Genomic DNA, 57,671 nt, shown 5'->3' with positions numbered 1-57,671 from the left:
AAAAGTGGTACGCTCCTGGCGTACAGTTTTCACTGCACCGAGGCAGACTCCCTGTGTCCCAAGGAGTATAAATTGTTCTTCGACAAATCACTGTTTGGACTTACGCTATTGCTGCCGACTTTTTGATTCTGAGCGCGATTTCTTTTCCCGATCTGACAATGTTCCTGCGCCGAAAGTATTGCTACTTTGCTTTGATGTTAGGCTGTCTGTCAATCCAAAGTTCGGGTGGGTCGCAACCAGAAGACAGTATATCACAAAAGTGCTGCCTTGGCGAGAAATCCCTCGATTTTCGTTCCTCAATCGGGGATTTCTCGCCAAGAATTGGTTAAGTGGCAACAGCGGCAATTAAACGCCATTCTTGACTCTGGTTAAGGGCAAGCTGAAGTTTTTGAAATAGTTGTTGACAATGATTATTGGATTTTAAGGGTAATTCATCATTTTTAATCACAAAAGTGACGGGAACTTCGTTATTTTGAGCGGCGGTGCTTTCAACGAGTGCCTCTACGGTAACTAACTTAGAAAAAGGAACTTGACCAGGAATTTCTCGGGCCATCAGATAGTCAGTCGCTTGATAAACCACTTCAAAATCACAAGATTCTACTAATTGGCAGAGTAAAATAGGGATCTGCTCTAAATTAGTTTTTGCCAGGAAGGAAGATGTGTAACGTGCCATAAATGTTAAATTCCTAATGCAATCTTAACTCAATTAACTGCTGTCATCTTATAAAAATGAACCCGTTTCGACAACTGATAGGACAACCTCAAGGGGTTGAATTATTACAACAAGCGATCGCTCACAATCGAATTGCACCTGCTTATTTATTTGCCGGGCCACCAGGGGTAGGACGGGGCTTAGCTGCTAAATGTTTCAGCGAATTATTATTATCGTTAAATTTGGCTGAGGAAAAGCAAATATTATTACGAAAACGGGTGGCTGACGGGAATCATCCTGATTTATATTGGGTAGAACCCACTTATCAACATCAAGGGCAATTATTGACGGAAAAAGAAGCCCAAGCAACAGGGGTTAAACGAAAAGCACCCCCGCAAATTCGCATTGAACAAATTAGAGATATCACTCAATTTTTGAGTCGCCCTCCCTTAGAAGCGTCTCGCTGTATGGTGGTTATTGAAGCAGCAGAAACCATGACAGAAGCGGCGGCTAATGGCTTATTAAAAACCTTAGAAGAACCCGGAAAAGCTACCCTAATTTTAATTGCTCCCAGTGCTGACGCTTTATTATCTACCTTAGTTTCTCGTTGTCAAAAAATTCCTTTTTCTCGTCTTTCTCAAGATGATTTACAGACAGTTTTAGGGAGACTTAGTTACGAACAAATTGTCAATGATGAGGAAATTTTAGGGTTAAGTCAAGGCAGTCCCGGAGAAGCGATCGCAGCTTGGGAACAATTACAAGCTATTCCCTTTGAGTTAAGACAGAAATTTAAGAAATTTCCCACAACGCCCTTAGAAGCATTTGATTTAGCAAAAATAATTACCAAAGAGTTAGATAATTCAGGACAATTATGGGTCATGAATTACTTACAATATTCTGATTGGCAAAAGCGGCAAAATCCTCTTATTGTCCAAAAATTGGAAACGGCCAAAAAACAACTATTAAGTTATGTGCAACCTCGTTTAGTCTGGGAATGTTTGTTATTAGAACTCATGACCTTAACTTCGTCCCCATAATAGGATAGAATTTAAAAATATGTGGATATATTTTCCAAAAATCACCAATTATCTAACCAGAAAGGACTGCATCAATGGCATTAGTTATTAGTACCGTAAACATGAAAGGTGGTGTGGGTAAAACAACCCTAACCGTTAACTTAGCCACCTGCTTAGCCAAACATCATGGAAAACGGGTTTTAGTCTTAGATTTAGATTCTCAAATTAGTGCAACTCTCAGTTTAATGTCTCCCCATGAGTTCGCTCAAACGCGAAAAAAACGTCGTACTTTGAGTTATTTAATCGATAATATTATTCAACCAAATCCCTATAGTAAGCTGGATATTAATGATATTATTCAACCCTATATTTGTGGAATTGAAGGCCTAGACTTATTACCAGGAGATTTAGAGCTTTATGATGAATATATAGTCTCAGAAATGCTCCACAAACAAGCGGAGATGATTGAAAATCCAGATTTTGAGACAGTTTGGAATCACTTTGAAAGAGTGTTAATGCAGAAAATATTAGAGCCAGTTCTTGAACATTATCACTTTATTCTTATGGACTGTGCGCCTGGTTATAATCTTTTAACCAGAAGCGGATTATCTGCTAGTAATTATTATTTATTACCGGCCCGTCCCGAACCTTTATCAGTGGTAGGAATGCAGTTATTGGAACGTCGTATTGCTAAATTAAAAGAAAGTCATCAAAATTATCAACCTCTTAACTTGAATTTATTAGGGGTTGTTTTCATCTCATCAGGAGGCGGTTTATTAAGTCGTTACTATAGTCGAGTTATGAGAAGAGTACAAGAAGATTTTGCCTCCCATCACCTCTTTAATACCTCAATTCCGATGGATGTTAATGTAGCGAAAGCAGTGGATAATTTTAGTCCTGTGGTGCTTTCTATGCCAAATTCTAGCGGTTCAAAAGCATTTATCAAATTAACGGAAGAATTTTTAAATAAATTGCCAGCTTCATAATTCTTGATGTTTTCATGGTTGTTACTTTGTCCTTAACAGAGATAACCTAGAAAATATAATTTTCCTAGAAAACAGAACTTGTTATGTTAAATTAACATCCACAGACAGACTAAAGTCTGATGCTATAGGAACTAAGCCTGGCTACCCAGGCTTAAAATTAGGCTGTGTAGACAGCCTTTGTGCTTATAGAATAAGGCTTTAGCCTGTATTCATTCATTAATTTTACATGGCAAGTTCGGTAGAACCAAAATTTTTTGTTACAGAACCTAAAAAATTGGGAATACTATTGGTAAGTGTAGTTTCTTTATGTCCAACTACTTAAAAAAGAAAAAAATCATGACAATTCAAGCATCTGAACAAAGACTAGCGCAAATTTTTAACCTTGCTAATTATCAATTTGAAATCCCATCCTATCAACGGCCTTATGCGTGGGGTTCGGATCAAGTTTTAGAGTTGATTGATGATTTATTAGACGCTTTTCCTTATCCAGATGAAAATAGTCCTGTTTATTTTTTAGGTAGTATTATTCTTATTGAAAAGTCTGAAAAACCTAAAGTAGAAATAGTCGATGGACAACAAAGATTGACCACTTTAACTTTATTGATTTCTGTATTTCGACATCTATTATCTTCAGAAAGTAACGCTTGTCAATGTATTAATGATTTAATTGAAAAGCAGGGAATTGGCTCAAGACAGTATGGTTTAAAAGTGAGATCGCAAGATGATTCATTCTTTGGGAAGTATATTCGTACACCTGGAGGAATTGAAACTTTATTAGAAAAAAATGCAGGGTTAGAAACAGATAGTCAAATTTTATTGCGAGATAATACTCGTCTTTTAGTTACAGAATTAGTTGAGCGTTGTCCTGAAAATATTGAGTTAGAATCATGGATTGTGTATTTATTAGAAAACATTTTAGAAAAGTGTTATTTAGTAACGGTTTCAACCTCCGATTTTGACACAGCTTATCGTATCTTTTCTACTATTAATACTCGTGGTTTAGATTTACAATTAAATGATATTCTTAAATCAGAAATTATTGGTAGTATTGAAGGGGAAAACGACAGGCAAAAATATACTCAAATTTGGGATGGAGAAGAAAGTGATTTAGGAAGAAAGGATTTTGAAGCGTTATTTTCCTATATTCATCGTATTAAATTAAGAGAAAAACCCAAAGAAAGTTTACTGACAGAATATCGCAAAAAAATTAAGCCTCAAAATAATCCTATACAATTTATTGATGAGGTTTTAAAACCTTGTTCTGATGTTTTTGAAATTATCAGAGATCAACGATTTAGTTGTGATAATAAAGAAGATGAACAAGAAATTAATCGTCTTTTTGGTTGGTTAAATTTAATAGATAATTCTGATTGGTTGCCTCCTGCTATTCATTTTCTAGTGAGATATTCTAACACCACATTTCACATAAAAGAATTTTTTATTAACTTAGAAAGATTAGCTGCAGGATTAATGATTGTTAGGGCAGATATTAATAACAGGGGAAGACGTTATACTCAACTTTTAAAAGCTATTGATCAATCAGCAGAAGCAGCAATTAGTAAAGCCAAAGACTTATTATCTGCTGAAGATCAAAATAAAATTTTTAAGACTATTGATGGCAATTTATATCAACAAAATAGTAGCTGTCTTTATGTTTTAAAACGGTTAGACTCCGCTCTTGCTGAAGGTGGTTTAAGTCCCAGTTTTGATGCTAAAATGGTAACAATAGAGCATATTTTACCCCAAAATCCTAAGCCAAATAGTCAGTGGTGTGAGACTTGGACAGAAGCAGACAGAGAAACCTGGGTAAATCGTTTAGGTAATTTAGCTTTACTTTCTCGAAAGAAAAATGCTGCTGCTCAAAACTATGATTTTGATAAGAAGAAAGGCAGGTATTTTAAAGAAGGAAGTCAGATCATTTTTCCTTTAACTATTGATGTCATTCATCAAAATCAATGGACAATCAAACAAGTCAAAGAAAATCAAAAAAAATATTTGAACATATTAACTGATCTCTGGAATCTTGAATACAGTACCTCTATGGAGATAACAGGTATAGCACAAGCTGAATTATTACTTCAACAATTGAGAGAACAACTGTTACAAAGATAAAGTTGTCTTCTCAATATGACTTAAGCACTTTATAATATGTAGGGGCTTAATATTATTAAGCCCCTACTGACTTCGTTAAGAGGTGGGTTGAAATACCTCAGAAACAGTTAACCTTAGTTCCTGAAATATAGGAGATTTAATTAAATTATCCTGACTAAAATTACCCACTTCTTTGTAACTATCTCCTGTTAATTGTAAGATTAAAATGGTTTGGGTTTGAGGATCAACGATCCAGTATTCAGGAATACGACAATCTTGGTATTGTATTCTTTTAGCAATATAATCTCTTTCCCTTTGAATTTCACCAGGACTAACCACCTCAATAACTAATAAGGGAGGTGACATAAATAGACGCAGGGTATTTCTTTTTGAGAGTTGTTGAATATGTTCTTCTCGAATAATTGTTAAATCAGGATAGCGGTTTTTGGGTTCCCCTCTGACTTCTAATTCTAACCCATGACCTCTGACTCTACGATGTCCCACCAGTAAAGCAAATTTAAGAAAAAGAAAATTAGCAATTTCAAAATTTAAACCTGACTCTGGTGGCATTTCTATCAATTCTCCATTGAATAATTCATAGAGTTTTTCTGAATTATCGTCATATTGTAAATACTCTTCAAAGGTTTGAAACCGAGGTTTAGTGGTTAACATTGCATTCAATAGCGGGTAGGTTTTGCTCAAAAACGACTTGATGAAGGTAATTTATAATTGAGAATAAAGAATGAAGAATTATTTTTGTACTTTACTATTTTTAATGATTCTAAAGCTTACTATTATTAATCATAACATAGCATTAATTTATCAATAATTAATGAAAAACAAGAAAGAAAAATTTTCTAAAAATCTGATGGGCAGAGGGGGACTCGAACCCCCACGACCGAAGTCGCCACATTTTGAGTGTGGTGCGTCTACCAATTTCGCCATCCGCCCTTAGTTGTAGCTTTTTGATTATACTCTGTTTTGCTTCTTTCTAACAAGTGGTGATAATCTTGAGAACTGGCCCAACGATCGATCTCTTTAGCCCGCAAAACAGGCACAGGATGGGTCAATTGTTCCGTTTGAGCCTGTTTTAACATTTCTCCTAAAACAGTATTGCTAATGGCTTCATAATCCCGCGCTTGTTGGATAAAAGCATCGAGGTTTAGCTGAGGGGCTAAGGTAGGGGAACCCCCGGCCAATTTCATTAAAATTGACATGACCACTTTGGGATCTTGGGTTGCTAGTAAAGCAGCGCGATCGCAGCTAAACTCAGCACAGCGTAGCCATTCTAACATTTGTCCTTGTAAAGATTGGGCGATCGCCCCGCCCCAAGTGGGCAATAAACTCGCCCCTAAGACCATCAGATTCGCTAAGGTTAAATAGACCCCATGTTCACATTTGAGGTGGCCTAACTCATGGGCCATAACCCCTTGAATTTCTTGGGGGGTCAACATTTCCACCAAGGAAGTATGGATCACCATAAAGGGCTGTTTCCCTTGCATGGCGAAGGTGTAAGCATTGGGAACTGGGTTTTGCTGTAGATAGAGTTGAGGGGGTTCTAAATCAAGGATACGACAAGCTTCTAGGAGTAAGTTGTGGAGGTGGGGCAGTTGTTGCTGACTCACTAAGATACTGGAAGCGATGTTATTGAGATAGAAAAACTGTTCAGCGACAGAACCCAGTAAACTCCTGACCATCATATCTAGGCCAGGGAGTTGTTTTAGCGCGGTGGTGGCTTGTAAATCGAGGGGATGACGAAAATCGTCGGCTTTGAGGCCAATTAACTGGGTTTTTGATAATTGCATTGCTATTCAGGAGATAATAACCAATTTTTCACCCTTTGAAGACTTTTCCAGTCGGGTTTACGGCTTAATCCATCTTCGATGTTTTCCATGATATCTTGATGAATATCTTGATCCAGGGACATCATTTGTAAAGCCGCTTCAATATGGGGACGGACTCCTTTTGCTCCGCTGTCTAATATGGCTAGAGCCAGGTTGATCCGAGCTTGGGGTGGTCTATCATCAATCTTAACGCTTTTTTGGGCGGCTTTGAGGGCGCGATCGGGTTTGTCGGCCAGTAAGTACAACCAAGCTAAACAGGCCCAAGCGGTGGCATTTTTGGGGGCGCGATCGCAGATGTCTTTAAAATAGGGAATGAGGGTATTAATGGACTCCCCTTGTTTATAACGTTCTAATCCTTGATCGAAGGCAGTGGCCACTGAATCAGTCATTTTAAATTTTTCAGGTCAGATAATTGGGACAAAAAGAGGCAGAAAGGATATTTCTGCCCCAATTATTTACCATACACTAAACCCCAAAGGACTTGCCACAACCGCAAGTTTGGTTAGCATTGGGATTAGTAAATTGAAATCCTCCACCGATCATGGCGTTGCTGTAGTCAAGGACTAGGCCATAAAGATAGAGGATACTTTTGCGATCGCATAGAATTTTAAAGCCCTCGTAATCGAAGACTTCATCATGTTCATTCATTTGACTAATATCTTCAAAATCCATCAGATAGGACATTCCCGAACATCCTCCTTGACGGACTCCGACGCGCAAACAGAGGTCTTTTCCCTGTTGTTCCCGTAGCATGAGGACGTGGTTTAAGGCAGTTTCTGTCAGTTGAATGCCTTTGGATTGAGTTTGAGTGGCTTGTGTCATCTGTGAAGGCGACTCCTAAAAGCTACAATAATCTTCAAGCTTTCTATTTTCTATTATAGCGAGTTTCTTGTAAATTCTAACACTTTATTCATGGCTAAAGTCACCAGTTGTTGATAACCTCACCGATATAAATTCATATCATTACTTTTCCTGTCCGATTAAATCAATAACAGCATTAATCAATGTATCATCATGAAAACTGCTTTTTGTCAAGTAGTAATCTGCTCCTGCTTCTAATCCTTGTAAGCGATCTTCTTCTCGATCTTTATAGGAAACAATAATGACAGGAGTTGATTTTAAATGGGCATGACTTTTGATATTATTAACTAATTTAATCCCATTCATTCGCGGCATATCAATATCACTAATTACTAAATCATAATGACCGACTCTAACAGCATTCCAGCCTTCCATTCCATCAACAGCGACATCAACTTTATAACCTTTATTTTCGAGTAATTTTCGTTCCATTTCTCGCACCGTAATCGAATCATCAACCACTAAAATATGTTTTTGTGCTTGTTTCCAATTGCTTTCTTTTTGGGTTTTTACATGACTAATTGAAATATTAGCTAACATTTTATCAAGAGAACGAACTAAGTCTAAAACATCCACAATTAAAATTGGTGAACCATCTTCTAATAAAGCGGCTCCTGTAATATCTTGAACTTTACCCAAACGAGGATCTAAAGGTCGTACAACTAAACTTTTTTCCCCTAAAAATCGGTCAATCACTAAGCCATAACGATTCATTTGATCGCTAACAACAATGACGCATAAAGGTTCAACCGGAGGGTTATTAGAAGATAATTCTAAAACTTGTTCTGCACGAACTAAGCCAATATTTTGCTCATTAAGAGTAAAGTATTGTCGATTTTCTACCGAGTAAATGTCATCAAATTTAAGGGTTAAAATTTGGTCAATACGAGAGAGGGGAAAAGCATAAGGTTCCCCGGCAATTTCTACTAATAAAGTCCTAATAACTGATAAAGTTAAGGGGAGTTGGAAATGAAAACTTATCCCCTCACCTGGTTTAGAGACTGCTTGTAAATTTCCTCCTACTTCTTGAACCATAGTTTTTGCAATATTTAACCCGACACCACGACCAGAAATTTCAGTCACTTTATTAGCGGTTGAAAAATTAGGTAAAAAGATAAATTCCATTAACTCTGATTCATTTAATAGACGGGCCATCTCTGCGGTAACTAAGCCCTTTTCTACAATGGATTCTCTTAACTTATCTAACGCAATTCCTTTGCCATCATCAGAGATAGTAATTGACAGCATTCCAAAGCGATGAGCCGCTTCTAATTGAATCGTTCCTTCCGGGGGTTTTCCTTTAGAAATGCGCTCTTGAGGAAATTCAATTCCGTGATCAATGGCATTGCGTAAAATTTGGGTTAATGGGGCTTCTAATTTTCGTAAAATATCCCGATCCACCATGGTTAACTTGCCAACAATTTCTAATTTAACTCGCTTATTCAGTTGTCGAGACAAATCCCGAACCATGCGAGGAAAACTATTAACCCCTTCTTCAAAAGGCCGCATATGAGTAGCAATGACTTCTCGATAAAGACGGTCTGATAAATTAAAAGAGCGATAACTAAACTGTTCTAAAGCATTCAGTCTATCATTAAGAATTGCCCGACATTCCCGTTCTTTGTGAACCAGATCGATGAGACAGGTTTCTATTTCTTTGTTTAAAGAAATTTTGGCTAAACGAACTTGGAATTGTTCCAGTAACTTTGACAGTTCCAGTTGACTTTTTTTTAGCTGGAAAAAAGACTCGGACAAGGGAACTAAGGCAGTCGCTTCGACTAAAGATTCTCCGGCTAATCCCATGAGGCGATTTAAGTTGTCCGTCGTCACCCGTACAAAGCGATCTTTAGAAGAACCACTACCCGCTGCCATCAGTGATGTAGAAGGCATTACGTCATCTTTCTCCGTGCTTAATTTGCCGGAGGTGAGGGCGGAAAAATCAGTCACATTGTCTTGTTCGTCATCCACCCAGGCGATCACTTGCTCTTTAGGCTCAACAGGGCTTTCTAATAAGGATTCAAAGTGAACATTCCCAGAGATGGGATCACTGCTGAACAATACGGAAGGTTCTCCATCTTGTGGGAAAACTTCATCTAAAGAAAGGGCAAATTCTGGGGCAGTTTCCTCTGTTTCATCCCCTGGGAAGTCTAATATAAGGTCTGGGGGTTGGGCGGCAATTTCTGGCTCTGGGACTACTTCAGGAGGAGGTGTGGGGGTGGGTTGGGGCGATTCTTCAACTACGGGAGGGGCAATGATAGCGGTGGCATTTTCAGAGCGATCGCTCTTTGGTTGACTCATTAAAGTGGTGATCGCTCTGGCAATTTCTTCCGCTTTTTCTTGATGAGTTTCTAACCATTGGCTAAAATTATCTTGATCGGCTTGACCAATGGACTGTAAAAAGTCTACCCCTTGTAAGAGGCGATCGATATGTTCTGGGGTTAAGGTAATTGTACGCTCCATGGCCGCCATGAAACAGTCTTCCATGACATGGGCAATTTTTACCGCCGGATCAATTTGGACGATCCGCGCTGCGCCTTTAATGGAGTGGGAAGCTCGCATCAATGCTTCTAAGAGGGTAAGGGAAGCTGTCCCTTCTGGAGCGTCTTGCAGTTGAGTTTCTAAGGTGAGGAGGTGATCGTTGAGAACTTCCCCTTGGGTTTCCACTTCCAAGCTGAATAGATCCAGCATGGAAAAATTACTCAGATCCAGATTATCTTTCACCCATTACCTCCCAAATTTGAAAGAATGTTTTACTGACTTTTCTTTATTGTTCCCTCTTTTTGTATTCTATGTCATGATGATGATTAAGTTTTTTTAAAAAAGTTGAAGTTAACTGATGGTAATATCTTCTCTGCCGAAAATCTTGGCCCTTGATTTTGATGGGGTGATCTGTAATGGGTTATGGGAATATTTCCAAACAACTCAGCGAACCTATCAACAAATCTGGACAAATGAAGCTCAAACAACCCTCGATCAATGGGCGGATTCTTTTTATCAATTACGTCCTGTGATCGAAACGGGATGGGAAATGCCGATCTTATTAAGGGCTTTAGTCTTGGGCTATAAAATGACTGAGCTTGAGGGAAATTGGCAGCAAATTTGTTTGACTATTATTCAGCAAGAAAATCTGGATAAAAAACAGGTCATGACTCAATTAGATGGGGTCAGAGATCATTGGATTCAAACTGATTTAGATGGCTGGTTAAGTTTACATCGTTTTTATCCAGGAGTCTTAGAAAGATTAGGAGAAATTTTAACTTCTTCTACTCAATTATATATTGTTACTACCAAAGAAGGAAGATTTGTTAAACAACTCTTAAAACAACAGGGTTTAAATTTTCCTGAAAATCATATTTTTGGTAAAGAAGTTAAACAACCTAAATATGAAACGTTGCGGCAAATTCTCAAAGATAATGCTGAAGATCCGGCTAATTTATGGTTTATTGAAGACTTATTAAAAACCTTACAAGGGGTACAAAGTCAAGCAGATTTAACAGAAGTTAAATTATTTTTAGCTGATTGGGGATACAATACTGAAAAAAGCCACAATTCGACTCAACCAGAATCTAATCTATATTTACTTTCTCTAAGTCAGTTTAGCCAAGATTTTTCTACTTGGCGGCTTTAATGATGATGTTACATCGACCTAAAACAACGGTTATTTTAGCCATGACTGCGGATGGAAAAATTGCAGATTTTCAACGTAATGCGGCAAGGTTTGGCTCTCAAACTGACAAAAATCATTTAGAAAAACAAATTTCTTTAGTAGATGGGGTATTATTTGGGGCAGGAACTTTAAAAGCTTATGGTACAACTTTAACCATTAAAAATCCTGATTTATTAGCAAGTAGAAAACAACAAAATAAACCTAGTCAACCTGTTCACATTGTCATCTCAGCTTCTGGTAAAATTGATCCTAATTTACGCTTTTTTTCTCAACCTGTTCCCCGTTGGTTAATCACTACTCAAGAAAGGGCAAAAAATCAACATTTAGAATTTGAAAAAGTGTTAATTATTTCGAGTAATAAGCTAGGAAAAATTGACTTATCTGAAGTTTTTATAACTTTAAAAGAATTGGGGTTAAATGACTTAGCTATTTTAGGAGGTGGGGAACTTGTGGCCGCTTGTTTAGCCGAGAATTTAATTGATGAATTATGGTTAACAATATGTCCCTTAATTTTAGGAGGAAAAAATGCCCCAACTCCTGTCGAGGGAATGGGGTTTATGTCTGAGCAAGGAAAACAGTTACAATTATTGAGTGTGGAAAAAATCGAACAAGAAATTTTTTTACATTATCGGCTGACATCTCCCTAAAAATTCATTATCCTATAAAGAAAGTGTCCTCAAAAATTGTCCCCCATGGTTGAACAAATTAAACCCCAATACTCTGTTGCTTGGATACAAAAAATTGCTGAAATTCCCAAAGCTGTTTGGGATGAGCTTGCTATACCCTTAAAAACGCCCTTTTTAGAGTGGGAATGGCTGAATAATATCGAAACCTCTGGCAGTGCCACCCCACGCACGGGATGGCAACCTTGTCATTTAACAGTATGGCGCGATCGCCAACTAATTGCTGCTGCTCCATTGTATCTTAAGGGGCATAGTTATGGGGAATTTGTCTTTGATCATCAATGGGCCGACTTATCCCATCGTTTGGGCATTTCTTATTATCCTAAACTGTTAGGAATGACACCTTTTACTCCAGCAACAGGTTATCGTTTTTTAATTGCACTAGGGGAAAATGAAGATGAAATTACTCAGATTATGGTAGCAGCGATTGATCATTTTTGTGATCGCAATCAACTATCGGGCTGCAATTTTTTATTTGTTGATCCTGACTGGAAACCTATCATTGAGCGTTATGGTTTTAGTAGTTGGTTACATCATAGTTATATTTGGTCAAATCAAGAATTTAACAGTTTTGACGATTATTTAAAGGTATTTAATGCTAATCAAAGACGTAATATTAAACGGGAAAGAAAGGCAGTAGATCAAGCAAATTTAACCATAAAAGTGATGACAGATGACGAAATTCCTCATCATTTATTCCCCTTAATTTATCGATTTTATAGTAGTACCTGTGAAAAATTTTATTGGGGTAGTAAATATTTAACCCGTAAGTTTTTTGAGGAACTTTATCCCAATTTTTCCCATCGAGTTGTTTTAGTCGCTGCCTATTCAGAAGATGACGAAAAACGGCCTGTAGGACTATCTTTTTGTATCCGTAAAGGAGATAATTTATATGGACGTTATTGGGGTTGTCTTGAAGATTATAGTTGTCTTCATTTTGAAGCCTGTTATTATCAACCCATAGAATGGGGTATCAAAGAAGGAATTAAAATGTTTGATCCAGGGGCAGGGGGACAACATAAAAAAAGACGGGGGTTTCCCGCCACTCCTAACTATAGTTTACACCGATTTTATAACCAAAAAATGAGTCAAATTTTAAAGCATTATATGGGAGAAGTGAATGAAATGGAACAAGAAGAAATTGATGCCATTAATCAAGATTTGCCCTTTAGCAAACGAGATATTACTTTCCAAGAAACTCTGGATTAAAATTCCTGTAGGGGTTAACGGCCGTTAACCCCTACGAGATCAACCCTAACCCTTATTTAAAGGGTCACGTTTTCGTTTCAACAACATTCCCGTTGTCGCAAAAACACCAATTCCTAATAGAGAACTAGGTTCAGGGATTGCAGTAGCTGTTAGATTATAACTAAAGGTTTGTCCTGCCTGACCAAAAGCTGCCCCTTGGTCAGTTAAGATACGCAAAACAGCATTTTTAGGGCCATTAATATTGCTATTAAACAGTAATTTTAAGGCTAAATTTTCTCCTTTACTGAGAACAGTTCCAGGCACAAAATTAGCCAAAGAAAAGAATTGAGCATCAGGCCCTTCAAAAAAGGCATTAAGCAATGTTAGTCCCGTCAAATTATCTACAGCAGTGGGGTCTTGAGTGCCATTATTGATGACTAAATCTAACATCTCCGTCTTATGAATATAAACCTTGCCAAAATCTAGGGTAGAATCAGGTGTAGGGCCACTTTGAAAAGCAGGCCCCACCCCATAACCCGCAAGGTTAACGGTTTTAGTTTGGGTTTGATTGGTTCCATTATCACTCCCATTACTAAAGTTAAGGGTCAAGACTTGAGTTTCAGGGCCGGAAGTGGTTGGCGTATACTGAAAATCTAAGTTACGATTCACATTGTCTGTGAGACTGAGACTACCAACCGAACCAGCAGTGGGTAAGAAATTGGCACTACTTCCAGTTAAGGATGATGTTCCATTCAGATTGCTAATGGCCCCTTGTCCTGAGAGGTTGCCATCTCCCAAATTCTGCAACCCTACCCTAGCAGTGGCATTGGTTCCTATTCTTACAAATCCCACATCAGGGGTAATGGGTGTAACTGCATTTAGAGGGGCAACCGCAGTCCCTGTGAACAAAATATTACTATTACCAGCATTACTAATAATACCAATCGTTGTTGAGTCAAGACCCCTGACTGTTGGAGTATACCGATAGGTACGACTCTGAGATACACCCGCTCCCAAAGAAAAGTTAAGAGGTTGTCCAGGGGATACTGTGGACAAAATCTCACCGTCACTTGATGGCCCGATAGAGCCAGTTAAACTGCTACCTGTTTCTCCTGTATTAGTAACCATCAATGTCCGGTTGGTAGATTGACCAATAAGCACATTGCCAAACTGCTGATCGTCGCTAGTTCCCAAAACTGCATCAGCAAAAGTAATAGTTAACTGTCTATTGCTTGTCGGTGTGGCTGTACTCCCCACAAAAATAGTTTGGTTGGTGGTGGTAGTATTCAACCCGGTGAGCGCGCCTCCCACTGCAAATTGCTGTCCTGCCCTATTGCGGATATCAGTCAGGATGCCAGCCTGAGTTAGATTAAAGCTAACGGGAGAACCTGTAATCACAGGGGTGCTTCCATAAATATTTCCCGCGGTTGCACCGAGATCATTAAAAATCGTTTGTCTTCCGGTATTAGTGCCACCCCCATTATTGATTAAGTTGGTAATGTTACCAGAGGAGACATTGGTGATGTTGAGGGTTTTACCTGTCCCATTTGTGCCCGTTCCAGGGTTCGCTAAGGTTAAAGTAGCAGTTAAGATAGTCCGACTAGCTTGGGACATATTAGCAGGAATGGTAAAGACAAAGTAACTACGATTCTCCTGGGGGTTAGTTACTCTCCCTGTGAGATAACTTGTGGTAGAGGCTTGGGTAAAGGTAGTACCATTTTGGTTGTAGTTACCAGAGTTGGTGGCATCTAGGCTAATAGAACCAGCTTGGGCTTGGTGAGCCATCCCCAACATCCCAATCATGGTAGTTAGGCAAAAAGAGAAGGGAACAAAAATAGGCTTCATGTTATTTTTTAGATCTCCTGAAAGGGATCAAACAAGTGAAATATTACAATAGAGTGCTATTTAAGAGGTTTTCGCCGACTAATTAGCAATTATCCACGTCTTTATGGATAAAATTATCGAAAAATATCAGATTGCTGTCTGAGGAAAACAAATCTCCTTCTAGGCTTAGGCTAGAAATGAAAATATTACTAACCACTGATTATAGTCTTATTTTTCAATAAACGGTTCATCATTTGTATTAATTCTTCCTATAAGAAAAAACTTATTAATGTTAAGGACTTCTTAATGTTTTTTAGTCTTTCCATTGTGTAAATTTAACTATGTTTTTGTCAGTAAAATGCTAATGAGTGCTAATCCAACTATTCGTGTCGCCGTCGTCGGAACTGGTTTCGGGCAAGCCATACATATACCAGGATTTCAACATCATCCCCGTACCGAATTAGTAGCGGTGTATCATCGGGACTTAGGAAAAGCGAAAGCGATCGCAGACTCCCATCATATTCCCCATGCTTTTAATAGTTTAGATAAACTTCTAGCAATGCCGGAGCTTGATGCTGTGAGTTTGTCTACTCCTCCCTTTCTTCACTATGAGATGGGAAAACAAATTTTAGGTGCAGGGAAACATCTTTTATTAGAAAAACCCATGGCCATGTCTGCCCAAGAAGTCAAAGAATTGTATCATTTAGCCACAAAAAAAAAATTAGTAACCATAGCAGATTTTGAATTTCGTTATGTTCCGGCTTGGCAACTTTTTGCGGAATATTTACAACAGGAATATGTAGGCAAACCGCGCTTAATTAAAATTGATTGGTTAGTGGCAAGTCGGGCCAACCCTGATCGCCCTTGGAATTGGTATGCACAAAAAGATAAGGGAGGCGGTGCATTAGGGGCGGTAGGTTCCCATGCTTTTGATTATATTTACTGGTTATTTGGCCCAGTAAAACGATTATGCGCTCAGTTATATTGTGCGATAAAAGAACGTCCTGATCCCTTAGATAATAATCAATTAAAGCCTGTTGATGCTGATGATACCTGTTTGATTATGTTGGAATTAATGGACGGAACTCCAATACAATTATCCATTAGTTCTGTGGCTTATAATGGCCGGGGTCATTGGCTAGAAGTCTATGGCGATCGCGGTACTTTGATCTTAGGAAGTGATAATTTAAAGGACTATGTTCATGGGTTTCGTTTACAAGCAGCACCCGCAGGAAAAGCCTTGTCTGAGGTAGAAATTCCCAAAGGTTTAGCCTTTCCTCAAGTGTTTACTGATGGAAGGTTAGCCCCTTTTATTCGGGTAGTTGATCGTTGGGTAGAAAGTATGGATCAAAATCAATCTTTAGCCCCTTCTTTATCTGAGGGAGTTTATTCTCAATTATTAATGGATTTAACCCATCAATCTAGTAATAATTCTTGTTGGGTAGATGTACCTGATTTAGATCTGTTTTTAAGATAGGTACAAAGTAGGGGTAATTCATGAATTGCCCCTACATCGATGATGTACTTGTGACACAGTTTTTTAGTGATTTTACTCACAGCCATTTCCCTTAAACCGTTTCTATTATAGAGAAGATAAGAAGACAAATTAAGTAAAAATGGCTGTTGATGAAGATCGTGTTAAAAATGTATACCAACTAGCGAAAAGCTACCCTAATGATACTAATTTACAAGAAGCTGTTACTATCATTAAATCCTTGAGACGCTCTCAGGGTGCTTTGCAAGGATGGAATGAGCGATATCGCTTTTATAATACACAATTAAACATTATTTTTTAGTGATGATCCTCAAGACTTTGGCAAAATTGATAATACAGTTGCCTATGATCCTGAAAAACCACAAATGGCAACTGATAACGCTTCTATCAACCGAAATTTACTCGATAAATAATCAAACTTTTAGGCAAAAAATATGTCAAGATTTAGCAAATTAATTGAAGATCTAGAAAATTCACATGAACAAGACATTAAAAATTCAGCCAAAGCATTTGCTATTACGGCCACTTTGTCAAGTCATTTACAGAAAATTTTACAAGACTTAGAAACCTCAAAAAAAGCCCTTCCTAAAAGTAAACTTACTCAAGTCGAACTAATTAAACGTTATGGCAGTTATCCCCGCGCTTATGCTGCTTATCAACAAGCTTATGGGATTAAATGTAAGTGGGGATGGAAGCATTTTTTAAAAGCAATTGACGGTTTATATCCTCCAGTTTCCTTAGAAGATAGAATCGAAAAACTCGAAGCAACTGTTAAGCTTTTGGTCGAAATTTTGTTAGAAAATTAATGGCGTTTACTTATCTCCCATTTCTGAAACCCCACTTAATAACATTATCATTCCACCAATTAAGATGGTAATCGCTAAACCACCTAAAATCCAATCCAGTACAGTGTTAGTTTCCATTTTTTGTTATTTTAACTAAAAGATAAGGTAACGCGATCGCTTGACAAAATGACAGCTTATTCTGGGAAACAATCACCATTTTTTTTAATGACAATTTTTTCTGAATTCATCACAATCTCAGTGGTCGCATCTACTTCTATCCAAACCTTCGCACCACCGTAACGCTTCTTATTTTCTGGTCGATAGACAATTTGGCATTTTCCCTCAAAAGATACTTCGGAGCAATAAGTTACTTTTGAGCCTTTTCTCACAGCAATCACCGGATCTTTGATGTCCTTATTGTGATTCGCCCCAATGATGTTTTTATTGACATGAATAATCGTGGGTTTCAGGCGGCGTTTGACTCGCCATCTTCCCTTAACACCCCTTTTTCCTCGGATAATGCGAGGCATATCACCATAAAGGGGAATTTGCCACCCTCTATCAGTTTTATAAGCTCCTTTGACTCGGTGGGCGTAAATAAGTTGTTGTATGCGTTGACGACTTATTTCCAGTAAAAGAGACGCTTCAACAATACTGACTGACTCCATAGTACAAAAATATTTTTTAAAAGGTTTAACTGTACTATAGCATAAATGGGAAATGCAGTAAGTAGTCTTTTTGTTCTATTTGTCAAAAATTTTATATTTCGGATATTGCGAATATTTCAAATAAAGAATATACTCGAAATATAAAAACCCACAGCACAATATAAATAATTCTAGTGAAGCAGTTGATCGTGTATCGTCAGCAGTTCTATTAACGTCTAGAAGATTTTTATTGTCCTTGCAATAACAGGAGTTTGTCATGTCTACCACTCGTCTACTTAAATATTCAAGAGAGTCTCTAAAAAGGGATAGTGGTTTATCTTCACAAGATGCTGATTATTCCCTGTTAGTAAAAGGACATAAAATTCCCTTATCGGAACAGGAATATGAAACCATCTCGAATCTGCTAACAGCTTTGCGCCAAGGCAAATCTGTCACTGTTGTTCCTGATGAAACTTACATGACTACTCAACAAGCTGCTGAAGTTCTCAATGTTTCACGACCGTACTTAGTGAAACTCTTAGAAAATGATGAAATTCCTTTTACTAAAGTTGGCAACCGTAGAAAAGTATTAGTGAAGGATTTACTGGCATACAAAGAACAAAGGGATACAGAACGTCGTCAAGTTATTCGTGAATTTTCAGCGAGTATTTACGAGGATGGATTAGATGAGTTAGACTATGAGTCAGTTAGTCAAATCATTAATGAAGATTAATTCTTAGCGATGGAAAAAAATTCAAACAATCAAAATGCTAATCTTCGTCTATCGAAAAAAAAAGCATCACAACAGATTCAAATTCAGATTGATCAAGGAAGAGAAATTATAAATTCATCTATATCTATTCAATCAGAGCAAGAATTCCAACAATGTCACTACCAATATTCTAAATGGGCAAAATATAATATTGAACTTTTAAAGAGAATTTTTGATAATGATGATTACGCAAATGAATATACATCTTATGGGTTTCACTTTACTAATATTTTGAGATTAACTTTAAACGAGGGAATTGATACACTTCAAGATAATATAGAAAGACAAATTCATCGACTTGAATCAATCTGCGATCGCATTGATTTAATTCCTGAATTATCAACATTATCGACTACTTTAACAACCATGAATACATATCAATCTGAAAAAGACATTTTTATTGTTCATGGACATGACAATGAAGCCAAACGCGAAGTTGATGTATTGATTAGAAAACTAGGTTTTAACCCGATTATTTTACATGAACAACCAAACCAAGGTAAAACAATTATAGAAAAATTTGAAAACTATAGTAATGTTAGCTTTGCCATAATTTTGTTAACTCCTGACGATGAGGGAAAAGTTCGCAACAAAGATGAAGAACTTAAACCAAGAGCGCGTCAAAATGTTATTTTAGAATTAGGGTACTTTATGGGAAAATTGGGCAGAGATAAAGTATGCGCTTTGTATAAAGAGAAAGTAGAAATACCTTCAGATTTTTCAGGTGTTCTTTACACAATGATGGATAATGCTGGCGCGTGGAAAACAGAAATTGCTAAAGAAATGAAAAAAACAGGATTAGAGGTAGATTTGAATAAACTTTGATAAATATTCAATCATAAACTTGGCCACGAGATGCTATTAATAAGATAGTGATTTGTTGTTGAGAGTCATCAACTGTATAGATAACACGCCAATTGCCAATTCGATAACGAAAACGTCCAGATAGTCGTCCCTTAAGTGCTTTAATATTAGGGTGTTGGTAAGGATTTTGACAGAGTTGATCAAAACAACGATTTAATCGAGACGTTAAAGATTTATCAGCTTGTTCATAAAATCGCTGTGCTTTACGAGTTAAAATTAAATCATACATCGCGGCGAATAGAGTTAAAAGATACGACATCACCGATTGCTGCTTGTTCTTCAGCTTCTTTTAACTCCTGTTCAAAATCAGGAATACTTAATAATTCTTGCGTCGCTTCTTCTTCCTCTTTTTCTTGTAAATAAGCTAAAAAATCAACAGCTAATTCTAGTTTTTTTGAAGAAAGTTGATTAAGATAATTGTGAGCTTTTTCTAATAAAGGGGTATTTTCTGAAGTTGAATTCATAACTTTTTATTTAATAATAAATATCCGAATATTTATTATTATACTATATCGAAAAAGCAAGGTGGGCATTGCCCACCCTACAGGTTACTCGGCCCCTTCTATGGGTGCAAACCCTTGACGCTGAATATTTTCGCTAATGTGACGAGGTTCTAGGAACTGTAATAAATAGTCTGGGCCTCCTGCTTTAGAACCCACACCAGACAACTTGAAACCGCCAAAAGGTTGACGGGAAACAATAGCCCCTGTAATGGTACGGTTAATATACAGGTTCCCCACTTCAAACTCTTTCTGGGCTCGTTCAATATGTTCGGGACTACGGGAATATAACCCCCCAGTCAAAGCGTAGTCTGTCCCATTAGCCACCGCTAACGCCTCATCAAAGTCTTTAACCCGCATCACTGCCACCACTGGCCCAAAAATCTCCTCTTGGGCGATAGTATGGGTCGGCAACACATCCCCAAAAATAGTCGGCCCCACATAATACCCATTCTCAGGGGACTCCATCTCTAGGGCAAGGGTTGACTCTTGTTTGGCGATCGCAATATATTCTCGTATGCGTTTCTGGGCCGTAGCATCAATAACGGGCCCGACTTGGGTAGAAGGTTCATCCGTTGGCCCAATATTCAGTGATCGCGTGGCTTCGACAAACCGTTCTAAAAAGGCATCGTAAACGGGGTCTAAGACGATAATACGGGAAGCGGCGGAACATTTTTGACCTGTATAGCCAAAAGCAGAAAATACCGCCCCTGCTACCGCTTGATCGAGATCGGCACTTTCATCAACAATAATGGCATTTTTGCCTCCCATCTCTGCAATGACGCGCTTAAGATGTTTTTGCCCAGGTTGTAAGATAGCAGCCTCCGCATAGATACGACATCCTACTTCCCGCGACCCCGTAAAGGCGATCAAATGGACATCAGGATGGTTCACCATATAGGCCCCCACTTGAGAACCTTTTCCTGGTACAAGTTGAAACACCCCTTTAGGAATACCCGCATCTACTAAGATTTCGGCAATTTTCGCCGCTATCACTGTAGATGTTTCCGCAGGTTTCAATAAGGTACAATTTCCGGTCACTAACGCCGCCACTGTCATTCCTGTGGCGATCGCAAAGGGGAAATTCCAAGGAGAGATAACTAAGGCAATGCCTCTGGGTTGATAATTGTAGCGGTTGGTTTCCCCTGCTACATCATAGCTGTAACCCTTGTCTAACCGTTCTGTCTCATCTGCATAGTAACGGCAAAAATCAATCGCCTCAGATACTTCTGCGTCTGCTTGTTGTAAGATTTTACCTACTTCTACACAGATCCAAGCGGATAATTCATGACGGCGTTCTTCCATTAAATCGCCAGCTTTGCGGAGTATTCTTGCTCTTTCACTAGCAGGGGTCTTTTTCCAAGCGGGAAAGGCTGCTTTTGCCGCATTTAATGCCTGTTCTGCTTGTTCTACGGAAATTAAGCCAATTTGTCCGACAAGTTCCGAAGATTTGGAAGGGTTCACCGAGTCGATAATGACCTCAGTTTGTACATATTCCCCGTTAATTAGGGGTAAATAGGTCTTACCGAGGGAATCTTTGACTTTTGCTAAAGCTTGCTGTGCTTTTTCTCGTAATATCTTCCGAGAATAATCTGTGTCAGGAGCATTGACAAATTTATCTTTATCTGGTAGGGGTAGGTTTTCCATGGCAACTTGAGGAGGTGCGATTAATTGCTCGATGGGTCTTTCTTCTAAATTTTGCCGTAAAAAGGAACTATTTGCCGTATTTTCCAATAAACGGCGGATTAAATAGGCCATGCCTGGTAATAAGTTACCATAAGGAGCATAGACGCGAACCCGATAACCTGTTTTAACCAAGGCTTTCGCCAGTTGATCCCCCATGCCATATAATACCTGCATCTCGAAGCGACGGGGGGGAATATTGAGGGTTTGGGCGATGGCAATGGCCCTTGCTTGCGATCGCACGTTATGGGAACCGATAGCTGCATATAAATATTCATGATTTTCCAGCAATAACTGGGTCATTTGTTCATAATTGACATCGGTGGCTGATTTTTGGTTATAAACAGGTTGAGGCCAATGATTTTGTTGAGATTTGATGGTTTCTTGATCCCAATAGGCTCCTTTAACTAAACGAATAGTAATAGGATAACCCCGTTTTTTAGCCCAAGCAATTAAATCTTTTAAGTCTTGTTTAGAGTCTTTTAAGTAAGCTTGTAAAGTGACACCAATATCAGTACGGGTGAGAAATTCATCTTCTAACAATAGTTCTTTTAAGATCGCTAAAGTGAGATCTTTATAAACATATTGTTCCATATCAAAATGGATCGCAACTCCTAATTCTTGAGCGCGACGTAGTAAAATGCGAATCAGATCACAAACTTTCTTTTTACTGCCTTCGGGGTCAATGGGGTCAAATTGGGAGTAAAATGCGGTTAATTTAACTGATACTTGAACTTGGGGTAATTTTTCTCCCTCTGCTTCATCTATTTGGGGAACCGTTGACCATTTTTTCGACTCAGTAGACAATTGTTCCATCAAGTCGAGATAGCTTTGTAAATAAGCTTTAGCCTCGATTTCAGTAATGACTGCTTCCCCTAATAAGTCAATAGTAAAACCCATTTTCTCTTTTCTGAGACGTTCAACGGTTTTGATGACTTGGGGGACTGTTTCACCCGCAATATATTTAAAAGCGAGGGTTTCCACTGCTTTGCTGATGGTTTCGGCCGCAATTTTAGCAGGAAGGGAATGATAGTCAGTAAAGTTAAGAATGGCTTTTAATGCACTAGGTAACTCAACCGATTCATCCCCTAAATATTGTTGCAGATGATGGGCAATTTCAGCGTTACTTTGTAAAGCAGGTAAGGTATCGATAAAATGGAATAGTTGCACCCGTAAACCAGGGTTACTCATGGCAAAGCCTAAGAGTTTATCATCCCAACGCATTTGATCTCCCAATTTTGTCCAGAGAGAACGTTTTTCGCGGGTTTGGGCAATTAATTCCTTAGCTATTTCCTGGGTTTTATTTTCGTAGGTTTTTGAATCAATTTGTGCTACCAAGGTTTAATACTCTCCTATTAGTGTGAGGCGTTCGCAATTTGTCAAAACAATATTTAACCGCGCTTGCTTCATCGATCTTAGCATTAGAGTGACACGCTATCTAAAAAAGATGATGTAGATTCTTTATTAACAAATAAGTTTTGGCAAATTGAAGAATAAGGAGAAAAATTTATTAAACCCTATAGAGGCAATTCATTAATTGCCTCTACATCCGTAACCTAACTAAAACATTTCATCTGCCACTAAATAAGTATAATGAGTCAAACTATCCTCATAATCTTTTAATAGCTGTTGCGACTCTTCTAAGGTGATTTTCTTATCTTGTAACGCTTGTTCTGTTTGTCGTCGGATGGCTTCTAGTAAATCATCTCCATCATATTGAACATAACCTAAAACTTGCTTGATCGTATCTCCTTTAACAATATGTTCAATTTGATAACCTTTGGGATTCATGCTAATATGAACTACATTAATATCCCCAAAAAGATTGTGGAAATTACCCATTATCTCTTGATATGCTCCAACTAAAAACATACCGAGATAATAGGGTTCTGTAATAGTTGAACTGGTGGATAAATCAGGGTTTTGTGGTTTCAATTCAGGGATCTCTTTGATATTTAATGAATGCAATTCCAAAACAGATTTAACATCTTCTCTGTCAATAAATTGGTCAATTTTTCCATCACTATCGCAAGTTAAATCAGCTAAAATTCCTCGTTGTTTAGGTTCTTCTTCTAAGCGGTGAATTGGCATAATTGGAAAGAGTTGATCAATAGCCCAAGAATCCGGCGCTGATTGAAAAACCGACAGATTCACATAATAAATTGATGCCAGGATTTTTTCTAAATCTTCAAGATCATCGGGAACATAATCTTGATGACAAATAAGATCCATTATTTTGCCACAACAAGCCCAATATAATTGTTCAGCCCTCGCCCTTTCTTGTAAGGTTAAATAGCCAAAGTTAAATAAACTAATGGCTTCCTCTTTAAATTGTAAGGCATCATGATAGGTTTCTTGGTAATTTTTGAGGCTAATGGATTCATAAGTTTCCCAAAGATTACGAATAATTAAGTTTTCTTTTTCTTTTATTGAAGATGGCGGAGTGGTAGAAACATCATGGGTACTTAACACATCAAAAACCAAGATAGAATGATGTGCGGCCATGGCCCGTCCACTTTCAGTAATTAAAGTAGGAACGGCAATATTTGCCCCATCACAAGCTTCTTGGATGGCAGCAACAATATCATTAGCATAATTTTGCATATTGTAGTTCTTAGACGCATAAAAATTCGTTTTAGAACCATCATAATCAACTGCCAAGCCCCCCCCACATCTAAGTATCTCATATTCGCGCCGGATTGAACTAATTGTACATAGATTTGTGAGGCTTCACGCATGGCATTTTTAATCACACCAATGGAAGCAATTTGAGAACCAATATGAAAATGTAACAACTGTAAACAGTCCAACATTTCTGTTGCTTGTAAATGCTTAATAACCGTTAAAATCTCAGGAATAGTTAAGCCAAATTTAGCGCGATCACCCGTTGAATTTCCCCAACGTCCCGATCCTTTTGTACACAATTTTACCCTCACCCCTAAAATTGGTTTAATGTTTAAATTACGACTAATTTTTAGGGTTAAATACAGTTCTTTTAACTGTTCAATGACAATAATAGGCTGATGTCCCAAACGCTTCCCTAATAAAGCCGTTTCTAAATATTCTCGATCTTTATATCCATTACAAATCAATAAAGCTGGATCATTTTGTGTATTTTCTTGGGGATCTAATGTGGCCAAAGCAATCATTAATTCTGGTTTAGATCCTGCTTCTAAACCTAATTTATAGGGCTTTCCAGAGTTGACAATGGCTTCAATAATATGGCGGTGCTGATTGCATTTAATTGGATAAACGCCCCGATAAACATTGGCATAATTGTAACGAGCAATTGAGCGATTAAAACAGGCTTGTAATCGTTCGAGACGATCTGCTAAAATGTCAGAAAACCGAATCAATAAAGGTAAACCAATATTGCGTTGACGTAACCCTTCAATGAGATGATATAAATCTAAAGCACTGCCGCGATCGCCATGAGGAGAAACCGTAATATGACCAGCAGCATTAATCGAAAAATAGGGATTTCCCCAATCTTTAATGCGATATAAATTTTCGCTTTCTTCTATCGTCCAAGTCTTAAAAATATCTGACTTTTTCAAAGGTTCTGATTCTTTTGTGTTAGCTTTTTCTATCTTGATTTTTTCCATTAAATTGCTCCTGTTTGACGGTTTAATCTTTTGAATAGAACTTAAAGTAGGTCGGGGTCACTCAGCACTTTTTAAACTATAATGGCTAAAGGATAACAAAAAACTCAAAACATAGCAATTTATTTATATTTTCCCTGAATTTAACAAAAAATTGTTGTTTTCTATACAATCAATCCCTAAAAATCCGAAAAAACAGAAAAATACAGCAAAATTAAGCTTTTTTCTGCTAAAAATACTTATCTGCGCCAAATAGCATCAGCTACCTGCACTACATCCTTCATTTCTTTAACATCATGAACCCGTAGAATGTCTGCTTTTTCTGCGATCGCAGCACAACAGGCGGCCGCTGTTCCCCAGACTCGTTTTTTAGGGTCATTTTGTTGTAGAATCTGTCCAATAAAACTCTTACGAGATACCCCAACCAAAACCGGACATTGTAACTGTTTAAATTTAGATAAATGGCGTAACAATTCGATATTTTGTTGATAATTTTTAGCAAAACCGATGCCAGGATCAATGATTAATTTATCTTGATCTATTCCAATTTTTATGGCTTTCTCTAGTTGAGTTTGTAACCATTGATAAATCTCAGTAATCAAGTCCTGATAATTAGTATTATTTTGCATTGTTTTAGGGGTTCCTCGAATGTGCATTAAAATTAAAGGAACATCTAAACTTGCGACAGTAGGAAACATTTTTTGATCGAAACTTCCCCCAGAAATATCATTAACTATGTCTGCTCCTGCTTCAACTGCCGCCTGTGCAACTACTGCTCTTGTGGTATCAATAGAAATAGGAATTAAACTGGTTTGACGCAGAATTTTTATAACAGGAATTACTCGATTTAATTCTTCTTCTAAGGAAATTTCTTCGGCACCAGGACGGGTAGATTGTCCCCCAATATCAATAATATCAACCCCTCTATCAATCATGACTTGAGCTTGATTTAAAGCGGTTTCTAGGCTATTAAATTCACCCCCATCACTAAAACTATCAGGAGTAACATTTAAAATTCCCATTAAATAAGTGCGTTTTCCCCACTCAAAAGCATGACCACGAATCATTAAATTGTGCATTTTTCAATTATCAATTAAAAACAAAAGAAATAAAGGCCAACGGGAATTGGCCCTACCATTCTAAAGACTATTGATAATTAATAATACGAGCAAATCCCACCGGATCTAAGCTGGCACCACCAACAAGAACCCCATCAATATCTGATTGATCCATGATTTCATCAATATTATCGGGTTTGACGGAACCACCATATTGAATAGTGACATTTTTATTCGATAATTGCTCTCGAATAACACGAATAATGCTGTTAGCTTCTGATGCTTCGCAAGTATCTCCTGTCCCAATGGCCCAGATGGGTTCATAAGCAATGACTAACTTGCTCTGATCCACATCAACTAAACCCCGTTTTAGCTGGTTAATGATGACGGTTTCTGCTTCTCCTGCGTCCCGTTGCTGTTTCGTTTCACCCACACAGAGAATAGGGTTTAACCCATGACGTTGAGCAGCTATGACCCGTAAATTGGCAGTTTCGTCCGTTTCCCCAAAATATTGACGGCGTTCACTGTGACCAATAACAACATAATCGACACTCAGTTCTGTTAGCATGGCCCCAGAAATCTCTCCCGTATAGGCCCCTTGGTCTTCCCAGTGGATGTTTTGGGCCCCCAAGCGAACCAGTCCCCCATGGAGACTTTTAGAGAGGATACTTAAGACGGTGAAGGGGACACAGAGGACTACTTCCCGCGCTTCGTCCGTATCTTCTAGCTTGGATTTTAATACCGTCAAAAACTCCAGGGCCTCGGCCTGGGTTTTGTGCATTTTCCAGTTACCCGCAATGATAATTTTTCCCACAGCTACTTTAAATAATCCACGTCAACATAATTTTGCAAACTTCTAGTGTAATGCTAATGGGGGATCTCTGACCAGTGGGAAGTGTGGGAGGTGTGGGATTTATTATTTAATGGCTTGTTTCAAACTCTGACAAAACTCAGCTAGAGCTTTTAACCCTTCTGCGGGGGTTCCTTGGGCCAACCGTTTTACGCAAGCACTACCGACAATTACAGCATCAGCACCCCAATCTTTGACCTGTAAGGCCTGTTGCGGCTCGGAAATGCCAAATCCGACCCCAATGGGTTTATCGGTGACACTGCGAAGACTAGCGATTAATTCTTCAACCCTGGTAGCGACTTGCGATCGCATTCCGGTTACTCCTGTCACACTGACTAAATAAATAAATCCTTGGGACTGAAGGGCGATCGCCTGAATACGTTCTAGGGGACTGGTAGGGGCGACTAAGAGGGTGACTTCTATCCCGAACTCTGATGCTGGTTTAAGGAGTGTTTCTGCTTCTTCTAGAGGGAGATCTGGCACTACTAACCCTTGGACTCCAGCAGCTTTAATTTGTTGTAAAAATGCTTCAATTCCCCGATAAAAAATGGGGTTATAGTAGGTAAAAAGGATGATTGGGGCTTTGATGTCTGGTTGTACGTCTTTCACCAGGGTTAAGACATCTTCTAAGGTTACTCCTCGACCTAAGGCACGGGTTGCGGCCGCTTGAATGACGGGGCCATCTGCCAAAGGATCGGAATAAGGAACCCCTAATTCAATTATATCGGCCCCTGAAGCATCAAGCAGACGCAAGGCCTTGGCCGTTGTTTCGAGATCGGGATCACCTGCAGTAATAAAGGGAATGAGGGCGCATTGTTGGCGATCGCGTAGGGATTGAAAACACTCAGAAACCGATGTCATTAGTAATTATTCAAGGTCAATGATCAATTATCAATTTAACCTGAGTTTGGCCCCATTCCCTCATCCTTAAGATTTATTGTTCTTGTTCGATCTCTTTTTGCAGTTTTTCCAGTTCTTCGGGGGTCATTTCATCGAGTCGTTTTTGCAACACTGCATCTTCATAGTCTTTCAGTTGTTGATTGTAGGTCATATTTTTAGTCATTACCCGAAATAGATAGGTAAGCGTCCAACCAAGAACGCCCGCGACTAATATTGCTTGACTCCAGATACCTGCGGAGAGGTTATCAAGTCCGACTGCTTGAAAAAACAGGTAAATGACCCCTCCTGCCACGAATATCCCTAAACTAATGGCAATGACATCAATACGTCTCATGATAGTGTTTTAGGGGTTTAATTGACGACGTTTGGGGCGAAAATTCAAAAATGGGCTTAATAGAAGCATTCCAGGGAAGAAGAAGAACATCAGGAAGTACATAAAGGCCCGTTCAAAGGAACTAACCACATACCAGCGACTACTTAGATAAAAATAAACTAATCCAGGCATTACCAGCAAGTAGAGAAGACTTAAACTTAGGTAGAGGAGGGCCACTAGGATGGTGTCTTGGGAGAATAAGGCGATGATGTCCATAATGTCAATAATACGGTTTACGTTCTCTATAGTAGAATTTTTTTCTGAAATAATAAACCCTTTTATCTGACTAAGTTAGGAGTTGTCCATAGATTGATTAAAGGGTTGGGGGTTGAGATCTGTCATATATTAATTGATTATTAAATTAATCAGGAATTATTAAATTAATGGTTTCTTTTCTATGCTTGCGATAAATATAAAAGTCACTATCTAAGTTGTAGTAGAGACGTTTCATGAAACGTCTCTACATTTTTAACTTGGCTAATGTTATTAACGGTTAACTTACAGTGTCACTAATTTCCTGTAAAATTGAGTTGAATTCTTGGCGAATTGCTGTTAATTGTTTAACATTTACATTAGAAGTAGATACGGCTTCTTCTTGTTGTTGACGCACTTGGTTAATTTGTTTTTCTATTTCATGATAAACTTGTTGCTCAAATTCATGGAGTTGGTTTTGGATTTGATGTTCTAAGTCTTTAGCAACAGATTGAAAGGTACTGGTAATCTCACGACGATAATCAGACATTTGTTTTTCTCGTTGCATTTCTTTTTGCATTTCTAAGACATCCATTCCTAAAGCAACAATTCCTAAAACTGGACCAAGAAATTTAGCAGCATTGCCAATATTTTTGGCAAAACTCATAGCTTTCCAATCTTTAAACTTAAATACGACAAATTTTCCGACGGCTAAAATTCCTTGATGTAGTCCATTGAATTGATTTTTTAGTTCTTGCACATTAATCCCATTATTAGGATTTTTTTCATTGATTGATAAAGTATTTTCTAGATAAACTAAAAAGGTTTGAGCTAAGTCAGATTGTAATACTTCTTGGACTTCATCACGAATTTCTTGAATGGCATTATCAAAAATTTCTTGTAATTCACTTTCTGCTTTTTCGTAGTATTTCTGAACATTTAATTCAGCTTTTTGGTTAAGACTTTCAAAATCTTTATCCCCAACTTCTGCCGCTAAGTTATTACCTTCGGTACAAACTACTGAAGTAAGTTTGAGAATAATAGTTTTCACTTTATTGCGTAAATTATTGCGCTCTTTGCCAACTTTACGAGATAATTGATTGAGAATTTGAAAAAAGGCCGAGTCTTCGTCAGAGTCTCGTATTAACTGTAATTGAACTTCATCAAGATAACTAAGAGAAATTCTGACAGGGGTATCAAAACGAGCAAGGGAACCTTTATCTTGTACAAAGTTATTTAATTGATCAATGAAGGTAGGAAAGCGACTAATTTCTAAGAGAAAATCATCTTTTTCATCCATTCCATCACAGTAGTCTTTTGCATCAACAAAACAGACAGGAAAATCATCAATAGATTGCGGTTTTAATGCTTCTGCTAAACTTTGACGATAGTTGGTTATTTTTTCTTGTTCGTCTCCTGCTTCATCGGACATTTTATTGATAGAAAGCATCATTTTCCAACCATATCCTTGATCATAAGCTAACTTTTTAAAGTTTTCTACTGTGATAGAATCAAACAGCATATAAGTGAGGCAAAAAATCAATAAATCTGCTTTATGAATAGCTTCATAAGTAATTTGATCGTGATCTTTGCGATCTGTAAAAAGTCCAGGAGTGTCAATAACTTTGATACCATTCCAATCATAGGATGTGGTTTTATCTGTAGCAATATCGGCATCAATTTTAATGTCTCGTCGTTCCGTTAATGCGGAAATAATAGTAGATTTACCTGCGCTATATTGTCCAACAAAAGCAACAGTTAGAAAACTTTGTTCTTGATGTTGTTTTAATTCTTGATCGAGTTTTTGTTTGATTTCTACTTGATTTATATTATTTAAAAGATCACTAAATTTAGTTATTGTTGTCTCAAAATGATGAGCGATCGCAGCAGCTTTAAAAGTTGAATGATTAGTAGTCATGGAATTTTCCTCAGTTAATGAATAGAAAGTGAGTAATTTTGGTTAGAGAAAAGCTTGAGTTAAGTTGAAATTTAGAGACGAAAAAACAAGAAGTCAAATCACATTAGTAATGATTCTCCAGTTAAAGTGGTGATGGTAATTTCTTCTTGTAAAATTTGTTCAAGTTTAGATTGGCTAATTTTAAAATCAAAAAATTGTTTGGTTTTAATTTCTATTTTATTGCCAAATATTCGTTCAAATTTAGCTAAATCTGTGTTGATATTAGCTTCAGTTAAAGGATGATATTCTGTGAGACAATAATCAATAATTCGTTTACCATAAGCACGATTTAGAAAATCATAAGGTTTTTCTAAATTGTTACTTGCTTGTTGAAATTGTGCATCAATTTCTTCTAATACTTGCTTTAAAGATTGGAAGTAATTATTGATTTTTTTTACAATATCAGAACAGCTATCATCAAACTCATTTTGCGATTGTTTAAGAATATCTTCCTGTTGTGATTTAAGTTGACTTTCTAAAGCAATACGGATATTTTGTACAGCTTCTTTTCTTTTTTGATCTCTCGATTTAAACCATCCACCGGATAAATTAATCAAAGCACCACCAATTCCCATAATAATACCAACAGGAGGAATAAATAATGCGATTACTGTACCTGCTACTCCTAATACACCTCCGCCAATTTTGAATAAATCTTTCATCAAAGTTTTAGAATTTTGTTGAGATAAGTTAAATTTATTACTATTTAACTTAAAAATCAGTTGTAATTCATGTCCAATTTCTTCTAATATTTCTTTAACCTCTTGATTGAATTTTTGATTGGCCTCTTGATAGGCATTTTTGAGTTGTTCCTCAAATTTAATCTCATTCAGTTTTATTTGCCATTCTTTCTGTAATTTATTTTGATCAGCATTCCAATAATTTTCGGCAAAAGAAGGAATTACTTGAAATGCTTTTTCAAACGTCTCATTAATTCTTTGTTCCAAAAAATCCCTAGAATCTTTCTGAGATTTTTTCAGATCTCTTTCAATAGTTTGTGACTTACTTGTGATGATCTTAATCTGTTTTTGATAAGCTTGTAATTGTTGATTTACCCATTGATTCGGTTGTTCAATACTTCCCACAGTTGAGCCTAATAAAGTCTGCGATCGCCTGATAACTCCATACTCAATAACTGATTCACGAATAGCTGTAAAAAATTTGTCTATTTGACTCGCTTTTAACAGTGCTTCTTGTTGCTGCTTATCATCAGTTTCCTGAGACATTTGCGCCGCTAATAACATGACAGGAATAATAGGAAAATAATCATTACTATAATGCTCTTTTGCATAGCGGCGAATCCTTGAAATATGTCCTTCTAAGCCATTTTTTCCATCTTTAGCAAAAAGTTTATCGGGATTTTGTAGGAAATGTTCTAACCGTCGAGCGTCTCGTAAATTGTGTTTAATATTGAGTAAAACAATCAGAGGTTTTGCCTTTTCTTTTAACTGTTGGAGAAACTGAAATTCTGTTTCTTGAATACTATCATTAGTGACTACATAACAAATAACATCAGCTTCATCAATGACAGTTTGAGCAATTTCTTCATCACTTTTACCCCCAGGTGCGCCAATTCCAGGAGTATCAATAATCCGAATATTTTGCCATTCATAGACACGATTTAAACGAGTTGTACGCTGTTTACCTACTCCTATTCCTTCCCAACCTTCCCCAGTCATAATGGCATGAAGGGTACTTTTACCGGCCTTAGTTCTGCCCATAAAAGCTATGGTAAAATATTTAAGGGCCCGTTCTTTTGCATGGAGAGACTCAACAACTTGATTCGTTGCTTTGATAATTTCATTATTTAATAATTCTTCAGTTCCTTCTAATTGTTTAATTACTTCCTTTTTAGTTGTTCCTTGTCCTCGCTCATCATAACTTTGATGAGACTTAAGCTGTCTTTTTATTCCCTGTCTTAACTGTTCAAGAATGGTTTGAGTTTGCTTTAAGGCTGATTTAGTAAATTTATAATCTTCTTGGGCAATTTTAGAACATTGATCGAGGGCTTTATGATAAGCTGGATCATTCCCTAAGATGCCTTTTAAATCTTTTCTATCTTCAGAAAATACTTGATGAGAAAACTGAGAAGAATAACTATCAAGTAAATATTGTATTTTTAGCTCATTCAACCCCCATATTTTTCCTATTTTCTCAATCATCTGATGTTCTAAAGGTGAATAAAAATCATCAATATGAGTAAGAGTTAATAATTGTTTGAGCAAGCGATCGCGTTCAGTCTTTAATACTTGTTTGGCTACCGCTTCAACGGATAACATCGTTTCATCTTGAGATAAAATTTTCTCCTTTTCTTCCCTTGTCAATTGGTCTATCATCAGAGAATTTTCGATTTGCTGTAAATACTGTAACTCCTTATTATGAATCTGCTGATCAGCACAAATTAAATGAGTCAGTAACAACAAAGAATAGTCCAGTTTTCCATTAGTAGAATTAACTGAGTCAGACATACTTACAGTTTCCCTAAAGTCCCGTATAACAATTGTGATTTAATCGTCTAAATTCAGTATTCCCATGTTTTCTCCCTCAATTAACACAGGAGTCAAAATTCCCTAGAAACCTTATACTGTTGTAGTCAGTCAGCAAAAAATAGCGTTCACCCTAACTACAGAATACGATGATTAACGGGTTTTCTTGGCCTTGGAAACGATTAAGATTACGTCAGATAGGAACTTTTATCACACTGTTTAGCCTTTGTTTTGTGCTAACTGTTGCTTGTAACCAACAACAAACCACAACCCCTCCTCCCTCCCCTCAGACGAAAAGCGATCGCATTACCATAGGCACAATTTCCCAACCCCGTACCATTGACCCCGCCGATAGCTACGAAATGGCGGGACTTATGGTAATTTATAATCTCAGTGATACCCTCTACACCTACGAACTGGGAACCACCAATTTAAAGCCCCAATTAGCCACAGAAATGCCTAAAGTGAGTGCGGATGGGCTAACCTATACCATTCCCCTCAAACAAGGTGTTACCTTTCATGATGGAACCCCTTTTGATGCCGAGGCCATGGCCTTTTCTTTAGAACGGTTTATGAAAAATGGGGGTAAACCTTCCTTCCTGTTAGCTGACACTATCGACACGGTAAAGGCGACAGGAGACTCTGAACTGACTATTACCCTAAAAGAACCTTTTTCCGCGTTCCCTGCCCTTCTAGCCTTTCCTGGTGCTTGTGCCGTGTCTCCTCAAGCTTATGAGATAGGCCAAGGCAAGTTTAAACCTGATAATCTGATCGGGACTGGCCCTTATAAGTTAACTAAATTTAGCAGTGATTCCGTTCAATTAGAGGCTTTTGAGAACTATTGGGGAGAAAAACCGAAAAATAAAGGAGTTGACCTCCAAATTTATCCCACCAACCCCGCTAACCTCTTTAATGCCTTTCGTACTCAAGCAGTAGATGTGGCCTATCAATCTTTAACTGCTGAACAAATAGAACAGTTACAGAAAGACGCAACCGCAGGGAAAGGACAAGTGATCGAAACCCCAGGAACGGCTACTGCTTTTATGTCCTTAAATGTTAATGCAGAATTTGTCAAACAAAAACCCGTCCGTCAAGCGATCGCCTCTGTTATGGATCGAAAATTACTCAATGATCGTATTTTAAAAGGTCAAGGCGAACCCTTATATAGTCTGATTCCTACGACTTTTGAAGTGTCTAAACCTGTCTTTAAAGATCGTTATGGAGATAACAACAAAGAAGAAGCCCAAAAGTTGCTTAAAGATGCAGGTTATTCGGTCCAAAATCCCGTTACCGTTGAAATTTGGCACACTTCCGGTTCTGTTAATGCCAGTCAAGTGGCCGCCATTCTCAAAAATTTAGCGGATCGAGATTTGGGGGGAATGTTGAAATTTGAACCCAATAGTATTGCCTCAGCAGCCTTCTTTAAAAATTTGAGCCAAGGATTATATCAATCGACCCTTTCTAACTGGTATCCTGACTTTTTAGATGCGGATAATTATATTTATCCCTTCCTAGACTGTGCCAAAGGTTCCGCTGAAAAAGGTTGTACAGAAGGGGGTTCCCAAGCTCAAGGTTCTTTTTATTATAATGAGAAAGTTAACCAATTAATTACTCAACAACGCCAAGAATCAGATCCCCAAAAACGTCAGGAAATCTTCGCACAAATTCAAACAATTCTGGCAGAAGATGTCCCCTATATTCCCCTCTGGCAAACCAAAGAATATGCTTTTGCCCAAAATGGAGTTAATGGCGTTACTATTAACCCTAGTCAAACCTTTCCTTTTTGGACAATTGATCGTTCCACTAAACCATAAGCTAAAAGCAAGGCAACACTTCGACTTCGCTCAGTGTGAAAAGACTTCGCTCAGTGTGAAAAGACTTCGCTCAGTGTGAAAAGACTTCGCTCAGTGTGAAAAGACTTCGCTCAGTGTGAAAAGACTTCGCTCAGTGTGAAAAGACTTCGCTCAGTGTGAAAAGACTTCGCTCAGTGTGAAAAGGTAAAAGGCAGAAAAACAAAAGTTCCCTATGAATCAAGAAACATCAAATCGACAAATTTTTAAGATGAGTCTCGCCCTAGGGGTTGGTATTGGACTTATTTATTTAGCATTCCTCAAACCTGGTATTTGGGGAATTGATGGCACAGAAATGTTTTGGGTGTCCCATTCTTTAGTTACTAAAGGCAGTTTTGCGCTTCCTGAAGGGGCTGCGGGCATAGTGGGAAGGGGAGGACAAACCTTTGCTATGCGTTACCCTTTGATCTCCATTTTAGCGGCCCCTTTTGTGGCAATTGGGTTATTTTTAGGCACTCTATTTCATGTTCCAACTCGCTATGCTGCCACCATTTGCGCGTTACTTTTATCGGTAATTCTAACCGCCATCACAGCCTCTTTGGTTGCTTTAATTGCCTTACGATTAGGTGGTAGTAAAAAGGGGGCCTATTTGGCTGCCTTAGCCTTTGCTTTTGGGACTATTGCCCTTGTTTATTCACGGGAATTTTTTGCAGAACCTGTCCTGGCTTTTATCACAGCTTTAATGCTTTATTGGGGTATGGGTAATGATTATCGGGAACACGCAGGGGCCAGTATTTTGTCAGGACTTTCTATTCTAGCTAAACCTGCCGGAATTATTTTGGGACCCATTTTTTCAGCTTATTTTTTCCTTAAAAAGTATCCTTGGCGGATAATTCTGGGGCCAATAATTGGAACTGCTGGCGGTGTATTTTTATATCTTTGTTATAATTTTCTTCGTTTTGAAAGTTTCTTTACTACGGGTCAAAATAGTGAAAGGTTTCAATTAACAGGAATGCCCGAAAGGTTAATTGGTATGATCTTAAGTCCAGGGACAGGAGGGGGCTTATTTTGGTATTGTCCCCCCACTATTTTAGCAATTTGGGGATTTCGTCGGGGACTACGTATAAAACCCCTAGAAACTTGGTTAGTGGCTGGAGTATTTTTAGCCTATTGGGTACTTCATGCGTTTTGGGCTTTTCGGGGTTGGAATTGGGGGCCAAGATTTCTAGTTCCGGTGTTACCTGGTTTATTAGCTTTGACTGCTTTAATTCCTAAGAAACGCTGGGATTTATTGTTAGGATTAACCTTTCTGGGTTTGTTTTTTAATGCCCCGACTTTAGTGGCTTATTATCAACGTTATTTTGCTGAATTGGAAAGTAAAAATACAATTTATCTCTTAGAAGCTTTAGACTTATGGGGTAATCCTTTAGTTTCTCCTTTATTTAATGGTTGGGCTGCTGCCTTTAATCAATTAGGGGATGCTTTTAGTAATAATGTTCAAGATGTGCTTAATAATGTGGGAGGCCCCCCAGGTGAAGGAGATATTGTTAATTCAGATTTACTGAAAATTGTGGCGGTTTGGTGGTGGGTTCTTCCGGCGGCGGGAATTCCGATCTGGGTTGGTTTTTTTGTGGCCCTTCTGTTGATTATTTTGGGAATTTGGGTATTACGTTGGGGTTGGTTACAAACTATTGACCAAGAACAATGGATAATAGAAAATGAAGAAACTGAATAAGGGTTAATCGCATGAAACTGATTATTCAAATTCCTTGTTATAACGAAGAAGCAACCCTCGGATTAACTTTATCTGAATTGCCCCGTGAAATACCAGGAATTGACAGGGTAGAATGGTTAATTATTAATGATGGTAGTCTCGATCAAACTGTTGAAGTCGCCAAGGCTTGTGGGGTTGATCATATCGTTAATTTTGACCATAACCAAGGGTTAGCTAAAGGGTTTATGGCGGGTATTGAAGCTTGTTTAAAACAAGGGGCTGATATTATTGTTAATACAGATGCCGATAATCAATATTGTGCCGCAGATATCCCTAAATTAATTGAACCTATCCTAAGAGGAGAGGCAGAAATTGTCATCGGTTCCCGTCCAATTCAAGATATTAAACATTTTTCTCCTGCGAAAAAGTTTCTACAAAAATTGGGCAGTTTGGTGGTAAGAATTGCCAGTAATACTAATATTCCTGATGCACCGAGTGGGTTTCGTGCTATTAGTCGTAATGCAGCTTTACAAATGAATGTTTTTAGTGAATATACTTATACATTAGAGACAATTATTCAAGCTGGACAAAAGGGAATGTTAATTATTTCGGTTCCCATTCGTACTAATGAATTTTTACGCCCTTCTCGTTTGGTTAAAAGTATTCCTGCTTATATTCGTCGCTCAATTTTAACCATTATTCGCATTTTTATGACCTATAAACCTCTCCGGTTTTTTACTATTCTGGGGAGTTTTCCATTTACCGCTGGGTTTTTATTATGTCTCCGTTGGCTATTATTATATTGGGGGATGTTTGGCAATAGTCCTGAAAAAGCAAGGGTTCCTAGTTTGATTTTAGCGGCGATTTTAATATTAATTGGTTTTCAATTATGGATGTTTGGTTTAATTGCTGATTTAATGGCAGTTAATCGTAAATTATTAGAAGATATTCAGTTAAGGTTACGTCGTCAAGATTTGGAAAAATAAGGCACAATAAACCCTAGGGGCGGGTTTTTGATGAAAGTACACCATTAATTTGTAAGGGCATGGCGACAATAAGTTGATGGTTTTCAGAGTAAGCTTACTGATGCCATGCCCCTAGGGTTTATGTATCATATTGACTCGCAAACTGTTGTAAATAAAACCTCCCCTACAAAATCTCTCATTCCCACAAATAAGTTAAATAAACCCGCCCTCTCTAGTATAATTATAATAACATTGATAGGAGTTAAAAATGCAGCAAAAATCAATTAAATCCTGGTTTAATAATCGCTATTTAGTGATAGCAACAATGCACGAAAAAGAGAAAGTTATCGCCCCAATTCTTGAAACACAATTAGGGGTTAATATTCAAGTACCTAAACAGTTTAATACAGATGAATTTGGCACATTTACCCGTGATATTAAACGCTTAGGGACACAAATTGAAGCCGCAAGATATAAAGCACAAAAAGCCTTAGAAATGACAGGAGAAAAGTTAGCGATCGCCAGTGAAGGCAGTTTTATACCTCATCCTGCTTTTCCCTTTGTTTCCTGCGATCGGGAAATTGTTTTATTATTAGATTTAGAACATAATTTAGAGATTATTGCCCTGGAAATATCCTTAGAAACTAATCACAGTCATCAAAAAATCAAAAATGTTCAAGAAGCATTAGAATTTGCTGAAAAAGTAGGTTTTCCTGAACATGGTTTAGTAGTGATGTTAACTGCTAATACTACAGATAAACAACATATTTATAAAGGAATTACTGAGCAAAGTCAATTAATTGAGATAGTAGAAAATGCTTTAAATGAATCACTAAATCAGACTATTCATCTTGAAACAGATATGAGAGCAATGGTTAACCCAAAACGCATGAAAGTAATTGAAAAAGCAACTCAAAATTTAGTAAAAATCATTTATCAACAATGTCCTGAATGTGCTTGTCCAGGGTTTAATATTAAAGAAAGTAAACCAGGTTTACCCTGTGGTTTATGTTCCTTTCCTACAGAATCAATTTTATTACATATTTATCATTGTCAACGCTGTAATTTTGTCGAAGAAAAATTATTTCCTAATGGGATAAAAACCGCCGATCCCACTTATTGTCAATATTGTAATCCTTAGTATTGCGGGCGGGTTTGTGCAAGATCTTAGTAAAAACCCCGCCCCTACTGACTTCTGCTAGGACATTGCTCTAGCTTAACCACCTAATGCACATTATCCCCTGTAACACCAACAATTAAACCATTATTGTTGTCTTGTTGATCGAAAATAGAACTGCTATTAAGGTCGCTTCGTCCCAAAGATATTATATCAGGGAAAGTTTGATCGCTATTAGTTGGCTCGACATCAGTTTGAATATTCAACCCTTGAATCAGTGTAGTATCTTGAGATAGAGTCTGATTATAGCCGGCCTTATTTTTGTTCTCTAAGTCCAAATTATTTAGGGCTGAGATGCTGTTTTCTTGCTTGACTAATGCTTCTTGTCCGACTAATGGTTGATCTTTGGCAATACCTGTTAAATCAAGATCTGTCAAAACATTTTGACTACTGATCTCAGTGTTAGTATCTGTTGTTGCTAAAATATTGTTGGCAGGGATACTATTACTGCCACTTTCAAAAATCTCAATGTTACGAAATTGGCCGGAACTAGAAACGTTCATATCATCATCATTAATGAAAGCTAAACGATCATAAATTCCGGTAATATAGTTCCCCACATTGATAGTATAGGTTTTCCAATCATCACTAGCCTGGTAATTATTAAAAGCTTGATTTCCCCAGGTTTGAGTACCATAGAGTTGAAAAAGTGCATTTGTATTATCAAAAACATTATCGTTATTATCAAAACCAATTCCTTGAATTTCTCCTTCTTTCGTACTTTTGAACTCAAAAGTTAAGATGGTATTGGCCGTAATATTGTAATTACCAAGGTTAAATTTTTTCCATCCATTGTTTTGAATTTGTACCTCGTTACTATTAGATGAATAGGTAACAACAGATTGGGGTCTATCTTGAGTCTGAATTTTGCCATTTAAGATAGAAGCATTACCATAGGATTCCAGGGAATCTGATTTGTGAGTTCCGTTAACTGTTATAGCCAATTCATTGAGGTTATAAAGTTTAATACTACGAAATTGGCCGGAACTAGAAACGTTCATATCATCATCATTAATAAAAGCTAAACGATCATAAATTCCGGTAATATAGTTCCCCACATTGATAGTATAGGTTTTCCAATCATCACTAGCCTGGTAATTATTAAAAGCTTGATTTCCCCAGGTTTGAGTACCATAGAGTTGAAAAAGTGCATTTGTATTATCAAAAACATTATCGTTATTATCAAAACCAATTCCTTGAATTTCTCCTTCTTTCGTACTTTTGAACTCAAAAGTTAAGATGGTATTGGCCGAAATATTGTAATCACCAAGGAACAAATTTTTCCATCCATTGTTTTGAATTTGTACCTCGTTACTATCAGATGAATAGGTAACAATAGCCTGGGCTGTATCTTGAGTCTGAATTTTGCCATTTGAGATAGAAGCATTACCATAGGATTGTAGAGAAGTTGTTTGGGGTTGTCCGTACAATTCTACGACAAGTTGGTTATTGCTGCCACCATCATTGCTGCCACCATCATTGCTGCCACCATCACTATTGTTAGGAATATTGTCACTGTAAATAATATTGATCTGATTATTAGGATTAAGATAATAATTTACTAACTTAATTGAACCATTACCGCCTAACCCTAAAATCAGATCTTGGCCACTTTGGGTTTTAGTAACCTCAGCAATTGTATAGTCTAGCTTCAGTGTATCTTGACTGTCTCCATCGTAGATAATATCACTGCCTGTCGTTTTACTGGTCAGATATCCACTAATAGTATTCGCACCACTATTGAGATAAATTTTATCATTACTGCTAGAATTTATTACATTTTCTATGGTCACATCATAGGCGATCGCGGTAGAATAAGTCGTAGTATTTGTGTAAGTTGGACTAAGAAGACCACCAGGGTTTAAGTTGAGAGAAAATCCGCTACTTTGATAGATTAATCCCGAAAAATCTAGGGTATCTTTCCCCCCTGAATCCCAAATTGTTTGTTTGGTTCTGTTAGCAGTAGTTAAGGGTGAAATTCCGTTAACAGTAAATTGATCAATGTAACTACCAAAAACATAAGTATTGTCCCCAGTATTATAGGCTTTAGCCCCATATAAACTCTGTAATGCTTTAATATCTAGGGGCATATAAGTTCCCGCAGGATTCCCCGTGAAATTGTAAGTCATTACTGAGTTATCAGTGTTATCTAAAGCTGCATCTAAGCCTCCATCATGAGTATGTTTTAATCCTAAAGCATGACCTAATTCATGAATAATAGTCATATAACCATGCTTTCCTGCCTGATTTTGAAAACCATTAGTATCTCCTAAACGATCAAAGCTGGTTCTAAAATAAACATCTCCTGATGTATGAAGACTTACTGGATTTGATGGTATTCCAACTCCTGAATAAAAGGGAGAATTAGCATAAGCATAAGATGGAGTATCAGAATCCATAAAACGGATTTGACCGAAGGTATTCTTTTTTTCTGTCACTTCTACAAAATCAATATTAATGACAGTTTCTAGCCAACTCATAATGTTTCTGACATTATTTTTGACAGCATTACTAACTTCTTTTACTCCTTTCTCATATCCATAATATGAACCATTAAAAACGTCATTTTCATAGAAGCTATAAGTAATCTTTCGGTCACTGGATACTGACCATCGATAACCGGATAAAATAGTGTCAATTGGTGGATTGTTCATGCTTAATTTTTTCTGTTTTTTGATAAGTAATAGGGCAATTAGACAGGACAAACCCTTGCTTATTGCTAAGGTGTTAAGTATTCAAATTTCTAGAGTATCTAAGCCACTAAAGGGTTTTAGGCTTAGAAATACGCTGTTTAAATGCTTAACAGCTTACAAATAATTGAGACAAGATTTGCCACGAAGATAATTATATATCTTCATTTTAAAATTTAGCACCGGAAAGTAAAAAAAACGTCAAGGCTTTGTTTTTTTTCTCTCTGGTTATAATAAAGGCTAATAAAGAATAAGTTGTAATTTCCTCCCTAACTTAGTAGAATATAACCCCCTAAATATATAGTATGTTATAGCTTAATTGTCAAGATTATATGAGAAAAAAGTGTCTATAGCAGTCCGCTCTCGGTTAAAATATCAACATTATTACGTTGCTTGTAAGCATTTCAAGGTTTCTTTTAAGGCTAAAGCCCCAAGGACTAACTCAATTGAATTAACATGGAAAATACCAACCAATTTCAGCCAACAGAAGATCAAAAAATAGCCAATCCTGGCAAAAAAATGGGGGGTGGTTTACCCTTAATTAAAGACTGGGCCAGTCATACTATTTCCCCTGAAGGCCCCCAACTTTGGAAAACACTACTCCACAAAAGTGCTTGTTTATCTTGTGCTTGGGGAACGGGAGGACAAAAAGGCGGTTTCACCAATGAGGTAGGAGAAACCCTACAACGTTGCTTCAAGAGTGTTGAAGCAATTTCCGCAGAAATTCAACCAGGAATTAAACCCCATTTCTTTGAACACCATTCTCTCGAAGCATTACAACAATTAACCTCACAAGAAGCAGATAAATTGGGACGCTTGAGCTTTCCTGTGATTTTAAAGTCAGGGAAGTCTTATTATGAACGTATTAGCTGGAATCAAGTCTATGATATAGTAGAAAAATCCTTTTGTAAACCGGCCGATCGCATTGCTTCTTATAGTTCGGGACGTTCATCAAATGAAGCAGCTTTTTTGTTACAGTTGATGATGCGATCGCTGGGTTCTAATAACTTAGCAGACTGTTCTGATTTGTGTCATCGTGCCTCAGCAGTGGGGTTAAAAACGGTGTTTGGTACAGCAACATCTCTTGTTAGTTTAGCAAGCTTACAACAGTCAGATTGTGTGGTTTTAGTGGGTTCTAATGCACCCGCAAATCATCCCCGTTTGATGAATGAATTGATAAAATTACGCGATCGCGGGGGGACAGTAATTGTTATTAACCCAGTGGAAGAAGTGGGGTTAGTTAAGTTTGCTTCTCCTGCTTTTCCTCTTAAGTCTCTCATCTCTGGATCAAATATTGCTTCTTTATTCTTAAAACCTCATCCTGGAAGTGATTTGGCCCTGTTTATCGGGATACAAAAATCTTTGATAGAAAGAGGTTTAATTAAACAAGATTTCTTAGAAAATTATACAGAAAATTGGCAAACTGTCATACAACAGTCTCAAGCAACTTCCTGGGAGACTATTACAGAGACTTGCGGTGTTTCTAAACAAGACATCGAAACTGCTGCAACTCTTATCAGTAAAGCACAAGGAGTAGTGTTTGCTTGGGCCATGGGAATAACTCAACAGTTACATGGTGTGGAAAGCATTTTTAGTATTGCTAATACTGCCTTAATGACTGGAAATGTGGGAAAATTAGGGGCGGGGTTAATGCCTATTCGTGGCCATTCTAATGTGCAGGGTTTCGGATCAATGGGAGTGACAAACAACCTGCGACAAGACATACAAGAAGCATTGGAAAGGTTGTTAGGGCGATCGCTTAACGTCTCGACTCCCTTCGACTTGGCTCAGGGCAAGCCGCTCGACGTTAAAGCTGAGCGTAGTCGAAGCTTTAATCGTATTCCTGGTTATGATGCGCGATCGCTTATAGATGCAGCAGATACAAACAAGGTGGATACATTGTTATGTTTAGGGGGAAATCTTTATGGAGCAAACCCCGACTTAACCCAAGCAAAACGCGCTTTAGGAAACATTGAAACGGTTATCTATCTCTCTACTAAACCCAATTTAGGTCATTTTCATGGACTCGCGCAACAAAATACTTTAATTCTTCCGGTTTATACTAGGTTTGAAAACCCCCATAAAACTACTGTAGAATCTGGTAACAATTTTGTGAGGTTGAATGATGAGGGGAAGACTCACTTAAAAGATGCAGATTTAGTCTCAGAAGTGGATTTTATCACAGAATTAGCCCATCGTTTATTGGGAGATAGTCCCGTAAATTGGCGTAAGTTACAAGATACTCGCTATGTGCGTCAACTTATTTCTAAAACTATCCCAGGTTATGAAAAAATTGGGGAGATAGATGAAACAAAACAGGAATTTACTATTTCAGGACGCATTTTTACAGAACCAAAGTTCCCCACAGCGTCAGGAAAAGCCATGATGCAGGAAACACCTTTACCTATCATTACTTTACCGCAACCGCAAGATTTTGGCGTTTCTATGCCCTTTTCTGGGGTGGTGGTTGCTTTAATTACAGGGCGCAGTTATCGTCAACATAATACGGTAGTTTATCATAATGATGATCCCTATCGAGGTATGCCTCATCGTCATTGTATTTTAATGCACCCTGATGATGTGGAAAAAGCAGGTTTAACCAATCATCAACGGGTTACAGTGCGAGGAGATGGGGGACAATTAGATAATATTGAAATTATTTATGGTGCTATCAGAAAAGGGGCCGCTTTGATGTTTTATCCTGAAGCTAATATTTTAATGAAAGCTCATCTTGATCAGCGATCGCAAACTCCTGCTTATAAACGAGTCCCCGTCTTGGTTTACGCTGTTTCATGATTTGTACAACAAAGAAAATTTTTGGGGTTGACAAACTGCCTATATTTGTTTTATTCTAAATAATGAAATATTTATCACAATGGAAATATACTCTCAAATTTTGAAATGGCACAGATTCCGATTATGAAGCTTACTTTTTACATTTTATCGCTATGGGGCGGAATTTGTCAATCCCTATTCATTAATGATTTTATTAAGTTGATTAGAGAAGCGGGTTGCTTGTGTTGGTTTATGCTGTACCTTAAGGTCAAAATGATTTAGAATCAAATACTTGAGGGTAAGACCAAAAGGAGCAACAGATTGAAGGTAAAAGTCAAAAATCTTGGAGTTCTAAAACAAGCAGAGTTTTCGTTAGGGGATCTAACAATCATTTGCGGTGGAAATAATACGGGAAAAACTTACGCAACTTATGCCTTATTTGGTTTTCTTCTCTTGTGGGAAGAAACATTTTCTATTGAGATTAGTGATCAAGAAATAGACACTTTATTAGATAAAGGAACAATTACAATTAACTTGTTAGAATATTTGGACAGAATTAATACAATTATAGCTAAAGCTTGTGAGAACTATACTGAATTATTGCCGAAAGTTTTCGCTTCTTCAGAAGACTATTTTCAAACAACAGAATTTAGAATTGAACTTGATGTCAATGACAACAAATTAGATCAAGGTCATAAACAGTCTATTAGTACAGCAACTACAGAATTATTTTTTATTTCTAAAAATGCCGAAGATACCGATTTAATTGTTAATCTTTTATCAGAAGATAAAAATATTGGATTACCTAAGAAAGTTATAAAAAAAATAATTAGTGATGCGATTAAAGAGATAGTTTTTTCACCATTTCTTCCTCGTCCCTTTATTGCTAGTGCAGAAAGAACAGGAACAGCAATTTTTCGCAAAGAACTAAATTTTGCTCGTAACCGCTTACTGGAAGAAATTAGTCAAACTGATAAAGATATTAATCCACTTGAACTTTTATCAAAAGGTTATGATGATTATGCTTTACCCATAAAAAGTAATGTAGAATTCACTAGAAAAATAGAATCAATTGCCAAACGAAAAAGTTTTATCCTTAATGAATATCCTGAATTAATCAAAGATTTTACAGATATTATAGGAGGAAGTTATTTAGTTACTTCAACTGATGAACTTTATTATGTTCCAAAAGGTAAAAAAATAAGACTTTCAATGGATGAAAGTTCTAGCGCAGTTCGTTCCTTATTAGATATTGGTTTTTATATTAAACATCAAGCACAAAAAGGAGATTTATTAATCATAGATGAACCAGAATTAAATTTACATCCAGAAAATCAACGGAGAGTTGCAAGACTATTAGCAAGGTTGGTTAATCTTGGTATTAAAATTTTTATTACCACTCATAGCGATTACATTATAAAAGAGTTAAACACCCTCATCATGCTTAATAAAGATAAATCTTATCTTAAAGAAATTGCAGAAAAAGAAGGTTATAAAGAAGAAGAATTCTTAACAACTAATCAAGTTAAAGTTTATGTAGCTGAACGTACATTAGTAAAATTAGATGGTCATAAAAAAAGAACTCGTTGTCACACTATTATAGAGGCAAATATCACCCCAGATTTAGGAATTGAGGTTCCAAGTTTTGATACAGCAATTGAAACAATGAACCGCATTCAAGAAGCAATCATCTGGGGAGAGGAATAATGGTATATAGTTCCCATGATTTGAATATTCTTGATGAGATGATTAAAGATGAAGCAAGGATTAAATTGACCGATAATTACGGAAAAAAGCAAGTTATTTTGCCTGAACATCAAGGTCAATATAAGATAACTATTAGAGATATTCCTGAAAATACCATTGTTATTGATCCAGAAAAATTTGAGTCACCTAAAACAATCTTTAAAGGAAACAAAGGGGAGTGTAAAAGGGCTGATTATATTATTATTTCTAATGAAAACACGGGAAAATTTATTATTATTATTGAAATGAAAGCAGGTAAAGCTATTGAAAAAGATGTGATTAAACAACTCAAAGGGGCAGAATGTTTGGTCTATTATTGTAAAGAGATTGGTAAGTCATTTTGGGGTCACTCTAGTTTTCTGAATGGATATCAATATCGGTTTGTTAGTGTTAAACAGATTTTAGTTAACAAAAAGTCAACTAGAGAAAAAAAAGAGCCTAAAATTCATAATCATCCCGAAAATATGTTAAAAATTGCTTATCAAAATACTTTTGTATTTAACAAATTAATTGGCAAATTGCCATAAATTATGTTTAACAGTTAATGGGTAAAATACTCTATTTTACCCCTACGAATCTGTGATAACCTTAAACAAATATAAGCTGTTAATATTGTGATTAATTAGTGTCATTTGGTAAAACTTGTAACTCTTTGAGAACAGGCTTTAATTGTTCAGCTAATTGTTGGGATCTCATCGTCCTTGCTTCAAGAACAAGATGATGATGGGTATCAGCAAATAGACTAGAATCAGTTTTCAAATTATAGTCAGTTTTATCATAAACAAGTGGAGCAATTTTGCTCAGTTCTTGGGAAATTTTTTGCATATTGCCGACGGTTTTCTCATCCTTACTGGCATAAACCCAAGGCAAAGATAAAATCAAGGTTGCGTCCTTGGCTGCAACTTCTTGACGAAATTGAGTAATTCGCTTAACTGCATGGGGAGAAATTGATTCATGAATTTTCCATTGCCACCATTTACCCTTACGATATTTGACTGTAGTGGGATCGCCATGAGAAGTCAAAGGATCGGAATAATATCCCGTCATACGACCCTTTTCTACCAAGTCTACCGTAGATTTGGTAATAGCTCTCAGGGTAGGAACCCCTTGTAACCAGAAGTTTTCCACTAATGCTTGCGGGGGAACGCCTCCGAGTCCAGGTTTTCCTGTGGCAATGCCAAAAGGGGCTGAACGTTCGAGCAAACCATCCTCATCAAGCAAAATCAAGTCTTCAGGAATTAACAGCACAATATCCCCTGGACGCACTGCTTCGAGAATGCTAGGCAGAATGACATTAAGTCCGACTGGGCCATCTAATCCCATATTAAGAACGGGGATGCCTAGTTTTTGTTCCAATACCTCAGAATTAATCGAATGATGGGCCCCTGATCCCCCTAAAATGATTAATCTGGGGGAGGTTTGAACTTGTGCAGCGAGGGCCATTTTTTCAAAATACATCCCCCGTAACCAGCTTAATTCCCCACCGTAATACACATTATAAATAAATCCTAAAGACCAAGCTGTTCCGGCGGCGATCGCCCAAGGTGCAAGTTTTAAACCTTTCCACATAAGCCTATAATATAATGTACCATTGTTTAAGTTTAGCGAATTAGGGCCGTTTAATGAAGATAATTAGCCATCAACTTTCTTGGGTCATTATCGGTGCTGGAGTATTGTTTTCCTTGTATTTAGTCTGGTTAATTCCTGATGATGTTTATTTTAGTGGAGATGGGGGACTTAAGGCTTTATTAGCGCAACAATTAAGTTCAGGAATATGGCGTATTGATTTAGTGCCTCCCGATATTGACTGGGTTCGTCAACTGTGGAATCAGGGTTTATATCCCTATGAAGAACCTTTTGTTTATCATATTGAAGATAAGTATTATATTACGTTTCCCTTTCCTTTCTCTTTAGTAACTGCCCCTTTTTATGCTTTATTTGGTTATCGGGGACTCTATATTATTCCTTTGGTGGCAACTTGGTTTATTTGGCTCACTTTTTATTTGGGGTGTCGTCGTTTACGGTTTGATGGTTTCACTCAAAATCTGGCTTTATTTGGTTTAATTTTTGCCTCAAATTTAACTTTATATAGTGGGATGTATTGGGAACATAGTTTGGCCGTTTCCTTATGTTTTATTGGTATGACGCTGTTACTTATTCCCAAAGAATCAGCAAATTTATCTTTTTGGGAGGCTATTCTTGGCGGATTTTTTGTGGGACTATCAGCTTGGGTTCGTTCTGAATTTTTGGCCATGGTTGTTACTTTAGCTTTTTTTGTAGGCATTTTAACCATTGTAAATTATCAACCTTTGCAAAATATACGGGATAAATTTAAGCTAAATTCCTTGACATTTTCTCTTAATAATGCTCTGGGATTTGGGGTTAGTATGTTTGCTACGGTTGGTTTATTTTTCGTCAGTAATAGGCTGGTTTATGGCAATTTTTTGGGGATTCATGCTTTACAAATTGTTGAAGAATTTTCTTTAGCAAGAAGACTAAAGGAAGCTTGGGAAAGCTTTCAAGAAATTAGTATTGATTTTTTTGTTTATTTCCCCATTGCTTTATTTACTGTTTTATATTTACTGGCTGTTATTGTTAATAAAGTTTCTCCTAAAAACAATAATAAAATACCCATCTTAGTTTTAGCATTTATAGCTATTTTAGGCAGTGTATTAATCATAGTAATAGGCGGCTTACCTAGTTTGAAAATATTTATAAAAACTTGGGGTATTTTAGTTCTATTGTGTTTTGTTTGGACATATTTTATTAGCAAATTAGATCTACAATTCCAGGCAAAAATGGCTCTTTTTTATGGGATAGGTTTAATTTTTACCATCGGAGTTGCCTTATTAGTTGATTCAGGTTCCGATGAAATTGCCGTAGGAGGGAAACAATGGGGGGTTAGATATTTATTGATTTTACTGCCATTCTTCTCATTTTTAGCCGTAGAACAATTAAGTTTAATCCGAAAACAATCTCAACCATTAATAGGATATTTTAGTTTATTTCTATTCTCAATTTTCCTAATTATGGGACTTCATAAAAACCTATATGAAGGGACTTTATTTTTTGATAATACCCATCAAGGGGTTGAACCTGCTATTGAAAAATTACGAGAAAATAAGAATCAGGTGATTGTTGTTTCTCATCAATATGCTGCCCAATTATTAGAGTCACCGTTAGGCAAAGATAAGCTATTTTTTCGAGTAGATGATGAAAAAAGTTTAAGGGAATTAGTCAAGGCATTAGTTAACCATAATCAATTGGGATTTGTCTATGTTTGCTATCCTTTCCGTAAATGCACAATTCCAGAAATCATGGCCAATAATTGGCAATTGACAGACGGGAATCAAGAGGTTAAAATTGAAGCCAAAGAGTTAGGCAAAATCGGTAAATATCCCATGTACGAAACTAAAATAATTGTAGAGAATAAGACAACTCAGTAAAAAATTGTCAAAAACCTTCTCAAAAAACCTTTCCTGATTTGACAGTAATAAGATAAACTGATAGTATTTCTAACTTGACCTATCATTTTAAAATAGAACCATGATCCAAGAAACCAACGCCAAAACCATGATTGAAGAGATTACCTATAATAATCAAGTATTAGCCATTATTCTGCCGGCCGAATTTCGTGAACCAGGAATTAATTTTTTTACTCCCGATAGCTTTTCTCAGCAACTTGCTTACATGAAACATCCTAAAGGAAAATCTATTCAACCCCATATTCATAAACAAGTGCGCCGTGAAGTGTTTTATACCCAAGAAGTTTTGTTAATCAAAAAAGGAAAACTGCGGGTTGATTTTTATAATGACGAACAAGAATATTTAGAAAGTCGTGTCTTAAAAGGGGGAGATGTTATTCTTCTCATTAAAGGGGGCCATGGGTTTGAAGTATTAGAGGAGTTAGAAATGATCGAAGTTAAACAAGGGCCTTATGTGGGAAATGAAGATAAAGTTCGTTTTTCAGGAATTGATGGTACAGAAGCAAGGGTAAAACCAGAAAGTTAAGCTTTAAACTGTTGTTAAATAGCCTGTTTAAAGTGCAATCAAAACGATTTAGATAATATAAATATGGTAGACTTTATTCCCGTTAATGAACCGCTACTTAATGGTAACGAAAAAAAATATCTCAACGAATGTATTGACACAGGTTGGATATCTTCAGAAGGGCCATTTGTCAAACAATTTGAGGAAAAATTTGCCCAAACTGTCGGCAGAAAACAGGCGATCGCAGTCTCTAATGGTTCTGTAGCCCTAGATGCGGCGGTTGTGGCCTTAGACATTCAACCAGGGGATGAGGTCATTTTACCTACCTTTACCATTATCTCCTGTGGTGCGGCTATTGTCAGGGCCGGGGCAGTTCCTGTGGTGGTAGATTGCGATCGCCACACCTGGAATATGGATGTTGAGCAAATTGAAGCCAAAATCACCCCCAAGACAAAAGCGATCATGGTGGTGCATATTTATGGTTTACCGGTCGATCTGACCCCTATCTTAGAACTAGCAAAGAAATATGGGCTAAAAATCATCGAAGATGCGGCAGAAATGCACGGACAAACCTATAAAAATAAGCCTTGTGGCAGTTTTGGGGATATTAGCACTTTTAGCTTTTATCCTAACAAGCACATCACCACAGGAGAAGGGGGAATGATCGTCACAGATGATGATAATTTAGCCCAAAGGTGTCGTTCTTTGCGAAATTTGTGTTTTCAACCCCAAAAACGGTTTGTTCATGAGGAGTTAGGTTGGAATTTACGGTTTACAAATTTACAGGCTGCGGTTGGCGTGGCGCAACTAGAAAGACTGAAGGAATTTGTGGCTAAGAAACGACGCATGGGTCAACGTTATACTGAACAACTGGCCCATATTTCTCAATTAGAATTACCTCTCGTTAAGACAGACTACGCTGAGAGTATTTATTGGGTTTATGGGGTGGTTTTGCGCGATGATGTTCCTTTTGATGCGACTGAAGCTATGGAACAATTACGACAGCAAGGCATAGGAACCCGCCCGTTTTTTTGGTGTATGCACGAACAGCCTGTTTTCCTCAAAATGGGGCTATTTTCCGGGGAATCTTATCCTGTAGCAGAACGTTTAGCCCGCCGAGGGTTTTATGTTCCCAGTGGTTTAGGGTTAACAGATGAACAGTTAGATCGAGTTGTCCAAGGGGTTAAAACTTTATTTTAAGACTTAGGAAAAGATCCCATCTGTAGGGGGAATTCATGAATTCCCCCTACTTGAATTGTACTCAAAGATTTACTTCAGTTTTCGATTGAATCCTAATTGAACAATGGTTGCTACATATTTGCGACCTTTACTTAAATAATCCCACAAATTAATCCCTGTCTTACTTTCTCCCGCAGTACGGGGAACACAGACATAAGGAACTTCTGTTAATCTGTAGCCTCGTCGTTCGGCGCGACACAACAAATCAATACAATATTCTCCATAATCTCCTTGTAATTTAATATTACTTAAAACTTCGGAGCGAGCAGCAATAAATCCACTGGTGTAGTCATGAACTTTTGTGCTTAAAAGTAACATCGCAAAGTGATTAATAATCCAGCTTAATACTCTTGCCATCAACCCGTGAGCAATGTCGGTTCCTTCGTCAACCCACCGCGAACCCACCGCGACATCAGCCTGATTTTCTTTAATGACTTTCATCAATTTAGGGACATCTTCGGGAGGCATTGATAAATCACAATCCATCCAAGAAATAATCCTCGCATTATAGGTATTGATAGCTTCATTAATACCCCGTTGGATAGCAGAAGTTAACCCTTTTTCTTCGAGTCTTCGGATTAAAGCAACACCAGATTGAGGGGTCGAATTATCTGAACTATAAGGATATTTAACCATCAAATCTTTTACAACTTCCCAAGTTCTATCCGGGGAATCATCATCAATTACTAACACTAAATAAGGACTAGGAACACTTGCGAGAAGGCGTTCAATCAGGGGTACAATGTTATCTCGTTCATTAAATGTAGGTAAGATGGTGCAAGTTAAGGAGTTAGAAGGAATATTTTCGAGGTTGAGCATAATTAATTTATGGATCTTTATTTTGGGTATTTAGTTGATGGGAGGGGACTCGAAGGATTATTATCCTTATTTTAGGGGTTTAAGATCCCATTGAGCAACTATGTTCGAGCAGCCTGATGATTCCGTAAGACACAAATTCTAAGCTTGGGGCTGATAAATTGGTACAATATTAAAGCTTTACTACCCTTAAATTAATGAATAAAGATCTTTTTGCTACTGAGGCGATCGCACAAATTCCCAAGCTCTTAACTTTACTAGATCGTAACCCTCATAGTCCTACTTATGGCTGTTTTGATCGCAATTTTTGGCAATACAAAATCATTGATTTTCCTAGCGGAATGTCTCAAGAATTTGTCTATCCTTTGGCTTTAGTTTATCATACTAATCTCCCTAATAATCCTTTTTATAAACAACCGATTATTAAAGATTGGGTAGAAGCAGGAATTTTGTATGCGGCTAAAAGCGCACATTCTGACGGTTCTTGTGATGATTATTTCCCTTTTGAAAGAGCAGGAGGGGCGGCGGCTTTTTCCCTATTAGCTTTTATTGAAAGTTATCAATTATTAGGCTTAAATAATCAGCAAGCCCTTGACTTTTTTGTTAAACGGGCAAACTGGTTAGCTCATCATCAAGAAAGTGGTAGATTAACTAATCATCAGGCTTTAATTGTGCTTTGTTTAGAGTTACTTTCTCGACTGTTAAATACGGAGCAATGGAATCAACAAAAAAACAGAAGATTAGAACAGGTTTTATCTTGGCAAAATCCTGAAGGTTGGTTTCAAGAATACGAAGGTTGTGATCCAGGTTATCATACTTTGACTATCTCATGTTTAGCCCGTATTTATGAATTTAATTCTGACAATAATCGCCTTAAGGATGCCATTGCAAAAGCAGTTATTTTAGCTTCTCAATTTGTTCATCCTGACGGTTCTTATGGGGGAGAATATACGAGTCGAAATACTTATAATTTCTTTCCTCATGGCTTTGAATTAGTCGGTAAATGGTTGCCGGAAGCGTTAATGATTAATGATAAATTTTTAACGGGTTTAAAAAATGGGTTGGCTCCTTGTTATGCTGATGATCATATTATTGGACATCATACCTGGAATTATTTATTAGCTTGGAGAGATTTTGTCTCAGAAAGACCGGAAATAAAGCCTAGAACATCAGGACGTTTTCAATTAGAAGAAGGAGGAATAATCATTGATAGACGGGAGAATACAGAGTTATATTTGGCCTTAAATAAGGGAGGTGTATTGAAACTATTTAGAGATGATAAATTAGTGGTTTCGGATACACAGTTTTCTTTACAAGTAAAAGAAGATAACAAGATTAAAAATGCTGTTGCTCACTTGGTCAGTCAACGCTATAAAGTTGAGATTGAAGCAAACAAAATCACAATTCAAGGAGTATTAGGATGGGCAAAACAGAAACAAATGACAACCATTAATTTAATGATTTTACGAGTTGTTATGTATAGTTTTGGTCGCTTCTTTCCCAACGTAATTCGTAAACTACTGCAAAAGATTTTAATTACAGGTAAAAAAGATGCTCCCTTTCAATTTTCTCGCACCCTATTATGGGAAAATGGACAATGGAAAATCACTGATCAACTTACTTCAACGTCAGGAAATTGGGAACAGGTTATTGATGCGGGAATAGGTTGCGATCAAACCTCAATTTATGTTGTCATGAGTCGTACTTTTCAACGGGGACAACTGCAACCTTGGTTAGATTTAACGGAGCAAATTAAACAATTAAAACCAGGAGAAAGTTTAATCTTAGAAAGAATTTTCTAACTTAATTCTTAGTAACACAGGCTTCTAGCCTGTTAATCACTTTATACATAAAAATATGATATGATTTCTTAGGAATATATTGGACTTTTCATGTTCGAGCAAGCTTTTAAGAATCTTGATGATACCCTAAGACGGGAAGCGGGTTGCACCACTGAACTAGACTACACAGAACAAAGTTCATGGTTATTGTTTCTTAAATATTTGGATGATTTGGAAGAAGATGGGAAAATTGACCATAATGTGGCTTTAACGGGGGATGATCTCAGAGATTTTGTTAATGATAGGTTGTTTCCTTATCTCCAGAAGTTTAAGCAAAGTGCAGAAAGTGCGGACACCATAGAATACAAAATAGGTGAGATTTTTGGGGAGATTAAAAATAAGTTTCAGAGTGGTTATAATTTGCGGGATGCCTTAGATTAGATCGATGAGTTGCGCTTTCAATCTCAGGATGAAAAACATGAGCTTTCCCATCTTTATGAGGCAAAAATCAAGAATATGGGTAATGCAGGGCGCAACGGGGGAGAATATTACACCCCACGTCCTTTAATTCGCGCTATGATTCAAGTGATTAAGCCACAGCTAGGGGAAAGGATCTATGATGGGGCTTGTGGTTCGGCAGGGTTTCTCTGTGAATCTTATGAATATTTACGCAAACAGAAGCTAACGACTAAACAACTGGAAACGTTACAAAAAGGGACGTTATACGGGAAGGAAAAGAAAAGTTTAGCCTATGTTATCGGTATTATGAATATGATTCTGCATGGTATTGATGCACCGAATATTATTCATACTAATACTTTGACGGAAAATATTAATGATATTCAGCCCAACGATAGGTTTGATATTATTTTAGCTAATCCGCCTTTTGGTGGCAGTGAACGCAAGGAAATTAAGGAAACTTTCCCTATTAAGACGGGAGAGACAGCGTTTCTGTTTTTACAGCATTTTATCAAAATGTTGAAGCCTGGGGGAAGGGCCGCGATCGTTATTAAAAATACTTTTCTGTCTAATGCGGATAATGCGTCAAAAGCGTTACGAGAGGAACTGTTAACCAGTTGTAATCTCCATACCATTTTAGATTGTCCTGGGGGGACTTTTATCGGTGCAGGGGTTAAAACTGTGGTGTTATTCTTTGAGAAGCGTGGTCTTCGACTTCGCTCAGACCACGCTTTAGACAATACTTTAGACAACACTTTAGACAACGCTTTAGACAACACTTTAGACAACGCTTTAGAAGGTGGTTTGAGCGAAGTCGAAAACCACAATGGAAATGGTCAGTTAAGTCTGTTTCCGATGGTGACGGAACGGGTTTGGTATTATCAGTTAGATATAGGACGGAGTTTAGGGAAGACAAACCCCCTTAATGATGATGACTTAGGGGAGTTTGTGGCGTTTCAAGGGACGTTTAAGGAGTCGGATAAGTCGTGGTTTGTGGAGGTGACGGATATTGATAGGGAGACTTTTGATCTATCGGTAAAGAATCCTAATGCACCAGAGGAAGACCCCTTAAGAGAACCTTGGGAGATTTTAGAGGAAATTTCGGCTTTAGATGCTGAGAGTGCAGAGATTTTAGCAAGTATTTCGGGAATGTTATAAGAGGGGGTGGTTTCGACTCCGCTCAACCACCCTTGTGAGGACTGAGCGAAGTCGAAGCCCGAAGCCCGATCTACTACACTAAAAGGCAGTATTACAATGCCCTATATGTATATTCTTGAATGTTCTGACGGTTCTTTCTATACGGGTAGTACAAAGGATTTGCCTCGACGTTTATGGCAACATCAAAATGGTTTAGGGGCAAATCATACTAAAAAACGATTGCCTGTAAAGTTGGTTTATGCGGAGTATTATGATCATGTGGCTGATGCGTTTTATCGAGAAAAGCAGGTTCAAGGATGGAGTCGTAAAAAGAAACTTGCTCTAATGAATGGTGACTGGGATAAACTTCATATTTTGGCAGAATGTCAGAATGAATCTCATTATCGGAGGGTGGTTTCGGCTCCGCTCAACCACCCCTGTGAGGACTGAGCGAAGCCGAAGTCCGGCTCCGCTCAACCACCCTAATATAAGTGAGGGGAGTGGTTTCGGCTTCGCTCAACCACCCCTGTGAGGACTGAGCGAAGCCGAAGTCCGGCTCCGCTCAACCACCCTAATACAAGTGAGGAGGGTGGTTTCGACTTCGCTCAACCACCCTAATACAAGTGAGGAGGGTGGTTTCGGCTCCGCTCAACCACCCCTGTGAGGACTGAGCGAAGTCGAAGTCCGGCTTTATTGACAACAAGAATTATGGTAAAAGTTTCAGGGAAATTTTTAGAGGATGTTATCATGTGGCTATTAAAATTACTGGGAGAAATTGCAGAGGTTCAAAGCGGTGGTACTCCACTTAAATCAAAACAAGACTATTGGAATGGTGATATTTCTTGGTATTCTTCAGGTGAATTAAATGATCTTTATACTAAAGAATCGAAAGCAAAGATTACAAAAAAAGGACTTCAAGAATCAAATGCAAAACTGTTTCCTAAAGGTTCTTTATTAATTGGTATGTATGATACTGCCGCACTTAAAATGTCAATTTTAGATAGAGATGCTGCTTTTAATCAAGCAATTGCTGGAGTTAAACCAAATGATGATATTTTTGATTTAAGATTTATTTTATATACAATTCACTCAAAAAAGCTCATGATTTTAAATCAGAGACGAGGAGTTAGACAAAAAAATCTTAATCTTCAAAAAATAAAAAATATCAAAATCCCCCTACCCCCACTCGAAGAACAAAAACGAATAGTAACAATACTTGATGAAGCATTTGAAGGAATAGATAAAGCGATTCTTAATACTCAGAAAAACCTCACCAACGCCCGCGAAATCTTTGAAAGTTACTTAAATTCGATTTTTACTAATAAGGGTGATGATTGGGTTGAGAAAAAGTTAGGGGATATTGCAGATTTTAGAAATGGACTTAACTTTACTAAAAATAGCAAAGGCGAATCTATAAAGATTGTTGGAGTCAAAGATTTTCAAAACCATTTTTGGATACAAGAAGATGAACTCGAAACAGTCACTATAGATGGACAATTAAAAGAAATTGATAGGCTAGACAAAGGAGATATTCTTTTTGTCAGATCAAATGGCAATAAGGAACTTATAGGACGTTCTTTGTTAGCTGATGAACTTAGCGAAAAAACATCTTATTCTGGCTTTACTATTAGAATGAGAATTAGAGAGCAAGATATATATAATCCTTATGTTGTTTCCTTTTTAAAATCAAAATTATTACGTCAACAATTAACAAAAAGTGGTAGTGGCATTAGTATTAGTAGTCTTAATCAGAACGGATTATCGTTAATTAAGTTAAGTTTTCCTTCATCACACAAGCAGAAATCTATTGTTAATCAACTGGATAATCTTAGAGAAGAAACCCAACGCCTCGAAACCATATATAAACGCAAAATTGAAGCATTAAAAGAACTGAAACAATCAATATTACAAAAAGCATTTACGGGGAAACTTTAGCCAAGAAATCAAAATAGTTGACGGTTTATCTCTATTATTCTCATAATGAATAAAACCTCAAGCCAATTAGCTAAATTTCTTTAATCAAATAATCAAACAATATGAAAATAGAACTAAAAGAAATTCAAGAACATCCCGAAATCTTAGAAAAATTATCCAGAGAAACCCAAGAGATAATTATTACCAAAAATGCACAACCGATTTATAAACTAACCAGAATAAATGAACCAAAACGCCGTCAGCGAGGTAGTGCTAAAGGTTTAATTACTATTAGTACCGATTTTGATGAACCATTAATGACTAATTTTGCTAAAATGTACAAAATAGTCAAATGTTAGCGATGAAAAGTTACACCCTAACCCAAATTCGTAACCAACATGGGAAAGTCTTTGACCAAGCACAAATTGAACCAGTGCTAGTCACCAAGCAAAAAAGACCTAGCCATGTCATTATCTCCGCTCATACCTATCAACAACTAATC

General features: G+C 37.3%; 50 protein-coding genes, 1 tRNA gene and 1 pseudogene (1 of these 52 only partly in view). 28 read left to right on the top strand and 24 right to left on the bottom strand.

Features of this window, described 5'->3' with window-relative positions:
* Positions 1-325: 325 nt before the first annotated feature.
* On the bottom strand, positions 326-673 hold the full coding sequence (locus tag VB691_RS15010) for a hypothetical protein (RefSeq protein ID WP_323292316.1): 348 nt from the start codon (positions 671-673) through the stop codon (positions 326-328).
* Between the two features lie 56 nt (positions 674-729).
* Here VB691_RS15010 and VB691_RS15005 point away from each other — a divergent pair, with 56 nt between their 5' ends.
* From VB691_RS15005 to VB691_RS14995, 3 genes are all read left to right on the top strand, one after another.
* Positions 730-1,689, top strand: a complete 960-nt coding sequence (locus tag VB691_RS15005) for a DNA polymerase III subunit delta' (RefSeq protein WP_323292315.1) — start codon at positions 730-732, stop codon at positions 1,687-1,689.
* A gap of 74 nt (positions 1,690-1,763) precedes the next feature.
* Entirely contained in the window at positions 1,764-2,654 is an 891-nt protein-coding gene (locus tag VB691_RS15000; protein ID WP_323292314.1) for a ParA family protein, read from the top strand.
* A 336-nt stretch (positions 2,655-2,990) separates the two neighbouring features.
* Entirely contained in the window at positions 2,991-4,766 is a 1,776-nt protein-coding gene (locus VB691_RS14995) for a DUF262 domain-containing protein (RefSeq protein ID WP_323292313.1), read from the top strand.
* A gap of 75 nt (positions 4,767-4,841) precedes the next feature.
* Here the strand turns inward: VB691_RS14995 and VB691_RS14990 are convergent, their stop codons facing one another.
* The 6 genes from VB691_RS14990 to VB691_RS14965 form a co-directional block, all read right to left on the bottom strand.
* Positions 4,842-5,417, bottom strand: coding sequence for a Uma2 family endonuclease (locus VB691_RS14990; RefSeq protein ID WP_323292312.1), 576 nt, complete (start codon positions 5,415-5,417; stop codon positions 4,842-4,844).
* Positions 5,418-5,614: 197 nt separating this feature from the next.
* A tRNA-Leu gene (locus VB691_RS14985) sits at positions 5,615-5,696 on the bottom strand.
* On the bottom strand, positions 5,675-6,550 hold the full coding sequence (locus tag VB691_RS14980; protein ID WP_323292311.1) for a M48 family metallopeptidase: 876 nt from the start codon (positions 6,548-6,550) through the stop codon (positions 5,675-5,677). Before VB691_RS14980 ends, VB691_RS14985 begins: the two co-directional genes overlap by 22 nt.
* Before the next feature lie 2 nt (positions 6,551-6,552).
* The gene (locus tag VB691_RS14975; RefSeq protein WP_323292310.1) at positions 6,553-6,978 is read right to left on the bottom strand and encodes a tetratricopeptide repeat protein; all 426 of its coding nucleotides are present in this window, start codon (positions 6,976-6,978) and stop codon (positions 6,553-6,555) included.
* Between the two features lie 76 nt (positions 6,979-7,054).
* On the bottom strand, positions 7,055-7,411 hold the full coding sequence (locus VB691_RS14970; protein ID WP_323292309.1) for an iron-sulfur cluster assembly accessory protein: 357 nt from the start codon (positions 7,409-7,411) through the stop codon (positions 7,055-7,057).
* Between the two features lie 141 nt (positions 7,412-7,552).
* The gene (locus VB691_RS14965; protein ID WP_323292308.1) at positions 7,553-10,171 is read right to left on the bottom strand and encodes a hybrid sensor histidine kinase/response regulator; all 2,619 of its coding nucleotides are present in this window, start codon (positions 10,169-10,171) and stop codon (positions 7,553-7,555) included.
* Positions 10,172-10,286: 115 nt separating this feature from the next.
* Between VB691_RS14965 and VB691_RS14960 the strand changes: the two genes are divergently transcribed.
* Genes VB691_RS14960 through VB691_RS14950 form a run of 3 tightly spaced genes read left to right on the top strand, consistent with a single transcriptional unit; the run spans position 10,287 to position 13,009 of the window.
* Entirely contained in the window at positions 10,287-11,078 is a 792-nt protein-coding gene (locus VB691_RS14960) for an HAD family hydrolase (protein ID WP_323292307.1), read from the top strand.
* Between the two features lie 5 nt (positions 11,079-11,083).
* The gene (locus VB691_RS14955) at positions 11,084-11,764 is read left to right on the top strand and encodes a RibD family protein (RefSeq protein WP_323292360.1); all 681 of its coding nucleotides are present in this window, start codon (positions 11,084-11,086) and stop codon (positions 11,762-11,764) included.
* 45 nt (positions 11,765-11,809) lie between these two features.
* Complete coding sequence (locus tag VB691_RS14950) at positions 11,810-13,009, top strand: GNAT family N-acetyltransferase (RefSeq protein ID WP_323292306.1); 1,200 nt, start codon at positions 11,810-11,812, stop codon at positions 13,007-13,009.
* A gap of 45 nt (positions 13,010-13,054) precedes the next feature.
* Here VB691_RS14950 and VB691_RS14945 read toward each other — a convergent pair whose 3' ends face one another.
* Entirely contained in the window at positions 13,055-14,833 is a 1,779-nt protein-coding gene (locus tag VB691_RS14945; RefSeq protein ID WP_323292305.1) for a choice-of-anchor D domain-containing protein, read from the bottom strand.
* 343 nt (positions 14,834-15,176) lie between these two features.
* On the opposite strand from VB691_RS14945, the gene VB691_RS14940 reads away from it, so the two are divergent.
* The 3 genes from VB691_RS14940 to VB691_RS14930 all read left to right on the top strand — a co-directional run bounded on the left by VB691_RS14940 (position 15,177) and on the right by VB691_RS14930 (position 17,113).
* Entirely contained in the window at positions 15,177-16,289 is a 1,113-nt protein-coding gene (locus VB691_RS14940; protein WP_323292304.1) for a Gfo/Idh/MocA family oxidoreductase, read from the top strand.
* A 139-nt stretch (positions 16,290-16,428) separates the two neighbouring features.
* Entirely contained in the window at positions 16,429-16,608 is a 180-nt protein-coding gene (locus VB691_RS14935; protein ID WP_323292303.1) for a hypothetical protein, read from the top strand.
* Positions 16,609-16,741: 133 nt separating this feature from the next.
* Positions 16,742-17,113: a hypothetical protein gene (locus VB691_RS14930; protein ID WP_323292302.1), complete on the top strand. Its 372-nt coding sequence runs from the start codon at positions 16,742-16,744 to the stop codon at positions 17,111-17,113.
* A 6-nt stretch (positions 17,114-17,119) separates the two neighbouring features.
* Here VB691_RS14930 and VB691_RS14925 read toward each other — a convergent pair whose 3' ends face one another.
* Positions 17,120-17,230, bottom strand: a complete 111-nt coding sequence (locus tag VB691_RS14925; RefSeq protein WP_323292301.1) for an NAD synthetase — start codon at positions 17,228-17,230, stop codon at positions 17,120-17,122.
* Positions 17,231-17,286: 56 nt separating this feature from the next.
* A complete protein-coding gene (locus VB691_RS14920) occupies positions 17,287-17,760 on the bottom strand; it encodes a hypothetical protein (protein WP_323292300.1) in 474 nt (157 codons plus the stop codon).
* A gap of 256 nt (positions 17,761-18,016) precedes the next feature.
* Here VB691_RS14920 and VB691_RS14915 point away from each other — a divergent pair, with 256 nt between their 5' ends.
* Together VB691_RS14915 and VB691_RS14910 are read left to right on the top strand one after the other, a co-directional pair.
* Positions 18,017-18,472, top strand: a complete 456-nt coding sequence (locus VB691_RS14915; RefSeq protein ID WP_323292299.1) for a helix-turn-helix domain-containing protein — start codon at positions 18,017-18,019, stop codon at positions 18,470-18,472.
* A 9-nt stretch (positions 18,473-18,481) separates the two neighbouring features.
* Complete coding sequence (locus VB691_RS14910) at positions 18,482-19,336, top strand: nucleotide-binding protein (protein ID WP_323292298.1); 855 nt, start codon at positions 18,482-18,484, stop codon at positions 19,334-19,336.
* A 7-nt stretch (positions 19,337-19,343) separates the two neighbouring features.
* Here the strand turns inward: VB691_RS14910 and VB691_RS14905 are convergent, their stop codons facing one another.
* The 11 genes and pseudogenes from VB691_RS14905 to VB691_RS14855 form a co-directional block, all read right to left on the bottom strand.
* On the bottom strand, positions 19,344-19,634 hold the full coding sequence (locus tag VB691_RS14905) for a type II toxin-antitoxin system RelE/ParE family toxin (RefSeq protein WP_323292297.1): 291 nt from the start codon (positions 19,632-19,634) through the stop codon (positions 19,344-19,346).
* Positions 19,597-19,839, bottom strand: coding sequence for a hypothetical protein (locus tag VB691_RS14900; protein WP_323292296.1), 243 nt, complete (start codon positions 19,837-19,839; stop codon positions 19,597-19,599). Before VB691_RS14900 ends, VB691_RS14905 begins: the two co-directional genes overlap by 38 nt.
* A gap of 84 nt (positions 19,840-19,923) precedes the next feature.
* Entirely contained in the window at positions 19,924-22,896 is a 2,973-nt protein-coding gene (pruA, locus tag VB691_RS14895) for an L-glutamate gamma-semialdehyde dehydrogenase (protein ID WP_323292295.1), read from the bottom strand.
* Positions 22,897-23,118: 222 nt separating this feature from the next.
* Positions 23,119-25,163 (bottom strand): annotated as a pseudogene (gene speA / locus VB691_RS14890) (biosynthetic arginine decarboxylase).
* A 236-nt stretch (positions 25,164-25,399) separates the two neighbouring features.
* Positions 25,400-26,239, bottom strand: coding sequence for a dihydropteroate synthase (gene folP / locus VB691_RS14885; protein WP_323292294.1), 840 nt, complete (start codon positions 26,237-26,239; stop codon positions 25,400-25,402).
* A 67-nt stretch (positions 26,240-26,306) separates the two neighbouring features.
* Positions 26,307-27,032: a triose-phosphate isomerase gene (tpiA, locus tag VB691_RS14880; protein ID WP_323292293.1), complete on the bottom strand. Its 726-nt coding sequence runs from the start codon at positions 27,030-27,032 to the stop codon at positions 26,307-26,309.
* A gap of 102 nt (positions 27,033-27,134) precedes the next feature.
* Complete coding sequence (gene trpA / locus VB691_RS14875; RefSeq protein WP_323292292.1) at positions 27,135-27,929, bottom strand: tryptophan synthase subunit alpha; 795 nt, start codon at positions 27,927-27,929, stop codon at positions 27,135-27,137.
* 73 nt (positions 27,930-28,002) lie between these two features.
* Positions 28,003-28,302: a DUF3007 family protein gene (locus tag VB691_RS14870; protein WP_323292291.1), complete on the bottom strand. Its 300-nt coding sequence runs from the start codon at positions 28,300-28,302 to the stop codon at positions 28,003-28,005.
* Positions 28,303-28,311: 9 nt separating this feature from the next.
* Entirely contained in the window at positions 28,312-28,557 is a 246-nt protein-coding gene (gene ndhL, locus VB691_RS14865; RefSeq protein WP_416245145.1) for an NAD(P)H-quinone oxidoreductase subunit L, read from the bottom strand.
* A gap of 277 nt (positions 28,558-28,834) precedes the next feature.
* Positions 28,835-30,451: a LeoA/HP0731 family dynamin-like GTPase gene (locus VB691_RS14860; protein ID WP_323292290.1), complete on the bottom strand. Its 1,617-nt coding sequence runs from the start codon at positions 30,449-30,451 to the stop codon at positions 28,835-28,837.
* Positions 30,452-30,549: 98 nt separating this feature from the next.
* Positions 30,550-32,958 carry a GTPase gene (locus tag VB691_RS14855; protein WP_323292289.1) on the bottom strand — a complete coding sequence of 803 codons (2,409 nt, stop codon included), beginning with the start codon at positions 32,956-32,958 and terminating at the stop codon, positions 30,550-30,552.
* Positions 32,959-33,125: 167 nt separating this feature from the next.
* Here VB691_RS14855 and VB691_RS14850 point away from each other — a divergent pair, with 167 nt between their 5' ends.
* The 4 genes from VB691_RS14850 (at position 33,126) to VB691_RS14835 (ending at position 38,586) form a co-directional block, all read left to right on the top strand.
* Positions 33,126-34,790, top strand: a complete 1,665-nt coding sequence (locus VB691_RS14850; protein ID WP_323292288.1) for an ABC transporter substrate-binding protein — start codon at positions 33,126-33,128, stop codon at positions 34,788-34,790.
* 211 nt (positions 34,791-35,001) lie between these two features.
* Positions 35,002-36,501 (top strand): hypothetical protein, encoded by a 1,500-nt coding sequence (locus VB691_RS14845; protein WP_323292287.1) that lies wholly within the window; start codon positions 35,002-35,004, stop codon positions 36,499-36,501.
* An 11-nt stretch (positions 36,502-36,512) separates the two neighbouring features.
* On the top strand, positions 36,513-37,466 hold the full coding sequence (locus VB691_RS14840; protein WP_323292286.1) for a glycosyltransferase family 2 protein: 954 nt from the start codon (positions 36,513-36,515) through the stop codon (positions 37,464-37,466).
* Positions 37,467-37,713: 247 nt separating this feature from the next.
* Complete coding sequence (locus VB691_RS14835) at positions 37,714-38,586, top strand: DUF6671 family protein (RefSeq protein ID WP_323292285.1); 873 nt, start codon at positions 37,714-37,716, stop codon at positions 38,584-38,586.
* An 83-nt stretch (positions 38,587-38,669) separates the two neighbouring features.
* On the opposite strand, the gene VB691_RS14830 is transcribed toward VB691_RS14835, so the two are convergent.
* Positions 38,670-41,276 (bottom strand): M10 family metallopeptidase, encoded by a 2,607-nt coding sequence (locus VB691_RS14830; RefSeq protein ID WP_323292284.1) that lies wholly within the window; start codon positions 41,274-41,276, stop codon positions 38,670-38,672.
* Positions 41,277-41,768: 492 nt separating this feature from the next.
* Here VB691_RS14830 and VB691_RS14825 point away from each other — a divergent pair, with 492 nt between their 5' ends.
* From VB691_RS14825 to VB691_RS14815, 3 genes are all read left to right on the top strand, one after another.
* Positions 41,769-44,108 (top strand): molybdopterin-dependent oxidoreductase, encoded by a 2,340-nt coding sequence (locus VB691_RS14825; RefSeq protein WP_323292283.1) that lies wholly within the window; start codon positions 41,769-41,771, stop codon positions 44,106-44,108.
* 300 nt (positions 44,109-44,408) lie between these two features.
* Positions 44,409-45,794: an AAA family ATPase gene (locus VB691_RS14820; RefSeq protein ID WP_323292282.1), complete on the top strand. Its 1,386-nt coding sequence runs from the start codon at positions 44,409-44,411 to the stop codon at positions 45,792-45,794.
* A 38-nt stretch (positions 45,795-45,832) separates the two neighbouring features.
* Positions 45,833-46,360: a hypothetical protein gene (locus tag VB691_RS14815; protein WP_323292281.1), complete on the top strand. Its 528-nt coding sequence runs from the start codon at positions 45,833-45,835 to the stop codon at positions 46,358-46,360.
* Between the two features lie 91 nt (positions 46,361-46,451).
* Here the strand turns inward: VB691_RS14815 and VB691_RS14810 are convergent, their stop codons facing one another.
* Entirely contained in the window at positions 46,452-47,402 is a 951-nt protein-coding gene (locus VB691_RS14810; protein ID WP_323292280.1) for a hypothetical protein, read from the bottom strand.
* A gap of 53 nt (positions 47,403-47,455) precedes the next feature.
* Here VB691_RS14810 and VB691_RS14805 point away from each other — a divergent pair, with 53 nt between their 5' ends.
* From VB691_RS14805 to VB691_RS14795, 3 genes are all read left to right on the top strand, one after another.
* Positions 47,456-49,279: an LA_3751/LA_3752 family putative glycosyltransferase gene (locus VB691_RS14805; protein ID WP_323292279.1), complete on the top strand. Its 1,824-nt coding sequence runs from the start codon at positions 47,456-47,458 to the stop codon at positions 49,277-49,279.
* Positions 49,280-49,379: 100 nt separating this feature from the next.
* Positions 49,380-49,844 carry a hypothetical protein gene (locus VB691_RS14800; protein ID WP_323292278.1) on the top strand — a complete coding sequence of 155 codons (465 nt, stop codon included), beginning with the start codon at positions 49,380-49,382 and terminating at the stop codon, positions 49,842-49,844.
* Between the two features lie 63 nt (positions 49,845-49,907).
* Positions 49,908-51,023, top strand: coding sequence for a DegT/DnrJ/EryC1/StrS family aminotransferase (locus VB691_RS14795; protein WP_323292277.1), 1,116 nt, complete (start codon positions 49,908-49,910; stop codon positions 51,021-51,023).
* A 69-nt stretch (positions 51,024-51,092) separates the two neighbouring features.
* On the opposite strand, the gene VB691_RS14790 is transcribed toward VB691_RS14795, so the two are convergent.
* Positions 51,093-51,881 carry a polyprenol monophosphomannose synthase gene (locus tag VB691_RS14790; protein ID WP_323292276.1) on the bottom strand — a complete coding sequence of 263 codons (789 nt, stop codon included), beginning with the start codon at positions 51,879-51,881 and terminating at the stop codon, positions 51,093-51,095.
* Between the two features lie 194 nt (positions 51,882-52,075).
* On the opposite strand from VB691_RS14790, the gene VB691_RS14785 reads away from it, so the two are divergent.
* The 7 genes from VB691_RS14785 to VB691_RS14755 all read left to right on the top strand — a co-directional run.
* Complete coding sequence (locus tag VB691_RS14785; RefSeq protein WP_323292275.1) at positions 52,076-53,680, top strand: hypothetical protein; 1,605 nt, start codon at positions 52,076-52,078, stop codon at positions 53,678-53,680.
* A 90-nt stretch (positions 53,681-53,770) separates the two neighbouring features.
* A complete protein-coding gene (locus VB691_RS14780; protein WP_323292274.1) occupies positions 53,771-54,100 on the top strand; it encodes a type I restriction-modification system subunit M N-terminal domain-containing protein in 330 nt (109 codons plus the stop codon).
* Between the two features lie 9 nt (positions 54,101-54,109).
* On the top strand, positions 54,110-55,276 hold the full coding sequence (locus VB691_RS14775; protein WP_323292273.1) for an HsdM family class I SAM-dependent methyltransferase: 1,167 nt from the start codon (positions 54,110-54,112) through the stop codon (positions 55,274-55,276).
* Between the two features lie 96 nt (positions 55,277-55,372).
* Positions 55,373-55,705 (top strand): GIY-YIG nuclease family protein, encoded by a 333-nt coding sequence (locus VB691_RS14770; RefSeq protein WP_323292272.1) that lies wholly within the window; start codon positions 55,373-55,375, stop codon positions 55,703-55,705.
* Positions 55,706-55,963: 258 nt separating this feature from the next.
* Positions 55,964-57,190 carry a restriction endonuclease subunit S gene (locus VB691_RS14765; protein ID WP_323292271.1) on the top strand — a complete coding sequence of 409 codons (1,227 nt, stop codon included), beginning with the start codon at positions 55,964-55,966 and terminating at the stop codon, positions 57,188-57,190.
* A 101-nt stretch (positions 57,191-57,291) separates the two neighbouring features.
* Positions 57,292-57,528 carry a DUF2281 domain-containing protein gene (locus tag VB691_RS14760; RefSeq protein WP_323292270.1) on the top strand — a complete coding sequence of 79 codons (237 nt, stop codon included), beginning with the start codon at positions 57,292-57,294 and terminating at the stop codon, positions 57,526-57,528.
* A 2-nt stretch (positions 57,529-57,530) separates the two neighbouring features.
* A protein-coding gene (locus VB691_RS14755; protein ID WP_323292269.1) for a type II toxin-antitoxin system Phd/YefM family antitoxin crosses the window boundary here: on the top strand, positions 57,531-57,671 show its 5' portion. Its footprint extends 123 nt past the window's final position; only the first 141 of its 264 coding nucleotides appear in the window; it begins with the start codon at positions 57,531-57,533; its stop codon lies off the right edge, out of view.

Source organism: Crocosphaera sp. XPORK-15E (assembly GCF_034931425.1).
Taxonomy (GTDB): domain Bacteria; phylum Cyanobacteriota; class Cyanobacteriia; order Cyanobacteriales; family Microcystaceae; genus UHCC-0190.
This window is presented reverse-complemented; position numbering and strand designations above follow the sequence as displayed.

Excerpts from the sequence above, each read along its gene's own strand:
- VB691_RS14835 (WP_323292285.1), top strand. The coding sequence starts at position 37,714 with ATGCAGCAAAAATCAATTAAATCCTGGTTTAATAATCGCTATTTAGTG.
- VB691_RS14900 (WP_323292296.1), bottom strand. The coding sequence starts at position 19,839 with ATGAATTCAACTTCAGAAAATACCCCTTTATTAGAAAAAGCTCACAAT.
- VB691_RS14810 (WP_323292280.1), bottom strand. The coding sequence starts at position 47,402 with ATGTGGAAAGGTTTAAAACTTGCACCTTGGGCGATCGCCGCCGGAACA.
- VB691_RS14860 (WP_323292290.1), bottom strand. The coding sequence starts at position 30,451 with ATGACTACTAATCATTCAACTTTTAAAGCTGCTGCGATCGCTCATCAT.
- VB691_RS14765 (WP_323292271.1), top strand. The coding sequence starts at position 55,964 with ATGGTAAAAGTTTCAGGGAAATTTTTAGAGGATGTTATCATGTGGCTA.
- VB691_RS14940 (WP_323292304.1), top strand. The coding sequence starts at position 15,177 with ATGAGTGCTAATCCAACTATTCGTGTCGCCGTCGTCGGAACTGGTTTC.
- VB691_RS14800 (WP_323292278.1), top strand. The coding sequence starts at position 49,380 with ATGATCCAAGAAACCAACGCCAAAACCATGATTGAAGAGATTACCTAT.
- VB691_RS15005 (WP_323292315.1), top strand. The coding sequence starts at position 730 with ATGAACCCGTTTCGACAACTGATAGGACAACCTCAAGGGGTTGAATTA.
- VB691_RS14770 (WP_323292272.1), top strand. The coding sequence starts at position 55,373 with ATGCCCTATATGTATATTCTTGAATGTTCTGACGGTTCTTTCTATACG.
- VB691_RS14980 (WP_323292311.1), bottom strand. The coding sequence starts at position 6,550 with ATGCAATTATCAAAAACCCAGTTAATTGGCCTCAAAGCCGACGATTTT.
- VB691_RS14920 (WP_323292300.1), bottom strand. The coding sequence starts at position 17,760 with ATGGAGTCAGTCAGTATTGTTGAAGCGTCTCTTTTACTGGAAATAAGT.
- VB691_RS14845 (WP_323292287.1), top strand. The coding sequence starts at position 35,002 with ATGAATCAAGAAACATCAAATCGACAAATTTTTAAGATGAGTCTCGCC.
- VB691_RS14935 (WP_323292303.1), top strand. The coding sequence starts at position 16,429 with ATGGCTGTTGATGAAGATCGTGTTAAAAATGTATACCAACTAGCGAAA.
- VB691_RS14950 (WP_323292306.1), top strand. The coding sequence starts at position 11,810 with ATGGTTGAACAAATTAAACCCCAATACTCTGTTGCTTGGATACAAAAA.
- VB691_RS14815 (WP_323292281.1), top strand. The coding sequence starts at position 45,833 with ATGATTAAAGATGAAGCAAGGATTAAATTGACCGATAATTACGGAAAA.
- VB691_RS14870 (WP_323292291.1), bottom strand. The coding sequence starts at position 28,302 with ATGAGACGTATTGATGTCATTGCCATTAGTTTAGGGATATTCGTGGCA.
- VB691_RS15010 (WP_323292316.1), bottom strand. The coding sequence starts at position 673 with ATGGCACGTTACACATCTTCCTTCCTGGCAAAAACTAATTTAGAGCAG.
- VB691_RS14995 (WP_323292313.1), top strand. The coding sequence starts at position 2,991 with ATGACAATTCAAGCATCTGAACAAAGACTAGCGCAAATTTTTAACCTT.
- VB691_RS14930 (WP_323292302.1), top strand. The coding sequence starts at position 16,742 with ATGTCAAGATTTAGCAAATTAATTGAAGATCTAGAAAATTCACATGAA.
- VB691_RS14840 (WP_323292286.1), top strand. The coding sequence starts at position 36,513 with ATGAAACTGATTATTCAAATTCCTTGTTATAACGAAGAAGCAACCCTC.
- VB691_RS14905 (WP_323292297.1), bottom strand. The coding sequence starts at position 19,634 with ATGTCGTATCTTTTAACTCTATTCGCCGCGATGTATGATTTAATTTTA.
- VB691_RS14990 (WP_323292312.1), bottom strand. The coding sequence starts at position 5,417 with ATGTTAACCACTAAACCTCGGTTTCAAACCTTTGAAGAGTATTTACAA.
- VB691_RS14825 (WP_323292283.1), top strand. The coding sequence starts at position 41,769 with ATGGAAAATACCAACCAATTTCAGCCAACAGAAGATCAAAAAATAGCC.
- VB691_RS14970 (WP_323292309.1), bottom strand. The coding sequence starts at position 7,411 with ATGACACAAGCCACTCAAACTCAATCCAAAGGCATTCAACTGACAGAA.
- VB691_RS14915 (WP_323292299.1), top strand. The coding sequence starts at position 18,017 with ATGTCTACCACTCGTCTACTTAAATATTCAAGAGAGTCTCTAAAAAGG.
- VB691_RS14975 (WP_323292310.1), bottom strand. The coding sequence starts at position 6,978 with ATGACTGATTCAGTGGCCACTGCCTTCGATCAAGGATTAGAACGTTAT.
- VB691_RS14850 (WP_323292288.1), top strand. The coding sequence starts at position 33,126 with ATGATTAACGGGTTTTCTTGGCCTTGGAAACGATTAAGATTACGTCAG.
- VB691_RS14790 (WP_323292276.1), bottom strand. The coding sequence starts at position 51,881 with ATGCTCAACCTCGAAAATATTCCTTCTAACTCCTTAACTTGCACCATC.
- VB691_RS14955 (WP_323292360.1), top strand. The coding sequence starts at position 11,084 with ATGTTACATCGACCTAAAACAACGGTTATTTTAGCCATGACTGCGGAT.
- VB691_RS15000 (WP_323292314.1), top strand. The coding sequence starts at position 1,764 with ATGGCATTAGTTATTAGTACCGTAAACATGAAAGGTGGTGTGGGTAAA.
- VB691_RS14780 (WP_323292274.1), top strand. The coding sequence starts at position 53,771 with ATGTTCGAGCAAGCTTTTAAGAATCTTGATGATACCCTAAGACGGGAA.
- VB691_RS14855 (WP_323292289.1), bottom strand. The coding sequence starts at position 32,958 with ATGTCTGACTCAGTTAATTCTACTAATGGAAAACTGGACTATTCTTTG.
- VB691_RS14925 (WP_323292301.1), bottom strand. The coding sequence starts at position 17,230 with ATGGAAACTAACACTGTACTGGATTGGATTTTAGGTGGTTTAGCGATT.
- VB691_RS14960 (WP_323292307.1), top strand. The coding sequence starts at position 10,287 with ATGGTAATATCTTCTCTGCCGAAAATCTTGGCCCTTGATTTTGATGGG.
- VB691_RS14805 (WP_323292279.1), top strand. The coding sequence starts at position 47,456 with ATGAAGATAATTAGCCATCAACTTTCTTGGGTCATTATCGGTGCTGGA.
- folP (WP_323292294.1), bottom strand. The coding sequence starts at position 26,239 with ATGCACAATTTAATGATTCGTGGTCATGCTTTTGAGTGGGGAAAACGC.
- trpA (WP_323292292.1), bottom strand. The coding sequence starts at position 27,929 with ATGACATCGGTTTCTGAGTGTTTTCAATCCCTACGCGATCGCCAACAA.
- VB691_RS14795 (WP_323292277.1), top strand. The coding sequence starts at position 49,908 with ATGGTAGACTTTATTCCCGTTAATGAACCGCTACTTAATGGTAACGAA.
- VB691_RS14945 (WP_323292305.1), bottom strand. The coding sequence starts at position 14,833 with ATGAAGCCTATTTTTGTTCCCTTCTCTTTTTGCCTAACTACCATGATT.
- VB691_RS14910 (WP_323292298.1), top strand. The coding sequence starts at position 18,482 with ATGGAAAAAAATTCAAACAATCAAAATGCTAATCTTCGTCTATCGAAA.
- VB691_RS14830 (WP_323292284.1), bottom strand. The coding sequence starts at position 41,276 with ATGAACAATCCACCAATTGACACTATTTTATCCGGTTATCGATGGTCA.
- ndhL (WP_416245145.1), bottom strand. The coding sequence starts at position 28,557 with ATGGACATCATCGCCTTATTCTCCCAAGACACCATCCTAGTGGCCCTC.
- VB691_RS14760 (WP_323292270.1), top strand. The coding sequence starts at position 57,292 with ATGAAAATAGAACTAAAAGAAATTCAAGAACATCCCGAAATCTTAGAA.
- VB691_RS14785 (WP_323292275.1), top strand. The coding sequence starts at position 52,076 with ATGAATAAAGATCTTTTTGCTACTGAGGCGATCGCACAAATTCCCAAG.